Here is a 49561-nt window from a genome sequence, read left to right on the forward strand (position 1 = left end):
GCGAGCATAACTGCTCTGCGGGGGTCTGTGACGAAGTGGTGTTAGCCACTCTAAGTGTGGTCCGCGCTGATAGCAGGAACGCAAAGAGCACGATGGCTACCATGATGGCGCCGTCACGGAGCGCTTCACTGACGTTCCCCACGGACGCCTTGATGAAATCCGCCTGCTTGAACAACACACGCGGCTCTTGCAGGCCAGCTGGGCGGCCTTGCTTGAGCTCTTCCAAAGCCGACTCGATGGCTTGCGTCAGAACGACTGTGTCGCCCGCAGGTTGCTTTTGCACACTGACGACCACAGCAGGCGCGCCGTTGTAGCCGCCATCACCACGTTTCATACCAGCGGCAAAGGAGACCTGTGCAACCTGCTCCAAGAGAATGGAGCGACCGTTTCTCCATGCAACAGCAATGCCCTGCAAGTCTTCAACACGGTTCGTTCGTCCTACATGCCGAATGAGGAACTCACGACTGTTCAGGTCGATAAAGCCGCCCCCCGCATTGGACGAGAACCCGCGCAAGGCGTCCTCGACCTCCGTGAGCGACACTCCAAACTGCGCCATCCTTGCGGTGTCGGGCTCGACCCGGAGCTGACGTACATCGCCCCCGATGGGGATCACCTGTGAGATGCCAGGAATCGACAACAGCCGTGGTCGCAGCACAAAGTCGGCGTACTCCCGTGCCTCCATCGGCGTGGCCGTTCCTCCCTCAGTGCCCTGCAGCGGAAGCGCGAGCAGCATGATTTCGCCCATGATGGATGAGACTGGCCCCATCATCGGATTGACGTCGGCAGGGAGTCGCTCGCGAGCGAGTGAAAGTCTCTCCGATACCAACTGTCGGTTGCGGTATACGTCGGTGCCCCAGTCGAACTCTGCGTAGACGATGGACAGACCCACTCCGGACATGGAGCGAACCCGTGTCACGCCGGGCATCCCGTTGAGCGCCGTCTCCAACGGAAAGGTGACGAGTTGCTCCACTTCTTCAGGGGCCATGCCGCCGGCCTCGGTGAGGACGGTGACAAGCGGCTTATTGAGGTCCGGGAACACATCCACCGGCGTGCGCCAAGCGGTAATGGCTCCATAGACCAGCAAAATGGCCGCAAAGACCAGTACGAACAGCCGGTTGTGGAGGCTATTTCTAACGACCCAGTTGAACATGAGTGTGTCTCCTGGGCTCAGCGGATTTGTGCAATCAGCGGTGCACCCTGGACCACGACCCGGTTGTCGCTGCCCAGACCTTGCGTGACCACCACGCGCTGGGCATCCAAGGGGCGAAACTGCACTGGCTGCGGTATGTACCGCTCGGCTCCGGACTTAATCCAAACGACGGGCTCATTCGCAGCGTTCCGGGTAACAGCTTGCGCCGGCAGGACATAGCCCTTGGTCGTGTCTTTGCGGGTGGCCAGCACTGTGACCGGCTGACCCACAGCCACGGCAAGCGCCTGCTTGGAGCTCAATCGGAACGTGAGTGGCAACACGCCATCGCGCAAGGCGCGCGCGGCTCCAATGAGTTGGAGTTCGGCATCTGGAATGCCTGACAAGGAGGCGGAGGACAGCTTGCCCGCCAGCGCTGCATCGGCTGTCGATGCCTCCACCAGTACACGGCCCGGGTCAACAATCTCATACACCACATCGCGTGGCTCAATGAACTGTCCTGCCACGGCATCCGCGCGGGAGATCACTCCGGTTATCGGAGCCACCAACCTCTCCCGTGTGCTCAGGCTGGCCCCCACTGCGGATGACCGAGCTTCCAGACCTGAGCGTTCCGCTCGAGCTGCGTCAATGTCTTTGCGAGGTACAGACCCTTCGAGGCCTTCAAGCCGTTTGACTCGTTGGCGAGCCAATTCCAGGCCGCTGCGGAGCTCTGCCAAGGCTGCATGCTGGTTCGCCAGTGCGATGGGGTCTGGCTGGTGCGCGACAACGGCGAGGACATCTCCTTTGCGTACCGCTTGCCCCGCGACAGGCAACCCTCTGGGACCTGCCTCAATGCGGCCGCCCAGCGCCGTCTGCACTCGACCACCTGCATTGGGGTCCATGACAATGCGAGCAGGCAGTTGCACCGTCACGCCGGCATCCTGCTCGGTGATGAACGTGGTCCGAATCGCCAATCGTCGTTGGGCGAGCATCGGTACGTTGACGCTACCGTCAGGCAATCGGCTCAGGCTATTGGACGTTGTGGGGACGGAGGGGCCGTCAAGATGCTCGCCATTGGGGCCATGCGCACCAGGAGCGGCGTGAACGGAGGCGCACAGTGCGACCATGAGAGCTGAAAGGAAGTACTTCATTGGGAAACTCCAGCCTTCTTGGCGGTAGCTTTCCGACGCATGACTGCCCAGCCAATCAAGAACAAAAGTGCCAGGCCTGCAACGATGGCAGCCTTGATGGCGTTTGACATGTGGTGACCGTGGCCGTGTTCGGCACTTTCTGACAGAACAACCAGCGTTCCGTCGAGCAGGTCTGCCTCATTGCCTGCCGTGACCATGATGACCATCGCGTGCTCACCAGGGGCGGCAAGCGCTTTGAGGAAGGCCTCGTCAGCGACTGCATAGTCCCCTTGGTCTGCATGGAATGGCGCGGTGGCCTTGAGGTTGCCCAGCTCCAGTTCCACCTGCGCATTCAGCACGGGCTCGTTGGTCTCATACCGATTGATGAACATAGAGAATTCGCTAACGCTGAGACGCCCAACCATTTCGAACGACTCGGAGCGTGTCTCCAGGCGCGGAGCGCTGCTGCCCTGGACCTGAGTAGCGGGCCCGTCAAGATGCTCGCCATTGGGACCATGGGCACCAGGGGCCGCGAGACTGACATCGGCGAATGCAAACAGGGCTGCAGCAACGTACCCCATGCAGTGTTTTTTGAAATTCATGGGGTAACTCCTAGCGCTTGCAATACCTTGGCACGGGCAAGACCAACCGCCGCCTCCTGGCGCTTGGCTGCTGCGGCAGCGTCCTGCGCTGCGGACAGGGCCCTCAGCGTCTCAGGCAGCGCGCCTTCACCAGCCGCGAATGCCCGCTCCATCAGTTGGGCCCGCTCAGACAACAGGGCCGCCCGCTTGCGGTCGTCTTTCAGTTGTCGTTGTGCGTTGGCCTCGGTCAACCTTGCCGTTGTCAGTGCCGCCTGTTGCCGGTCCTTGAACTGGCGCTCGGCCGCCTCAGCGACATTGAGCGCTGTCATTGCCGCTTCGACCAATGGCGCGTTGCGTTTGGATGCTCCGAGGGGAATGCGCACGGCCAGTCCAAACGAATGGCTGCTGGCCTCGGCTCGGCCGGAGGTGTCTTGACGGACTCGGGCAATGAGCTCCGGTGATGCCGTCGACGACGCAGACACTGCCTTCAGGCGGCGTTGCGCCGCTTCGACATGCAACCGGGCGAAGCGCAAGGCTGGATGCTCTTCCGGACCGATGACATCAGGCTCAAGCGTCGGTTCCGGTATTGCGGTCAAGCCTGTTAGCACTGACCACTCCTGGGTTGCAGCCTGGAGTTGCTGCTCTGCGGCCAGAACAGCAGCTTGCGCTCCTAGCATCTCTGCTCGCGCCGCCAAGCCATCGGCCCGAGCCAACTCTCCTGCGTCGACTCTTCTCCCAACGTCCGCACTGAGGGACCGCAAGGCTGACTGCCGTGCCTTGGATACCTCTAGCTCGGCTCGCTGGATTGCGATGTTCCATGCTGCCTCGCGTACGGCGCCTGCCGTACGCAATCGGCCCGCTGCTATGGATGCTTCTGCGGCATCTCGGTCTGCCTGCGCTGCGTCCAGGCGGGCGCCGCGCTGTCCAGGCCTCCACAACGGAAGCGCTATGCCGAGTTCGGTCTCCTTCGCTCCGCGGTTCGATTGCAGCCGGTCGTCTCGGTGGCCAATCTCAAGTGTGGGAGCGGCTGACCAGAAGGACCTGGCGACCTCCAGCTCAGCACCTGCACGACGGACCTGGCCAGATGACTCCTGTGAGTCGGTGGTGCGCTGCCAAGCCGCATCAACAGCTTGCGACAACGTCACATATTGGGCGTTGGCAAAGGGCATGCCAGCGCCCAGGCCGATGGCGATGCCAAAGGCCAATAAAACGGATTTCAAGGTACACCTCGTGACTTAAAGCAGTGACGAGCACGCGTTCAAACGCGCACGCCACGGGCTCGGCAAGCCATCAGGCATGCCGACCAATAAGTTCAGAGGAGGAGACGGGGAGGTCTTCGCAATCGGTGCGGAGACGGGCTGGGGAACGCAGCGTCGTGCAGCGTCAGCACCTGCCCAGCATCTGCAGGAGGAAGACTGAGAGACATGGAGGGCAGCAGGGCCGAGAGGCTCAACACTGCGTCCAGAGCGACGTGCTGGCTGGCGTCGTCCGAATCAGCTTCGTGGAAGGACCCATCATCGTGATGATGGTGTCCTGCCTCAGACCAGTGCATGAGCGTGTGCTCGAAATCCTCTCCATAGACAGCCGAGCCTGCTATGGCAAGACTTTGCCAGAGCATCCCGAAGAGCACTGCTACGAGGATGAGTGATTTACGCACGGGGAGGGAGTCTACCTGTTCGTGTGCAAAAAGCTGTATGCCAATGACTCGCTAGGGCCATTTTGGCAAACGGGGTATGCCGAACATCGGGCAGGCCCTTCGGTGGGGGACCCTTAGGATTGAGAGCAATCAGCTCCAAAGTTCATCCCATGTCCGTCCGCTCAGCATCTCCTGCCCTGGCTGCGGCCCTCCTTTTCGGTGCCAGCACACCTTTCGCTAAGCTCCTCGTTGGAGATGTGCCGCCATTGTTGTTGGCGGGACTGCTGTACCTCGGAAGCGGCATCGGTCTTGGTGCATTGCTCGCCATCCGGCAACTTTGGGACAGGCCCGACCAAGCGCCGGCGGTTGGTATCTCGAAGAAGGACATCCCATGGCTCCTTGGCGCAGTACTGTTCGGCGGGATGCTGGGCCCGGCGCTTCTGATGTGGGGCCTTACCGAGACATCGGGTGCGACAGCATCTTTGCTTCTTAATGTCGAAGGGGTGCTTACCGCCGTGATTGCATGGGTCGTTTTCAAGGAAAACGCTGACCGGCACATCGTGCTCGGCATGGTCGCCATCGTCGTGGGTGGTGTGCTCCTTTCCTGGCAACCCGGTGGCGCTTCACTTTCGCCCCATGCATTGCTCGTCGTGGCTGCTTGCCTTTGCTGGGGCATCGACAACAACCTCACGCGCCAAGTGTCTTCGAATGATGCAATGGTCATTGCGTGCTGCAAAGGTCTGTTGGCCGGAGTCTGCAACACTGCGTTGGCTGTCTACATGGGAGCTCAGCAACCCGAGCCCGCAGCTGTCATATCAAGCATGGCTGTGGGGTTCCTGGGCTATGGACTCAGCTTGACTCTCTTCGTTGTCGGACTCCGAACCCTTGGCACCGCTCGTACCGGCGCGTACTTCTCCGTCGCACCGCTGTTCGGTGTGGCACTGTCGTTCGCCATTTTGCAAGAAGCGCCCTCCACGCTGTTCTGGGCGGCGGCAGTGTTCATGGGCATCGGCGTTTGGCTTCACCTGCGAGAGCGTCATGAGCATGAGCACTCGCATGAGCCGATCGTGCATACGCACAGCCACCGACATGATGAGCACCATCAACATGGCCATGGCGCTGAATGGGGCGGCAAAGAACCTCATGTCCATGCCCATACGCACGAGGTGCTGACTCACAGGCATCCGCACTACCCGGACATTCATCATCGGCATGTGCATTGAGCAATGCCTGCTCGACGTTGCGCAAGATTCTCGCATCGTGATTGCAGCCTCCTGTCCCGCAGGGGTAGAGGGTGTCACGCTCCAGCGCTGGAGATGCTCAATGGAGTTTCCAGCGCGCTCAAACGGTTGCTTTAGCCGCAAGCCGACGCTATGCCCGCGCCGGCTGTTCTTGGGTTAATTGGAAACTGGGATCCAGCATTCATGCGGCCTTCGTACGTCCGCGACGATCGATGGGCCTAGCTAATGTCGGAAACACAGGCAGACATCCGCCGCACGCAGCATCACCTGCTGTGCCGAGAGCAAATCGCACAGAGGATGGATGATTTAAAAAACGCAACCATCGGCGAAGCTCCCCGCCACTGCTACCTCTGACCGGCGCTAGATCTGAGACGCTTGAACGCGCCTCGGCTTGAGGCTGGGGTTTGTCTACTAGACCGGGACCACTCCATATGGCAGCGCTGCAGCTGTTCTTTGAGCTCCCGCTGAACGTCGGTATCGGACAGACCCGCCGTTCCGTCGCAGGCGATCGGGTGGTGCCGATACACCGCAGGCCAGTCTCCCCTATCAGGGACAGTCCAAACTGTTAGCCTATGGCTTGAGGCAAGTCTGCAGGAAGTCTGTGTGTGCAATCAGCGCTCGGTAGAGCGAGATGCGCCAGTTCAACGGTCCCAAAGTCTGCTCCCAATTCTTGACAAATTCTCCCAAAAACCGACGCAGCACCACTACAGTCTTCGCCTCTCTGGAAAGCGCAGCATTTCGAATGGCAAGGAACTCAGTGTGCGCCTGGTCCTTGTACCTTGCGAGCAAACCCAGCTTCTGGAAGTGATTCGAGACGAGCTGGAACTCAGCTGCTCCAAACCCAGCTGGACAGACTAACTGAAATATCGACACCGGGACGAGCTTGCCGTTCTTCACTGACCATTGAACCGTGACGTCGAGCATCGGCACTGCAGGCAAAGAGTCGAGATAAAAATTGATGAATGTCCGGGTGTTGTTGGGCTGCAGCCAGATATCGGCCTTCTTGCCATTGCAGACGCCACAGCACGGCACCAAGTTGTACGAGTGGACGCTGTACTCGGGGAACTTCTCTTTTGGCAAATAGTGGTCAAACTGCCTGGGGCCACCGATGCCGCAGTAAGGGCAAACCTCTCGAATGCCTTCCGGCTGGCTGTCTAAAATCAGCGTCTTCAGTTGCTGCAGAGCCTTGGCCGTGGTCTCATAGCAGTGCAGCAGGTCTTCACGTTCAGTCTTCGTCCAAGTGCCCTGAGCCACACCACTGATGTCCGCCACTGTATAGGCAGCCTCAAAGACTCCATAGTGAGCTTGGACTACCGGTAGCATGTCCGTCAATCGGGCGCCTCGGTCACCGCTTTTCCCATCGACGATACCGGAAAAATGCTCTCTCGGGAGACCGGCTGCAAGGGTAAGCTTATGCATCCCCGTCCTCGTACAGCGAGGCAAGGTACGCCGTTGCGTGCAGGCTTAGCTGTTCGTCGAACATCTTGGCGACCGTGTCGAAATCGTGTTTCTTGGCCAGCGCCTGTAATGTCTTCTTATAGAAATTTGGAATCTCGACAGTCTCAAACACCAGGCGGGTCAGCTCGGCGATATTCTCCCCAAATGACTCATGGCCGAGGGGACTGCCAGTGGTGATGTTGCCTTCACGCTCAAACCGAATGACCCGCTTGCGGGGAACCTCCTGGATCACCACCGGTGAATGGGTCGCGATGATTGCGTACGAGTCGAACTCCTTCAGCAGTGCCTGCAAGGTCTGCATCAGCAGCGCAACTGCATTGGGATGCAGGTGAATTTCGGGCTCGTCGAAGATGACCAGCGACCCTTCCTTGAGGTAAGCCAGTGCAGCCGAAATGAAGTAGGCCAGGATGGACTGCCCGGAGCTCATGGTGGGCGGCAGGCTCTTCTCAAGCTCCTCGATGTGCTCCGTAATGGAGATAATTTTCTTCGGAACGCCCATTACGTTCGCAACGTGCTGCTCCCAATGGTCCTCACGGTCTTGTTCAACGATGCGCTTTAGGTACTCAAGGTGCTTCGCTTCAAGTGCTCGCCTAGAAATTCCGCCGCTGTCATCACGCACCCCGCAGTAGATATAGCTGAAGTACTTCTCCGGCTCGGGGCGCTGGAACTTGTCGAATGCGCTGAAGGACAACGCGATGACTCGTGAGAAAAGAGGTCTGGCAGGCTCAAAAGCAGACTCTACTTGGCTGGCTGTCTCTATCGACACCCGCTTTGTCGTCGCAAGGTCTCGTGCAAGCTGGGCTAAAAATTGAGTCTTCCCCACTCCGTTGCGACCAATGATCGCGAGGATTCGGCCTGGCACAGGGTCATCTGGCTGAAGGTCCACGTCTATGGACACTCCCTCTTCAGCGCCTGGAATCTTGCCCGAGTACATGAACCTATAGCCCTTCTCCAAGGGCCGCTCCTCAAGCGTTGCCAGTCCGTCGCGCAAAGCTAGCTTAGCATCATTGAATCGAATCAGCGAATTGCGGAAGCCACTCGACGTTTCGATTTCATCGAGCAACTGCGGCTTCACGACGACGTCGTTCAAAGCATCCAATACCTTGCGATGGGTTTTCGGGAGATGCTTGCGCATGTTCTCGTAGTACTCCAAGTCCTGACCAAGGCTAAAGAACTCAGGACCAAGAGAAGGGAACGAATCGGGGATCTTGGTGTTCCGACTGTTGGTCTGGAGAATCTTCACATCCCCAAGAACTTCTTTGCCCCCGCTCTTTTTGAACAGACAGAGGTGGTACAACGTCTCGAAGTTGTAGTCGTCCCAGTTGTCTACGATGTAAACGACACACGGGAGTTCTGCTCCCTGCGGCAGGACGTAGTCGCGGTTTTTAGTACTCTTGTAGAAATTCATCTCTCCTCCCTAAATTTTATTATATCTGGGCTTAAGACTGGCGAACACCACCGATCCACGAAGCGCGCGCAGATGACCGCTGCCGCCAATTTCAGCAGCGCTTCGTGGATATCCAGCCGTCGTTCAAAGCGGATTCGCAGCTTGCCAAAGCCTGCAAACCAGCTGTGCGTCCTCTCCACCACCCACCGGTGTTTGCCCAGCCTCTCGCTGCTCTCAATGCCTCGTCTGGCAATCCGGCCAATGATGCCCCGCTGCCTCAGGTGGGCTCGGCATCGCTTGAAGTCGTAGCCTTTGTCGGCGTGCAGCTTTGCCGGTCTTCTACGGGGACGTCCTGGCAGGCCAGCAATCGCAGGAATCGCGTCCACGCACCTCTCGAACATCTTGGAGTCGTGCCGGTTCGCGCCGCTGACCAAGATCACCAGCGGGATGCCTCTGGCATCTACGACGATATGCCGCTTGGAGCCGAGCTTGCCTCTGTCAGTGGGGTTTGGGCCCGTTTCCTGCCCCTGGGGCTTGGTACCGAGGAGTCATCAATGCTGGCCCGGCTCCAATCGATTTGGTCATGTTCACGCAAGCAAGTCTGCATGGCTTAGTGCAGCGGCTCCCAGACACCAGCGGCGTTCCAGTCGCGCAAGCGCCCCCAGCAAGTCATGCCGCTGCCGTAGCCCAGCGATTGGGGAAGGTCTTCCCATGGAATGCCTGTTTGCGGCACGAACAAGATGCCGTTGAGGACGGCTTCATCGCTGACTGCGAGTTTGCGCGCATCGCCTTTGGCAGAAGGCACGAAGGCTGGGATCAGGGGTTGTAGCTGTAGCCACAGTTCTTTGCTTACGGGTCGTCATGCCATGAGGGCAGCGAGCGTAACTGCTCTGCGGGGGCCTGTGACGAAGTGGTGTTAGCCACTCTTTAGCATGTTTACGACTTTAATAAATCAAAACACCGGCCATCTCGCGGCGCGTACTGCACAGCATCCATGCTTTTTCCTATAATGCAGCGCAAAGAGATGGCGTGCCTCTAAAACCGCCGCACTAGTGCGGCTGATGACGCCTACAGAACCTGGCTTGTTCAGGGCTGTAGGCGCTCGCGCATGCAACTCGTCGTTGGTCAGGCCGATTAATTCGAGCTACCTGACCAATGCGCAAATTCCCCCATTTCGAACAGCTTGAACTGCTTCCCTATCTGGGCAAGTGGTTCATCTTCGCCACCCTCGTGGCGGCCCTGGCCGGCACCGCTTCCGCGTTCTTCTTGCTGTCCCTGGACCTGGCGACGGCCTGGCGTGAGGCCCATCCCTGGATCATCTGGCTGCTGCCCTTCGCAGGCATGGCAGTGGGCCTCGTTTACTTCCTGTTGGGCAAGCGGGTGGACGGCGGCAACAACCTGTTGATCGAAGAGATTCACGACCCCAAGCAGGTGGTGCCGTTACGCATGGTGCCGCTGGTACTGGGCGGCACCGTCATATCCCATCTGTTCGGCGCATCAGTCGGGCGCGAGGGCACCGCCGTGCAGATGGGGGGCGCTCTGGCCGACCAGCTGACGCATGTTTTCCGACTCCACCAAGACGATCGCCGCGTGCTGCTGATGAGCGGAATCAGCGCCGGCTTCGCTTCGGTCTTCGGCACGCCGCTGGCCGGGGCAGTCTTCGGTCTGGAGGTGCTGGCCATCGGCCGTATGCGCTACGACGCGCTGTTTCCCTGCATCGTGGCAGCCTTCGTAGCCGATCAGGTCTGCACCGCCTGGGGAGTCCACCACACCCACTACGCCATGAGCGCCGTGAACAATATCGATGCTTGGAGTGTGGTCGCCGTCATCATCGCCGGCATTCTCTTTGGCCTGGTCGGAATGCTCTTTGCCACCGCCGTGCACAAGATCGGCGCGCTGGTCAAACACCTGATCGCATACCCGCCACTGCGGCCTTTCTTCGGCGGCCTCGTCATCGCCACGGCGGTTTGGGCGCTCGACGCCTACCGCTACATCGGCCTGGGTATTCCGGACATCGCTCGCTCCTTCCAAGAGCCCATGCTGCCATGGGACTTCTTGGGCAAGCTGGTGTTCACGGTCGCCTCGCTGGGGACGGGCTTCAAGGGCGGCGAGGTGACACCGCTGTTTTACATCGGTGCGACCATGGGCAACGTCCTGGCGCCTTTGCTGCATATGCCGTTCGCGCTCATGGCCGCCATCGGCTTTGTTGCAGTATTCGCGGGGGCGGCGAACACGCCCATTGCTACTACCTTGATGGCGATGGAGCTGTTCGGCGCTGGCATCGGACCACTGGCGGCTATCGGCTGCGTCACCGCCTACCTGTTCTCCGGGCATGCAGGCATCTACCACGCCCAGCGCATTGGCCACAGCAAGCACCACAGGCGCAGCCTGACCGGGGCCGAAGTTCCACGCCGCGATGTGGAGGCAACCAAGACCAAGGATCCAGCATGATGAGCACCAAACCGGCCACGCTGGCAGCTCTGCGTCTGTACTTCCCGGGCGCTAGCACGGCCAAGGCCACGCGCTTCTGGCACCGCCTGAGCGCGCCTGCGCTGGCTCATCACCTGCTGGTTGCAGCAAAGAACGCGCACATCCGCCAGGCCATGCTGCATCGGGTCAGCTCGGGCTACCTGCCGGGCGAACGTCTCTCGCACAGCCATGCCGAAGTGCTCGACATGCGACATCCTCAATGCCTGGAACTGCTGGACTCTGAGCAGCGCTTGCGCGCCTTTATGCATGAGCACGCAGGCGAGCTGAACAAGGTGCACGCGGTCTTGCTTCTGGCCGAGCTTCCGCTTGGGCCGTTCCGGTTTCCGGGGGAGGCGCGCCGGGGTACCAAGCCGCCGCCGGATGAACAATGACGGCGAGGTGAGCGGCAATTGTTCGTTGTGAACCTGTTGTTGGTGCACAGATTCTGAGCGGCTGCAGCGGCTCGCATGCAGACCTTCACGAGCCCTTGACGGCCGCGGCGCATCAGCCCAGAGCCCCGTGCTTTCGCCGATCGCTCACTCCTCCCCCGTTCGGGAGGGGGCACAAACTAAAGTGCAGTGGCGCACCGAGTGCTCAGAGCCATTACGCACGTGCGCTTTCGGGTGAAGATTGGCTTCATCAGCGTTGGAGGTCCTGCTGGCCAGATTTCCACATGCAGGAGGAACTGGTGGGCTGCCGCCGCTGGATTTCCAAGAAGCGGTTCCTGCATGCGCTGAACTACAGCATGTTGCTGACCGGTCCGGACGCGCACCAGCTGGAGATCTACATCGGTTGGCTGTTGCACCGCACCTGGGGCGTAATCTTGGCGGGCGCGCATTGGAAACATCGAGTCTCTACAGTTGCGAAATAAGAGCTGGGCTAGTTCTGTTGGCGAGGTTTGATTTAAGCGAGTGTGTGGGATCTGCGTCGATTTAATTGACTCAACTCTCTGCGAGGCAGCACAGTTACACCCAATATACGAAACGGCGCACCACTTTTTCGTTCAAGGCGCTTGTGTCTCTGAATCTCGAGTGGATGATTCCGGCTCCAATTCTTTGGCTGCGGGGACTTCTAAAATATATCCCACACCCCTTCGAGTATGGAGTAGCTTCAACTCATGATTGTCGTCTAGCTTCTTTCGTAGTCTGCGTACTGCAACATCAACCATATTTTTCGTAAATTCGCCTTCTTTCTTCCAAACATGTACCGCCAGATACTCTCGGGATAAAACCCGTCCTGATCGACGCATGAATTCCAATAGCAACGAAAACTCACCTTTGGTTAGGTCAAGTCTCTTACCACCACGTTCTGCTCTTTGTTTCGACAAATCAAGCACGAGATCTTCTAAATTATAAAACTCTCTGTTTCTCAAGTCGCGCAGCAAGCCGGCTTTGATTTTTTCAACAATTTTTATGATCTCTTCGTTGTTTTTGATACGCGACATTGATAATGTCTTTTTATCTCTTAAAAATAGCTGGTGGCCAGTGTTATGTGTGATTTTTGTGATGGCCGAAACTGGGAGATATTTATCAGGGCCTTGCCTGCAGAATAACTCTACCTTCTCCAAATATGACTGTTTCTCATAAACCAGTATGATGGCAATATTATTGCTTATGGCGAACTTCATACCTGAGTCATAGTCGATAAATTCTTCTATTGTGAGCTCGAAATTATGCAAAGTCTCTCTGAGATATTGTGGAAAATCTTCATAAGATCTAATTACAACTATTCGCATTTATACATTTGCACCTAGAAGGATTCTTTTAGGATTTCTTTTTGCACCTTTGCCCATTTAGCCCCCACTCTGGTGCTTTCTCTTTCTTGGGAAGACGCTGAAGAAAAGAAAATTTTCTCCTGTACATGCAACTTCTGGAGCAACCTCCTCAGTTGCAGCGATCTCGCTCTAAGCGATCCTTCAAATATCGTGCTCTCCAACGAATTAGATGTAAAAAGAGCTGATGCGATATCAAGGCAGTTCATCGCATAAGTGCTAGTTGCAGGAATAACTCTTGGTTCGGAGAGCTTTCCCTTCGCAACGAGGGTGTTCTTTTCTAAAACCAAACCCCATGGCCGAATGGTGGTTGTAATATTCATGGACAGGGCTTCGAGCTTTGTCAGTCCAAAAGCTCTTGCCAGTCGCAGTCGCATCGCCAGCATGGGAGTAACGCTTTGGATTTCTAATATTGCTGCTTCGGCATCTTCTTCTAAGCCAGAAACAGGAAGTACGAAGGAGCAAAGCAAAGTCTTAGCCAGTGAATCCCCTTTGTGGGCAGAAGAATGAAGTAACTTCATTCCGGTTGCCATTGAATCTATATCCAAGGATTCTCTGAGAATAATTATTCCGAGGCAGCGTTCTGCTTCTACAATTCCATGTTTTGCCGCCTTTTCGAGGCAAAATTTTGCCATTGTTGGATTTGCTACAGAGCTGCGGTAATCGGAGCAAATTCTAAATAGATGCAGCCAAGCGATAGACATGCCAGCATCGGCGCATCGCAAGAGGAGTGCAACGGATTTCCTGAGATTTTGTGAGCGCACAAGTCGATCCGCCGGTAAATGACCGCATGGATATCCGGCTAGTGATCTTCCCAAAATATGGCACGCATTGAGATCGCCATTTGCAGAGCATCGCTCTAAGCTCTGCTCGATCATACTCTTGGATAGACAACCCAAATCGCGCCTAAATTTCTCTGCATACGCAACAATGTCGCATATCAGCTGATGAAAAACTGGGTCAAGCGCAACAGATCGGCAGCTCATTGAGAGCATTGATATCATCTGTATGCTCTTGTCGAGGCGATTTTCATCTAGTGCGGATCGAGCCTCGCTTTCGATGACATAAGAGACATCTTTCGGATTAATAACACGTAGTGCATATAAGGATTCCAATATCTTGGAAACAGATGGAATTTGACTATCGATAGCATTGCTCTCAATAAGTCTGGTCTGGCATCGGCGTAGCCAGGAAATTCCCATATCTGGCTCGCAACGAAGAAAGTGCCAGGCTGACAACTTTAATCTAGCGATCTCATCCACTTCAGCAGCTTGCCTAAGAGCGAAAGCCAGGTCCTCGCTGATGAGCTCTCGGAGCGATAGATTTTTTGCTAAGCAGGAAGCAACTCTTTGTTCGGCTTTTGGGATCGCCAATCTGAGATAAGAAATCCCGATGGAAGTATTTTTGGCTATCCCAGGTGAGCCTGTTAAATATGCTTCACCAAGCTTTAAGCATGCCTCTGTATCCCCAGTCTTCGCAAGCTGCCTGAGCTGTAAATCCTCTCTCCGCATCACATCTCCCGGAATCACTATAAGTTGAGCAAAAAATCCGAATCCTAGTTTTTCAAAGACACTAACAAATTTGTGATGGCATATTCCACTCAAAAAAATGACATATTTGCAATTTTCATGAAACGCTATGCCTCGGAACTATCAGAAATCAGATCTGCAGCTTGAGATGTTGGAAAGAGGGTTCATGAACGATGGAAATGCGCAGTTTTGGCTTGCGCAAACATGCTCATTCCTTTTCACTGAGCGATATTTTTTTGTGTGACGTTTAGGATTCCGTTTGATGGCCTAAGCAGGCATCAACCTACCGCTTTCTTAAGGAAACTGATCATGAACCTCAAACATATAGTTGCGTTGTCGCTGGCAGGCATTGCTGCAAGTGCAAGTGCTCAATCCTCCGTCACCCTGTTTGGTATCGTTGACGTGAACACGCGTTACGTGAACAACAGCAATCTTCCAAGCAACCTGACGATGAACAACAGCGGTCTGTCGTCCGGCCGCTTCGGTTTTCGTGGCGTAGAAGATCTTGGCGGAGGCCTGAAAGCTGGTTTCTGGCTTGAGTCTGACGTTAATGCCGATACCGGCACCTTCAGCTCGACGGGAAAATTCTTCCAGCGTCGCTCGACGATCAGCCTGATGGGCAATTTTGGTGAAGTTCGCCTGGGTCGCGATTTCTCGCCTGCTTCCATCAATGCAACCAAGTTCGATCCCTTCAATGTGATCGGCCTGGCCGGCTCCAACGTCACCAGCCGCTTGCCTGGCACAATCGCGTCGTACTATCGTTACGACAATGCCATTCAGTACTTCTCTCCGAAGTTCGCGGGTTTCCAAGCGGAAGCAATGTACGCTATGGACGAAGATCCGCTGACCAAAGTTGGTCGACACATGGCTGGGCGTTTGGCCTATGACAACGGTCCTCTGAGCCTCTCGCTTTCGTACGGTGCAACCGATGTCACGACTGCTGGTGCCAAGCTCAAGCAATATGGTGCAGCAGCGTCGTACAACTTCGGTGTAGCGACTCTGATGGGTTATTTCCAGCGTGACGATCTGCCCTTTGGAACTTATGGCTCTCGTGCTGCGGGCTCAGAAGATCGCTGGCAAGTTGGTGTGACGGTGCCTGTGGGCAAGGACTACATCCGAGCTTCTTATGTGCGCACCGATTCGCGTAAGGGCCCCGTTGGGTACAACCAGAGCGATGCTAACAAGTACGCAATCGGCTACGTCCACAACATGTCGACTCGTACGGCTGTCTACGGCACTATCGCCCGTATCACGAACAAGGGTGGTGCGAACTTCAGCTTGGTCGGCGGGGCGTCTGGTCTGGCTGGAGGCGGTAGTTCTACTGGCGCAGAAGTCGGTATTCGTCATTCCTTCTAAAGAGCCAGGTTTTCAGTCTGCAATGTGACAGGAAAGTAACTGTCCAGCTTGCAAATTTAAATGTTGGCTCGGTTACAGTGAATGCCATGGAGTTAGCGCTCCATGGCATTTTTTTATAGGAAAGGAGTCTCCAATGAAGTCCACTCTGTCGCTTGCCGCTGTTGCCATGATGCTCGTTACGAGCCAAGCATGGGCGGATACTTTCCCTACCGGAAAGTCTTACTACGGCTCTGAGGTTCAGTCTCCGAATTTTCGAACGATAGACCTTTCTCAGAAAAAACCAATAAACATAAATTGTGGAGAAATTATTCAGTTTTCGAGCAACGGAAAGACGTTCATCTGGAAGGCTGATTCAATTTACCATTCTGAAGTACCGATTGCAAAATTTGCTCCCAAGGGTTTTGATGCCCAAGGCAGGTCGATGTTTGTTGCCCCCAATGAATATGAGTATGGTGGGTAATCTGTCTGCCATCTAAAAAATAGCCCACCGTAGGTGGGCTATTTTTAATTGAAAAGTCGGATGTTGTTGTATATGGTAGCCGTCCATAGCGCCAAGCATAGCAGTATGCCCATCAGCACTGCCGCACTACCTAGGTCCTTTGCTCTTCTAGAGAGTTCGTGCTCTTCGGAGCCTACCCTGTCTATTGCAGATTCGATAGCAGAATTGAGAACTTCTATTAACATCAAGACCCAGATGCTTGCGATAAGTAGAAACTTCTCCAGCCAACCGTTTCCAATCAACAATGCCAAAGGTGTGGATATGACAAATATCTTGCACTCTAGCCTGAATGCTTTTTCATGCCAAGCATCTAGGATGCCTCGCCAGGAGTAACGCGTTGCGTGAATTAGTCGGTTTAGTCCTTTTCGGCTCTTCTGCTGATTGACGAAAATATTAGGCTTGGTAGAGTTGTTTTTCACAATAGTGGCTGCGGGGGTGAGATTCAAATTTTGAGAAGAAGGTGTACATCAGTGCTGATATGTACCAGCAGATTGCTAAAGACCAGAGGTCATGGGATGCAAAATGAGCGCCTCGAAACTGCTGCGTCAGGCCAAAGATCAATCCGGACAATATTCCAATGGCGAGGCCCAGCCATCGGTACGATGGTTTAACCATTAGGTAGAAAAAATAGAGACTAATCCATGCATATCCAGCACTAGCATGCCCGGCAGGAAAGCATTTTCCTCGCCCGAGGCCTGAGGGCCTGGTCTCAAATAGCCCTACAAATGGGCGATCCCCTCCGTAGTCCACCAGGCTCCAAGGGCAGTCCATGTTAGTTAGTGATTTTAATAAGCTTATTGCTACCACACTCGCTATTATGGTAAGCAGCAAATAGCACAATGGCGTTCTCCACAACCGAATGTATGGCGCACATTTAAGAAAAGATATAGTGTAGAGGCAGAAAACTGTTATTGCTGCAAGGATGCTTGCAATCTTTCCACCTCGATGAAGTATTGTTGACGCGAGCCAGTTATCGACAAACCTCCATTCATGGCCTTGCATTCCGTATATAGAATCAGCAAGCCATTGATCACCTCCTCCTGCCATGAGCACATATGACATAGCAATTATTGGGAGGAATGGTGTGAAGATATGGGTGATCAGAAACTGGTGTCGCTGGGAATCTATATAATTTCCCAATTGTTCTTGAAACATATTTTTTATTCTGAGGCCGCACTGCAGGGCCGATGCCCCAATTAGAACTGGCCCGTATCGAAGGGCCAGTTTTTCAGACTATGTGGTCAGCACCGATCAAACCTGCTGCTTCTTGTAGGCTAGCAAACGTAGTGCATTGAAAACCACTAATAGGGTTGATCCTTCATGGACCGCAACCGCAGCACCAATACTGAGTCCCATAATAGTAGCCGGAACTAGAACCGCGACTATGCCTAAGCTCACGAAGACATTCTGTCGTATGACTGATCTGGTGTGTCGACTCAGGCCTACCGCAAAAGGCAAGTGCTTTAGATCATCTGCCATTAATGCGACATCTGCTGTTTCTAGAGCCACGTCGGAACCGGCAGCTCCCATTGCAATTCCTACAGTGGAGTTCGCCATGGCGGGGGCATCGTTAACACCATCTCCAACCATGGCGACTTTAGTATTTTTCTTTAGATCCCGTATTGCCTTAACTTTGTCTTCTGGCATGAGGTCACCCCAAGCCTCGTCTAGGCCCACCTCTTTAGCAATCGCATCCGCAACCTTTTGATGGTCACCAGAGATCATTATCATTCTGGAAATACCTAGACGACGCAGTTCTTGCAGTGCTTCCTTCGCTCCAGGCCTCGGAGTATCTAGTAGACCGATAGCTCCTAGCTCTTTATCATCAAACCGAACAAACATTGTTGTTCGGCCATCTTCTCGGAGTTTGTCTATTATGAATTTTGACTGACTGCTTAGACTGGGAATTCCCTCAGTGCCGAACATCTCGGCCTTACCGATCCAAACCGGTTTGGAGTCGATGGTCGCCTTCACTCCACGGCCAATCAAATTGTTGAGATCGACGGCATTCAGGCGGACCGGCACGGTGATGCGGGCGCCTGCATCTTTCACAATTGCTACAGCAAGAGGGTGATCGCTGAGAGACTCAACTGCTATGGCCACTTCTAGCAGTTCTTCCTGCGTAACTCCTTCCAGCGGTACTACATCGGTAATCCTTGGCTGACCTTCGGTCAATGTTCCGGTTTTATCAAAGGCAATTGCGTTCAGCGATCCAAGTTCTTCTAGAGGAGCTCCACCTTTGATCAGTACGCCTCCTCGAGCTGCGCGGGCTATACCGGACAGCACAGCGCTTGGTGTGGCTATTGCGAGCGCACATGGGCTGGCGGCGACCAGTACAGCCATCGATCTGTAGAAGCTCTCTCGGAATGACTCGTCAACAACAACCCACGCAAAAAGCAGTAAAAATGCGAGCAGCAGAACCGCTGGGACAAATACCTTCTCGAATTTCTCGGTGAAGCGCTGAGTCGGTGACTTCAAGGTCTCGGCTTCGCTAACCATTTTCACGACTCTGGCCAGTGCTGAGTCTGAGGATTTTTTGGTTACCTCAATTTCGATACCACTAGCTCCATTAATCGTTCCGGCAAAAACCTTTGATTCCGATCCGACAATATCGGGCTTTGCTCTGGCTCTATCAATATCAGCAACAGCTCGTTTGTCAACTGGAATGCTTTCGCCGGTAACTGGAGCTTGGTTGATGGCAGAGTTGCCGCGTACGATGAAGCCATCGGCCGCAATGCGCTCATTTGGCTTAATGAGGACAGTGTCGCCTACGACCAGTTCTTCGACAGGAATTTCGCGGGCCTCGCCGTCTCTCCGAACTGTTGCTTTATCAGGTGCTAGCTCTGCGAGTGCTTCAATTGCACGCTTGGCGCGGCCCATCGCGTAGTGTTCGAGGGCATGACCAATGCTGAAAAGAAAAAGTAATAATGCACCTTCTGCCCAAGAGCCCAGAGCAGCAGCGCCCGCTGCAGCTACAAGCATGAGGGTATCTATTTCAAACCTCTTAAGTTTGAGGTTCTCTATTGCTTCTCTTAAGGTGAAGAATCCACCAAAAAAGTATGCTAATACGAAGCAGCTAATTGGTAGCCAAGATGGTGCATTGGCTACAAATTTTTCAATGACCACCCCCAATCCTAGTAGCGCGCCGCAGGTGATCGCGAAAATCATCTCGGCATTTTCTCCCAAAATGCCATTCCCATGATCATGCTTATGATCCGATTCGGATTTTGAATGCTCGTGACCCTTTGGGGCAGAAGGATTAGCAGCCTTCGACCGAACTGGCGTAACGTTCAACTCTTTTAGTGCCTCCAAAATATCAGCTTCTTTTATTTTTGACTTGTCGAAGTCGATATGAACTTGTCCAGTTGCGCTTACTTGCACTTCCAGAACACCACTCAATTCGCTGAGTTTGGCCTCAACGGTTTGGGCCTTGCGCGCGTGCTTGATTCCATCTAACTCGAGCAGAAAATGGCCCCATCGGTCGGTGATCCTGGAGCCAGCTGCTTGAACTAGTTCGCGTATCCGAACTAATGACAGCTTATCTGAATCATAGTGTATGCAAAGCTTAGGCCATTCACCATCCTGTCCAGGCTCAAGATGTACTTTCTCAACCCCATCCCTTCCTTCAATATCATTTAACAATCTTCTTACTAGAAGATCCTCGCTCGAGGAAATCGATGGCAGCACTACTGGTATGTCTAGACGCAGTTTTTTTGTCATGATGTTTAGGCGAAGACAGGAAGAAATCGATACTTGCTTCGCAGCGTACTAGTTGGCGCAGGCAACGTCAACTTAGGAAGCCGCGCGTCCGCATTGAGGGCAAAATTTTGCGCCAGGCGTGATAGTTGCATCGCAACCTTGGCAAACTAATGAAAGTCCGCATTGTCGGCAGAAGCGGCTCGTCGCTGAATTGATCGTTCTACAGGTTGGACATGCATATCCGACTTCTCCATAACTCCCCCTTTGTGCGGGCTGATTGTATTGATTGTGATGACCGCCATTTTTTTGGTGATGGCCACCATTATTGTTATGTTGAATTTTTCCAAATAGCCATTTACTGATACCCATGATTCAATTTCCTTGAAGCGAGATTTAATTATTTAATCATTTTGGCTAGCATATCGCCAATTTCAGAATACTCTTCTACCGCTTGTTTCATTGCAAGCTCTGTCCGAATTGCATTGTCAATAAAGCTGGCTCTTTCTTGGTCTAAGTCGACAGTATTTCTGTCGAGAGAATTTTGTGATGCCGGACGGAAGGCGACTTGTGTGTCATAAATAGATTTCATCTCAGAGCTGGGAATGTGACCCTTGCTGGTGCTACTAACGGACAGCATTGTTGCGTTGCTCCGTTCAAGTGCTTCTTTGAAATCAAGGTCCTTTGCCTGGTACCCAGGTGTATCTGCGTTGGCTATATTACTTGCAATAATCGCAAGTCTTTGAGTTCTTATCTTTAGAGCTATATCTTCAAAACGAACTTCACTCATTTCATGCCTCCAGTAAAATCCTCTTTCGAGGTGATTGCCATTTCATCGTTGACGGTCAAAGACTGGTTAAATATGATAGTGGACTGGCTAATTTGATTGGGTTACATATTTGTTATGTTGGCGACCGACTCTTTCTTCATGCATGGTGCAGTGATGTCTAGAGATTTCTCATAAACATCTGTTTGAACGTTCATTAATCCAAGTACAGTATGAAAGTAGTTATCATGACTAATGGCTCTGTCGTTGTTTTTCTCTGCAATGCAGGATAGGTTTTTTTGTCTGGATGCCATCATGGATTCGGAGAGCCAAACTATCCACGGTATATTTTTCTGTACGTTGGGCGCTATTGAGTATGGGAGGCCGTGAAGATATATGTTATTTTCACCCAGTGATTCTCCATGGTCAGAGACGTAAATCAATGCAGTGGGGGTTGATGGGAATTTGTTTTTCAGCCACTCGATAGAGCTATTTATGAAGTGATCCGTTTCGACAATACTGTTGTCGTAGGCGTTTATAACCTCTTGCTGTGTACATTGCTGCAGAGATGCTGATTTGCATTCGGGCTGGAAAGGCTTTCTCTGCATGCTTGATCTCTTGTAATAGGCGGGTCCATGGCTACCCATCTGGTGAAGCACGATCACCTTGCCTTTATCTCCTGTATTTGTTGGAGGCCATTTAATACGCTCTTCAAGAGAGTCCAGCATGGCTGCATCTTGGCAAACACCTTCTTTGTCACATAGAGGGTTGTTTGGTTGATGCTTGAATTGTTCGTTTGCGACCCTTGCGCAAATGCCCTTGCACCCGGACTGGTTGTCGAGCCAGAAGACGGATAGCCCGGCGCGACTCAAGACATCGAGCATGTTTTCGTAATTTTGCTTTCTGGAGAAATATTTTTCTCTACTCATGTGAGAGAACATGCAGGGAAGCGACTCAGCTGTACTCGTCCCGCAAGACCAAGCATTTTTCGATGAGAAGATATCTGTACGTTGGGACAACTGCGGAGTTGTATTCCTTTCGTACCCGTTTAATCCAAAGCTTTCTGATCGTGCAGTTTCACCGACTACTAGTAGTAGGATGGGCGCGGCTGTAGTTTCTGCAGGGGGTGTAATTATTTTGGCGTCTTGGCCTATTTTAGAAAGCTCAGCATTTGTCCGTTCTAATGGATTTGTGGCAACCTTAATTGTTGAGTAAAAGGTATTTAGTGGGTTTATCAGATATCTCATCTTTGTATGATTTCTCATCGTCGAGGAGAATGGCTGATAAATTAAAAATATGCACAAAATTGAAAATACTAAGCCCGTTGCTGACAAAGCAATGGAGGTGGCTAACGACCCAACTGCAGTAGTCTTCTTTACATTCGCAAGACATATGAACGCGATCGGTACTGCAGAAAGCATAACTACGGTAAGCAGCATTTGTACGCTTACGAGATCGCTCGCCTCAGCCACATCCGTTTGTATTGTGTTCCTCACCATGCCGGGATCAATGACTATCCCGTAGTTCAGCATGAAGTAGCTTGTGATAGACGCTGTAAGTATCGAAAAAATCAACACTGGCTTTAGCAGCCGTCCCCAGGCGAAGATTGCGATGAGTGATATATTTAATGCAGCGACTGCCGTTAGAAACCCTGTAAAGAACTTGGCATCGACACCTTCAGGCAGTTGGCTCAGAGCTTTCCACAATGGAATATTTCCAATGGTCGCGATCCACAGTCCTGTCGCAATGATTAAAAGAGCTGGGCCAACTGTCAGGTGCGCTGATATTTTCTGTAGAAAGCTTTGATTATTATTTTTCATGACTAGCTCTTTTGCTTGAGCCAAACGCAGAAAGCCTTCCTCAAGAGAACGTTGTTCTAAAGAGGAAGGCATAATCTGCTTTTCTATGCGCGACTATTTTGTCATTGCTGATGACAGATAGCCACGTCTTTTTTGATGGTATACGGCTGTCGTGTTAAGCGATTTCGTGCTTAACCGCCCATCGAACGCTGACGGGCGTCGCGCTCAGCAGGAGTTTCCCTCAGCAGCTCGTTAATTACTTCTTCGCGTGTCTTGCCTGTAGTAGGTTGCTTCGAGGCCGCCGGGTAAACTCCCGTATTAAAACGATTGGTACCACCCTCACGGACAGCCGCTGCAGCTTCAGCTTGAACTTGTTCACGGGTTTTTTCGCCCTTGAAATGCTCCGGGTAAGTCTTCACCCCCGCTTCGTTGTTGGCAGGGTGCTGGTAGCTTTCTGCCGAGGCGGTACCAGGGAGAACGAACGCCGCCGAAGCGACCAATGCTGCAATAAAAGATGCAGAGTAAAAACGACGGTGCTTCATTGGATTTCCTTTCAACAGAGTTTTGATTCTCTTCTCGAGATTTGGATCTATCTCAAGTCGATGGCTCTACTGTAGAAAAATGCCCCCCACAGGACGCACACATTGCAGTGACAAAGCTGTAATCTTGTTGACACAAAAAAAGGCCATGGCATTAAGCCATGACCTGTAAAAGGCGATCGCTGTCCCAGTTACACGATCGCCACCTCGCCAGAGGACGATGCTCCACTCTCGGGGTTCCCTTGACCTTCACTTTCTGAAGGGTCGTTCCTGTGTATGAGTCGGTACAGCAAAGGCAGCACTAAGAGCGTGAGGATCGTTGAGGACAGAATCCCTCCGATCACCACGGTGGCCAGGGGACGCTGCACTTCAGCTCCAGTACCCGTGGCGATGGCCATGGGGACGAACCCAAGTGAGGCGACCAGGGCGGTCATCAAGACCGGCCGCAGCCGGGTCAGGGCTCCCTCAGTCACGGCGTCAGCTACGTTTCGACCCTCTTCACGCAATGTACGGAAGTAGGAGATCATCACCAGGCCGTTGAGCACTGCCACACCGGATAGCGCGATAAAACCCACAGCTGCCGTAATCGACAACGGGATGTCGCGCAGCCATAGCGCCAAGATGCCTCCCGTTAGCGCAAACGGAATACCCGTGAAGACGATGAGGCCGTCACGAACGTTGCCGAACATTGCGAAGAGCAGCACGAACACCATCAAAAGTGCAACGGGTACGACGATCAGAAGTCTCTGTCGAGCGGACTCCAGGTTCTCAAACGTACCTCCCCAACGGGTCCAGTAGCCAGCCGGCAGTTGCAAGCTCTCCAGGCGCTGCTCTGCTTCGCCCACAAAGGACCCGATGTCACGTCCGCGCACGTTTGCGCTGACGACGATGCGTCGTTTCCCATCCTCTCGGCTGACTTGGTTGGGACCAGGCGCCGTCTCAAAGGTCGCAACGGAAGACAAAGGGACGAAGCCAACTCGGCCATCTGCTCCCTTTGGCAAGGCGATGGGAAGGCGGCTCAGCGCTTCCACGTCATTGCGGATGTTCTCCGGCAGGCGCACTTGAATGTCGAAGCGCTTATCGCCTTCGAACACGATCCCCGCTTCTCCTCCGCCCAACGCAACGCTGATGGTGTCCTGTACGTCACCCATGTTCAGCCCATAGCGTGAAGCCTTCTCACGGTCAATTTGAACGGTGAGCATGGGCAGGCCTGTCGTCTGTTCAACCTTAACCTCAGAGGCGCCTTGGATCTGCTGAAGCATCCCTGCCACTGTTTGGGCGTTCTTCTCCAGGACGGCCATGTCGTCACCAAAGATCTTGACGGCGACGTCGCTGCGCACGCCCGAGATCAGTTCGTTGAAGCGAAGCTGAATCGGCTGCGAAAACTCATAGTTGTTGCCTGGCACTCCGTCAGCAGTCTTCTGGATGGCAGCGAGCAGGTCATCGCGTGAACGAGATGGATCTGGCCACTGGTCCTTGGGCTTGAGCATGATGTAGCCGTCGGAGATGTTGGGAGGCATCGGATCCGAAGCGATCTCGGCAGTACCTGTACGAGCGAACACTCGATCGATCTCGGGGAACTCCTTTTTCAGAGTATTTTCGATCTGGATCTGCATCTCCAAGGACTGCGTGAGGCTGGTGCCTGGTATGCGCAGCGCCTGTATGGCGAAATCACCCTCGTTGAGATTAGGAGCGAACTCGCTACCAAGGCGCGTCGCAAGCAGAAGGCTGAGCGCGACCGCCACGCCTGCTGCTGTCAACACCACTGCTGGAGCCGCCATAACGCGGGCAAGCACAGGCGAGTACGCCTGCCGAGCCCAGCCCATGATGCGGTTTTCCTTTTCGGCCACTTTGTCGCCCATGAACAGGGCCACAGCCGCAGGAATGAACGTGATGGACAGCAGCATGGCGCCGGCCAAGGCAATGACCACAGTCAACGCCATGGGATGGAACATCTTGCCTTCCACCCCTGTGAGGGCAAAGATGGGCAGATAGACCACCATGATGATGAGCTGGCCGAAGAGCAACGGACGCCGAGCTTCCTTGGCGGCAGCAAACACTTCATGAAACCGCTCACTGCGAGTCAAGGGGCGGCCGCGCGCTTCTTGCGCATGGGCCAAACGGCGTACACAGTTTTCCACGATCACCACGGCGCCATCGATGATGATGCCGAAGTCGAGAGCTCCCAAGCTCATGAGGTTGGCACTGACTTTGTAGTACACCATTCCGGTGAAGGTGAACAACATGGACAGTGGGATGATCAACGCTGTGATCAGCGCCGCGCGCAGGTTACCCAGGAACAGGAAGAGGATGACCACCACCAGGGCGGCGCCTTCGAGCAAGTTCTTTTTGACGGTGGCAATGGCCTTGTCCACCAGGTTCGTACGGTCGTAGACCGTTACGGCTTTGACGCCTTCGGGCAAGTTGCGGTTAATTTCCCGCATACGAATATCGACGGCCTGGGAAACCTTTCGGCTGTTCTCTCCAATCAGCATGAACACCGTTCCCAGCACTACCTCGCGACCGTTGTCGGTGGCTGCGCCAGTGCGCAGCTCGCGGCCGAGGCCCACTTCTGCCAAGTCACGGATGCGAATAGGCTGACCCTGTGCAGAGCCAACGATGACCTCACGGATGTCTGCGATGCCCTTAACTTGACCAGGCGCACGGATCAAATATTGCTCGCCTTGGCGCTCGATGTAGCCAGCGCCGACGTTTGCATTGTTGCGCTGCAGCGCCGCCACGATGTCGGCCAGTGTGAAGCCGTAGGCAGAGAGCTTCTCAGGAGAGGGCGCGACGAGGTACTCCTTCGCGTAGCCACCAATTGAGTTGATCTCAGTAACGCCTGGCACGTTGCGCAGCTGAGGTTTGATCACCCAATCCTGGATCTCCCGCAAGTCCATAGGAGTGTAGGGAGACCCATCGGGCTTTTTGGCGTTTTCCTCCGCCTCAACGGTCCAGAGATAGATCTCTCCTAGGCCAGTCGATATCGGCCCTAAGGTGGGAGACACGCCGTCTGGCAGGCTCTCTCGGGCCTGTTGCATGCGTTCGCCCACGAGCTGGCGCGCGAAGTAGATGTCCGTGCCGTCCTTGAACACTACGGTAACCTGAGACAGGCCGTAGCGCGACAGCGAGCGCGTCTGCTCCAGGTTCGGCAGTCCAGCCATCACCGTTTCTATCGGGTAGGTGACGCGCTGCTCAGTCTCCAGCGGAGAGTAGCCGGGAGCCTGGGTGTTGATCTGCACCTGGACATTGGTGATGTCGGGCACAGCGTCGATGGCCAGGCGCTGGTAGCTAAAGATGCCCAGTGCTGCCATGCCGAAAACGGCGAGCAGCACAAGCCAGCGCTGCTCAATGGCAAAGCGGATGATGCGTTCAAACATGTAGTTCTCCGGTCCCCGCCTCAATGAGCATGTTCAGCCGTGGCTTTGCCGAGCTCCGCCTTCAGGAGGAAACTCCCTTCGGCCACGTACGCTTGGCCAGGCTTGAGGCCTTCCAAGATTTCCGTATTTTTGGAGTCCGTACGTCCGATTCGAACCGGCTGTGCCCGGAAGCCGCCTTGCACTGGAACGAACACCACTGTCTTTTGGTTTTCGATGCGCTGAATTGCGGTGGACACAACGGTGAGCGCGGCTTCCTGCGAGGATGCTGTGACCTCCACATTCACAAACAGACCTGGGCGCCAGGCACCGTCTGGGTTCGGCAAGGTGATACGGGCTGGGGCAGTTCGCGTGTCCTGTCCGATGAGCGCGCCGACATAGGAGACTTCGCCCGTCGCTGCAGATTCAAATGCTGTCGCGCGAACCGTTGCCTTTTCGCCAACACGCACTGAGGGCAGATCGGGGGCGGAGACTCTCATCTCGGCCCACACAGAACGAAGGTCGGAGATCGTGAAGACTTGCGTGGTGTCCTGAACGGCCTCACCGATAGACAGGTGCTTCTCCACGATCACACCGTCAAATGGTGCCCGTAGTTCGAAGCGATTGAGCCCTGCGCCCGCGCCAGCGCCTGCACCAGTAGCTGCCAACTTTTGCTGAGCGTTGGAGACCGCGATCTCAGCTTCGCGTAGTACCTGTTGGGCCTGCAGATAGTCCTGCTCCGCCGAAACCTTTTCCTCCCAAAGCTGCTTTTCACGCTGATAGGTGGTTCGGGCGAGTGCCAAACGCTTTTGCGCGCCCAACAGTTCGCTGCGCTGCTCCGACACTGCAACGCTGCTCAGAACAGCCAGCAGCTGGCCCTTTTTAACGTTTTGACCTAAGTTGGCTGGCACGCTTTCCGCGACGCCGGCAACTCGGGGTACCACGTGAGCGGTGCGGTCTTCGTTAAAGCGAATCTCTCCAGGCAGTTGCAACACGCTACGGATAACCGATGGTCCAGCTTGAGCGGCCTTGAGGCCGGCAACCTGGATGCGTTGGGCATCCATCGGGATCAATCCTTCATCTTCGTCATGACCAGCTTCGGCGCCGGGCTTGGCGGAAGCTTCTGGCTTGGCCTTGTTGCCATCGCCCTCTTCATGATGCTCACCATCAGCATGGCCTTTGTCATCGCTGTGGGACTTGGCAGCCTTCTCCCCATGATGTTCTTGATCAGCATGGCCTGCGGCCTCGCCATGACCGTGCTCCTGGGACTGAGTGGTCTGTCCGCTGGAGTCAGGGGAGCTCGAGTTGCCTGAACGTAAAATCAGCGTCGCTGCGAGAACCCCTACAGACAGGATGCTCACAATCGCTATGACGGTTGGCGTACGGCTAGAACTTGAAGAAGAGTTCGTTTTCATTTGGCGGCTCAATGGTTTACTGATCAGCTTGCGATCCGAGCAGACGTTCGAGGTCCGCGACGGAGCTATGGGTGGACAGCAGCTGGCTTAGATACTGGCTACGCGCGTCGAACCATGTGCGCTGTGCGTCCAGCACGTCGAGGTAGCTAAACTTTCCAAGTGAAAAGCCCTTCACGGCTGCTTCATAAGCAGTTTGTGCTGTCGGCAGTACTTGGGTTGATAGCTGTTGTGCAAGGCGACGGCTGGTTTCCAGTTGCTCACGGGCTTGAAACACATCTGTCTGCATCTGGACGCGCAGCGCTTGAAGCTTCTCTTCAGCTTGATCGGCAAGGCGCAGTGCTTGGATCTGGTTACCGCGGTTGGTGTCCAGCACCGGAAGTGGTATCGAAATTCCAAAAACAAGTTGGTTACGCCCCACCTCCTGCGCGCGCCTCACACCCAAGCTCAAGGTCGGATCAGGCAAGCGCTTTGCACGCTCTAGATCTGCTGATGCGCGGCTTTGCTCCAGCATAGAGCGTGCCTGCCTGATGGATGGGGAGTCCTCCAACTGGGCCAACAGTTCCGATGCAGCAGGTGCTTCAGGAGCGATCTCGAAGGTACCAAGCGCTGGTCCAAAGGAGAAGTCTTGCCCTCCTAGTAGAGCCTGCATCTGCTGCCGAGCAACACGCAGGTCCGACTCCGCTTTACCCTGCTCGAGTTCAGCACCAGACTCAGCAACCTTTGCCCTGCTTTCTTCAAGCGGAGCCACTTTGCCGGCTGCAACCCGCTTTGCTGCCGCTTCGCGGGCATTCCTAACTATTTCCACTGTTTGCTTTGCAACAGTCACCCGCTCCTGGGCCGCTAAAAGACTGTAGAAAGTTGCGCGCACGTCGGCACGGATTTTTGCACGGGTGGCGGCCACCCCGGCTTGCGCGACGTCACGCCCGCGTTCCGCGATGCGCATACGTGCGTCTCGCTTGCCTCCGACTTCAACCAACTGATTCCACTGAACGGTTGATGTTTTGGTACGGCTACGTGTATCTTCTTGAGTGTAGGAGAGCTCGGGGTTGGGGCGAGACTTGCTTTGAAGGACTGCGCCGTCGCTGGCCTCAAGTCCGAACTGAGCCGCACGCAAGCTCGGATGAGTTGCTAAGGCTTGCGCGACCGCGACAGACAATGTCAAGGGCGCCGCCGGTGCTTCGCTCGAGGCCGTTGTGAGGCTGCTTGAGCTCGTGGGTGCGGCGTGGACTAGGCCTGCCCCTACCAACATGCTGACAAGCAAGGTTTGGCAGAAGCTCGTGCGAAGCCTCTCCTTGCCACGTGTGGTTACCAAGATCATGTATGAAACTCCTGCGCAGACGGAATCCATGTTCCTGTCGGTCGCTGTAGTGCCCTGAAATATTTATGCGCAAGCGCAAGGTATGGGCGAAGGGCACTATAGAGGAGCGTTCCCGGCGGCTTCCTGATAATCAGATGACAAATTTATCATCCAAGTGCCAGGGCCCTGGGATCACAATCCGCCCCATGAGTATCCTAATAATTGAGGATGATGAAAAGTTGGTAGACCAGCTTGTCAGAGGGTTGGTCGACGAAGGGTTTGCTGTAGATTTCGCACTTGACGGGATCTCGGGACTAAATAAGGCGGCTACCCAGGATTTCGATGTAATTATTCTTGATGGCATTCTTCCTGGAATAGATGGCCTTGCTGTTCTAGCGGCCTTGAGACAATCAAAGCAAACCGCTGTTTTGATGCTTACTGCAAGAGATTCAGTTGAAGATAGAGTGACCGGCTTGAAAAGCGGTGCTGATGACTATATGGTCAAGCCGTTTGCATTTTCCGAATTGATCGCGAGAATAAGGGTATTGCTCCGCAGAAATCCTTCATTGAGCGGTGCGGCAAATGTTGCGACAATATTGAGAATGCACGACTTGGAAATAGATCTTGCCAGGCAGCGCGCATTTCGCGCGGGGAAAAGACTGGATCTAAGTGCGAAAGAGTATAGCTTGCTGATACTGTTGATGCGTAGACAAGGACAGGTTATTTCTCGAGCTGAACTAGCAGCTCAGGTCTGGTCAATAAATTTCGAGGCAGATTCAAATGTCGTCGAGGTGGCCATTAGAAGGCTAAGGATGAAAATTGATGAGCCGTTTGATAAGCCATTGCTGCATACCATTCGCGGAATGGGCTATATTTTGGAATCAAGATGATTAAACAAGGAAGAGCAAAAAAAGCAACGCGCCCTTTGTCGGCGCGTTTGTCTATTTCTCTAGCTATGCAAACTATTTTTGGGCTTGGAATAGTTTGCGTGGCTGTTTATCTTGTCATATCACAAACACTTCATATAAAGCAAACCGATGCCCTTAATGACAAGCAAATAGCACTGGAACGTTTGCTTAATGAGAGCAAACTACACATAAATTCGGAATCGCTGCAGAATTCATTGTTGGATTTTTTGAGCGGGCACGACGACTTGTCATTGGTGGTGCGAAAATATGGCGGAAATAGGGAAGTTCTTTTTGAACTGCTGCGTCACAGAGAAAACACCATCGAACGCGAGTTCTCTGTGAAATTATCAAGCCCAGGTTCTAGCCCCCAAGAAATAGCTGTAACACTGATATTGGATCGCGCCCCGGATAATATGATTTTGCGCCATTTGGCATGGACGCTTGGTATAGCAGCTATCGTTAGTACTTTGATTGTTTCTATTTCTAGCATCTGGTTGGTGAAGAAGGGGCTGTCGCCAATTAGCCTTTTGATCGCACAGACACGACAGGTATCTGCTCAAAATTTGATAAAGAGATTGGACGACAGCCAGCAGCCTCAAGAATTGATGCCCTTGATATGGCAAATTAATGACCTCTTGGATAGGTTGTCTGTTGCTTACAAGCAGATGGAATCTTTTAACGCGGACGTGGCACACGAGCTGAATACACCTTTGTCAACTCTGATAAGTAGCGCGGAGCTGGCACTACGAAAACAGAGAACTTCGGATGAACTGGTTGATGTTCTATCTTCCAATTTGGAGGATTTGCACAGAATGGCTAGCATCATTGCCGATATGCTTTTCCTCTCAAACGCAGATAGAGGGAATGGTGCTCGGCGAATGGGGGTAAGCAGTCTCGCTGAGCTCGCTCGCGAGGTTATTGAATTCCACGAAGCGTCTCTTCTGGACGCTGGTTTAGAGGTGGCCATACAGGGCGAAGCAAAAGGTATCTTGGATGCGAGCTTATTGCGTCGTGCACTTTCGAATCTTTTGGGGAATGCTACGCGATATGCCTCAAGAGGTAGCAAGATAATTGTTGATATCCGGATGATTGCGTCTGCTCGAAGCCCATCCACTATAAATGCACATCGTATCCAGTTGACAGTCACTAACGAAGGCCAGACTATAGATCCCTCTCACCTTCCAAGACTATTTGATCGATTTTACCGAGCAGATTCTTCTAGGACGCAGGCTAGAAGCAATCACGGACTAGGACTGGCAATTGTTGCTGCAATTGCTAGGTTACATCAGGGCGATGTGTTTGCAAGATCTGAGGCGGGAGTGACCAGTATCGGGTTGATATTCCCGCAGATTAGTGATGACGCGTAGGTCGTTTTTGTCAAAATATGATGCCCTGAGAGTAAGATGATCGAGATGGTGAAGAATTTTGGGGATAGAGTGTGGTGCACAATTAAGAAGCCGGAACTTGTATTTGCAATAATACTTCTTTCTGTTTTCTCTGCATTAAGTATTGGTCATGAAGGACTGAGATTGGTAAAGCTATTGGTTTTGTACCTGCCATATTGCTTTCTGATTTTTCTCTTTGCCAATAGTGGAGGTCCGTCTTGGATCGGCAAGACCTTCGTTTGGTTTGTGACCTTGGCATTTTATGTGGATGGAATCGCTCGATATTATCTGAGAGAGGCCTATGACGCCGCGCCTGATAGCGCACTTGTTTTAAATGCAGTGGCGAATACAAATCTCCGAGAGAGCATTGAGTATGCATTTGCAAATTCAGTGTTGTTGATATGCTTGGGGTTGCTGTTTTTTTTTCTGGCGACCCTTTCTTTGGTTCTCTTGATCTCGGTTGATTCAGCGCCAAGGAGCTACTCCAAGGCTATTTGGTTCATCGTCGTCTTGCTGATGACATTTAGTCTGGTTGCCCATGTCAATAAGCCGTGGAGGAAGTTGCATCCAATAATTTTCTGGAAAAACTGGCAGGAGTCTATTTCACTTGTTCAGGCAGAATGGGCAAACCAAGTTGCCATCCGTGAAGAGCAGTTCACGAGAGCGAAGACACTGGCGCCAAAAGTTGAGCGCAAAGGGAGCTCCACAATTGTTCTCGTAATTGCGGATAGTATTAATAGAGATAATTTGGGGATATATGGCTACCCAAGAAATACCACGCCGATGCTCTCGCTAAAGCGGAGGGATGCGGGTAGAAATATGGTGATATTCCGTAATTCTTGGTCATTGGATGCAAGCACAATACCTGCGTTTGAACGGATGTTTTCATTGCAGGCCGCTTCTACTGATAATTCATTGCACCTTTTGGCCATGGCTCGAGCCGCGGGTTATAAGACGTGGTGGGTAAGCAATCATGATGATGTTGCAATTGAATCGCGGCATGCAAGCTATGCAGACATAGTCGAGTTGATCAACCGCACGCCTGGTCGCTCATCATCCTCATTGGATGGCGAGACTCTGAATCTTTTGGAAGAAGCTCTAAAGGATGGGGCGGAGAATAAATTTATTGTTGTGCATTTGCTTGGTGCACATCCTCATTACAGTCTTCGCTACCCGAAAAATGAGAACCCTTTTGATGATACAACTGATGATGTAGATCGGGAGATGGAGGCTAAGCATAGATCATTTTGGGTGCGTGGTTTCAGAGAGCAGTATGACGCCGCACTCTTGTATCATGATTCGGTAATTGCCAAAACACTGGATCTGATGAAAACTTCAGAAAGTAGTTCAGATTATCAGGCCTGGATGTACCTATCTGATCATGGCCAAGAGGTTGGACATCTACTAAATAAGGTTGGTCACAGCCCTTCAACTGAGTCTGGCTATCGTATTCCGACCATAATTTGGCGCAATAAAATTGAGAGTAATAGTCCGGATAACCTTGGTGATAGAGGATTTAGGTCTGACTGGGCCTCTTGGACAATTGCGGATTTACTCTCGCTGCAATGGGAGGGAAAAAGTAGTAAGTTAAATATCCTGGCTGAAGACTATCAATGGATTGCTCCGAAGCTTCCATTTCCGTTGACGGAGGCCACGCCCAGCATGCGACCATGAGCGAACATGAGCGAACATGGTCGTTAGCATGACATTTTTGTCCTGCTCAGATTGGGTGTATGACTCTCGTGTGTGTGAGGTGTGCTTGAGTATGAGGCGGGCGCAGCAAAATTTCGCTCTCTAGCCCCGCTGAAATGAAAGCATCCTTGGCTAGAAACCCTTAAAATTAGCAATTTGCTAGCATGCAAATTTAAGGAACACCATGACATCCGATTACAAGACACTTCTTCAGCAGAAGGCTGAACTTGAAGCCAAGATTGCCCACGCTCTGGCCACAGAAAAGTCTGGCGTGGTCGCCCGCGTGCGCAGCCTGATCGAGGAATTCCACCTGACTCCAGACGATGTGTTCGGAGGCTCCAAACGCAAAGCTTCGGCTGGCGCGGCCAAGTACCGCGATCCTGGTACCGGCGCTACGTGGACGGGGCGTGGCAAGCCGCCCAACTGGATCAAGGATGCTGCGGATCGGACCTCTTTCGAGATCTGACGGGCGGCCAGGAGCACGCGAGCTTGAACGCGTAAACGCCGTGATCGATGGGGTTTGTGCCTTTGGTCGAAATGCCTTCCTGGCCAAGATGGATCGCGAGGTGTGTCGTTCGAGTTCCAGACATTTCGATGAATGGCTCTTTGCTCGATCTCGACATCGCGGTCAGCCTTGATGTCCAGCACTAATCCTGTAGCGAAGGCCAGTGTAATGTGCGCATCAAGACTTAGTCAGCGATGTTGGGTGCCAGTGGCCTAAGCCTGCACAAAGCCCTTGAGCTTGGGATAGAGCGAGTTCGTCGCGGATAGCACGTTCGTCGAAGTGAGTGATCAGATCAAGCATCACCATGCAACGATCCTCCTGGCAATTGAAAGGGTGCTCGAATGATTTCACACCGAACAGCCCATGAGCTCGCCGTCGCCATCCAACAACCCCTCACGCTTGCAGGCCTCGCGAAACGTTTGCCGATTGAAGTCCAGTCTGCCCTGCGCAAGCCACTGAAAGGCAACTTCGTCATACACGAAGCTGCTCTCGCTCACGGGGATTCGGCGTAGATCACGGCTCTCGAGCAGCAAGGCCAGATTTTCCCGATGGCCTTCCAATGACGTGGAGTCCGTATCCAGTGACAAAGTCCGTGGCAGCAGCAGGAGTTCCTGATCATCAATGCTCAGGTGTGCCCCCCAGAGCTCCCTGACCTTGCGGGCGTGTGAATTCAACTGGTCGATACAACACGATGACCGCCTGAAGCTGTCGCTCGGAAGTCTGCCAGTGCCGACCGCTCTTAGCCGAGAACTGCTGCGGCGCGAGACTCGCTCGCAAATGGCCGATCAATCGCCGGGCGGCGATACACCGAACTTCGCACGTAATGCCGCCTCCACCACGACTCGCTCGGCCTTGATGTCGATGTCTTTCGGCACCTGGATGTTCAGGTCCTGCAGCTTTTTTAGTGCGGCCCAGGCTTCGTAGTCGTGGAAAGGGTTCAATCCCATTACGTTCCCGAGCTGCTGGTCTGCAGTACCCACCGCCGGTGAGATCTTGGCGAAATCTGCGATCGCCTTGCTGATATCCCAGTCTCGTCCGAACAGCAGCAATGCTGACAAGGCGAGCACACTGCCCGTGCTCGAACTAGTGTCTTTGACCGCATTCAATGGGGGGTGCGTATGAGCGATGAATTCCGACAAGGCCAGGGTCTTCCTATATTCGGAGGCCAGCACCGTAGGGTTGAAAACTGGCCTGCCGGCGTAGCGCCTGGCCAAGCTCTCCGACCGCTTTCCGCTCGCGCCGAACAGGCCAATGTGCTGGTCTATCAAAGCGCGCATGTTCGCCTGGTGCTGGGGATAGCGGGCTTGAACTAGGCGAGCTGCCTGGGCCCTCCAGTTAAAGTTGGGCAGTTCGGCGATCTCTGGCGTGATCTCTACATCCGTCGGCAAGGCGCCGCGAGCGTGAAATGCGTTCTCCCGCAGTGCATCGATCCACGGATACGTTCGCGGGTCTAGGGAGACCACAAACATCGACTCGACCTTCTTGTTGAAAAACCAATCCCGCATGGAACGAATGGAACCTTGGCTGAAGCTGCCTACCTCGATCCCGGTGCACACAAGATCCCTCACCGCTCGCGTCAGATTCGACCGTGACTCACTGAAAGCTACTAGGGTTTCGGGTACGGCATTCGTCGCATCTGGGTTGGCGTAGTCGCAAAAGGGGTGGTGACCTGGTGTCGTGAATCTGAAGAATGACTGCCTTTTGGGCTTACCGGACTTGCCCGCGACGACGGAACGAACAACCTCGGCCCCTGTCACCGAGCAGTCTGGGCACTTGAGATCAGCGCGAAGATGGGCTCGCCACTCATCAGGAATTCTCTCAACGGACATGTAGGCATGGCCTGTTTCTGCACTAAGTTTTTCCAGAATTTGGTCGACGTCGAACTCGCCGGTGCGAGTAATTGAGAAGGCTGTTAGCGTCATTGCTCTCCCTTCGCGGAAATATTAGCTCAACGAAAAATAGACGATCGCCACTTGAGTCGATAGCGAGCCTGCGGGCGGCACTCGGTGAACCCCCTTTCTTGGCTGATTCCAACTGACTCCCTTCCAGCCACTACGGGGCACCGAAGGATAGAACGGTAACATGGTTGACGCTGGATCCAACGTGCAGCAACAGACCAGCTTACACAGTACCGATAAATGAGAGCCCGAGCACGATTTTTGCCAGATATACCTCAGCGACAAGAGAAAGGGAATTCTCTCATAATCTTCCAGCCTCTTTCCAGTGACGCGGTAACCACCACCATGTCGTAAGAATCAAAACAGCGATCAACGCCGCAGCTATGCTGCCCACGAAATGACCAAATATGGTTGAAAGAACAAGTTGTGTGCCTGATATCAGCGCGATAGCAAGCGTTACCGCGCCCGCCAGAATCTGACGAGATGCAAATGTTTTGAAGCGAGGTCTGTCAATCAGCGGTCGAATTAGTCGATGCTGGACGGCGGTTGCACTTAGTAGTATCAAGCTCATCACTGCCAAGAGGAATGTCGCCAAGAATACCCATTTTTCCGTGTAAGCGATTGCATCGAATCTTGGCATGAAAGGTACTGTTATCAAAAATGCGGACAGTAGCTGTGAGCTAGGAAGTAGAATGCGGAGTTCTCCAAGTAGATCTGTCAAATCTCCATCGTTGTTTATTTCAGACATTTCTTTGTCTGCATGTGTTTGATTGTGTTCAGATTTCATTAAAAATACATCCTATTTTGCAACTGATAATTTTTCTTGGGTACGTTTTTTGGTTTTATAAGGTGATCATCAAACCCACTATTTCTTGCATTTTCGTCACGCCAGTGTCATTTTCTCGTAATTTAGGGTAAAGCCTCTGTTGTATTTTTTGAAAATGGTGGTCAACTTGGGTCTCCCTTCAGTGCCACTTCAATGTGGCCGAAGATCCCCATCATTTCTGTAGGGTACTGAGTTCTGTTGATTTGAAATTTATTATTTCGCGAATCGCCTCGCGAACGTGAAATTTCACAATTTATTTCATGATTACATATTTGTAGTCATTGCACAAATTCGCTCTTCGTAAGGTCGCCGATACCCGGGTAACCGAGCCACTTGCATGCAAAGCAACGCGAGAAACCGATCTGCAGGAGGGTGAATTGGTCCATGACCATCAGCCGCTTACCCTTGGCGAGGGGATTTCTCCGCTGACTGATCACGTCCTCCGTGTTCAGGCGCAGAGTAGGATGCAAATCCAGCACATGAAAGCTGTTCGCAACTGCCTCCTACAGCTCTAGCTGTACTGTTCAGAACCGGTGCTGCTTGAGCTGGTACCGGTTTCGATGACACCTTGTTATTGCACATGAAACCGGCAGCAGCCCAGTATCATCCAGGCCGTTGATGGGTTGTCTGATCAAGTCGGACGCAAGCGCGCGATGCTGCCAATCAAGAATTCATCATCGCTTTCTGCCCGCGTGACTTTCGTCGGCTTGGCGCTGGCGGGGCGGCCATCCCGCAGACTTTGAAGACGCACAGTCTTAATGTCGGAAATGTTATAGGCGCGGATGAGACGGGGCATCTCCACACGATTCGCCGCCGCTTGCTCCGACAAGGCCAACTTCCCCGCATCTGGTCGGCACAACGTAGGCTTTATGTGGTCGCGATACCGGGCCTGGGCTCCCGTCGCATCGTGGGCTGGTCGATGCTGGTGAGTTGTCCTCATCACTGAAATTTCAACGGCCGACAGTACGACCGCGCATTTCAGGATCCACTGCTCAAGCGCTTGCAGACCGCAAGGCTGCTCAGCTTGAGCGCCCGCCTACCAGCAGGCCCATGGAACATGGGGAACGGGTGAAATAGCCAAATACTTAGCCGCAATGAGTTCCTTGGTTTTGCATAAAATCTCATAAAAATCATGGGCTTACACTGTTTTAGTGATCCGCAAATTTAGGCGCAATCTTTCACGCTCAGAGGCCTTTCATGCTGTCGCACTTTGCCTTAATTGCTGCCGTAGTTGATGTCGCACTTCCGGGTCGGAAAGCCCGGTGGTGCCGTCACAAGCTACCAAGTTGCTGATAGCGAGCGGAGGCCAGTCCTCAATGTCATCGTCCAGGGCGATCCAGTGGCGCGGTTTTCTCCGCTGCACGTCTGCCAAGATCTGCATGCCTCGCGGGGTGCTCTGGAACGACGCTAGGTTCCAAGGATCAGCCCCATGGACACGCTTGTGGTATGTGCCGCCGATGAATCGCGCGCGCAGTCGCTCAGGCAGCCGCTGAAGCGTCTTGGCGTAACCTGGGCGAATGCACCAGGTGCTGCTCAGCACCAAGGCCACAGAGGGATATGGCGCCAGTTCCTCTTCCAGAATGGGAAGCCACTCAAACAGCGCATGGCCAGGAGCTTGGTATGGGCTCATGTAGATGCCCTTGCGGGGATGCCAGAGTACCTTCTCATGGTGGACTACGCCATCAAGGTCCAAGTACAGGATCACATCCGCGCTGCGAGGCGTGGATGCCGGTACATAGGGCGCGTTGTGACCAGAAGTCATCGCATGTGCGTCACGCATAAGGGTAGCTGTTAGGCGGAGTCTGTAGCGGATGGTTGCGCGCTAGACCCATGCTACCAAGATCCTTCATAACATCCAGGGGCAGCCGGCAGCCGGCAGCCGAATACCGGGACGGCGTTCACGAGTCAGTCGCTCAGCCAAGCACTCTTATCAAAGCCCTGCAGATTTCCAGGCTCTTGGGCCGTGTGCTGGATGATCGCGGTGAGGGCCATGATGCCGTTCTCTGAACGTCAGATGGAAAGAAAGCAATCACTATCGCTATTCGCTTCCCGAATGCCTTTCTTGACGTGCTCGAGAAGCGCGTTCAGAGCATCGATCAGTTTGGCCAGGACGCAGTAAGCGGCGCTTTCTGGATCGCATGGCGATGCGCCAAGTCACCTCTCACTTAGTTTCAGGCCGTTTGACAACACTTTGATAGTCGGCATCAGCATAGACCTCCCGGTCGCTTCAACTAAAATCGCTGAGAAAATCTCCTCTCCAACAAAGAGCTAGGAATTTCAAAATATTCGTGAGGAAGAACTCCAAATTTTCTCATTGTCTCCAAGTAAGCAAGTGGTCGTCTTTTATCCGACTGATCCGAGTACACTGAGCGGTGAAGCAGAGCGGCCAACACCGCACGGCCATTCATTAAGAAAACCCGCTCTGCAGAGGTAAGGAGATCGTCGGCTACCGGATGGAAGATTTTTCCTAGCCCTGAAGATAGCGGATTAGCACACTGCAAACAGTATTGCAAAGTAGCGACGCCTTGCTTATCCGGCCCCGCGTTAATCATTGTATCTGGGAGAGTGACAGGTGCGCTGCAGTGAGCGCAGACGTCCTCTAGCAAGCAGTCGTGAACAGGACACCATCGCCACGCTTTAAAACGCCAATGCAGCGGGAAAAATTTACAACCAGGCTCTTCCAGACAAAGTGGACAGTATCTGTAGCGGGCTTTACGGCATTCAGTCCACAGTAGAAAATTATGCCCTAATGGATCAAGACTTCGCAGCCCAGCAAAGATGTGCTCCGCGAGCGCAAAGGATGACGCGGGCAACCCAGAGACTCTAGAAATCTTACAAATCGCGCCTCCAAAAACTGTTATGTCTGGGTCGCATCTAGTTGGAACTCCAAGATGTGACTTCAAGCTCGGTAAATTTACAGCCTGACTTAGCGCGGCGCGTGTAAGCCAGGATGCCGGGCTTTCGCCACAGCAAGTATCGGGCACACCAACCAATTTCATAGAGTTTCCTCGAACAGGCTCTTCTGCCCGAGTGCCGCGTGCCGGGATTTCAGCTGTTCAAGCTCACGTCGGCCGAAGATGGAGCCGTACATACCCAGTGCTATGCTTCTGTCCTGCGGTGTGACAGGATGGACAATGACTTTGATGAATGCGGCAGCCGCGACTACCGGAGCAAGTTTTTCACCGGCGTATGGATACTCGTTGGACCAAGCTTGAAGGCGCACCAAGCCTCGTGCAGCGATGGCTTTTGCATAGCCAGGTGATAGGCACTTGGCGAGCGCTCCTGCGCTTGTGGCAGCCCATGGACCATGGAGCAAGCCAAAAGCATACAGTGTGTGTATCAGACCATCCATGGATAACAAACCTATGCAAGGATGCAAGCTAAATTCCGCGAGTACTTGCGACAGTTGTTGCCTGTAGAAAACCCCATCAAGCAACCGCTGCACCTGCAGCTGTTTTCCATCTGCGACAGAGGTACCGGTTCGGCCAAGATGATGTCCACAGTGACCCCATTCCACTGATCTGCGGTCCCATCGAACTGCAGATCCGCAGCGAAGGCACTTGTCAGTGAAACCAAGCCCATGCTTAACACAGCAACTCGACAGGCCAATGTCCCAATGCGCTTTGAGATAGCCACTTTCCTGTATGCATAGAGCGCATAGCTGAGGACGGCTCATCCTCAGCAGCCCAGCAACTCTGAAAACATGCCCGTAGCATCGTCTAGGCACTCCAGGTGCAACGGTAGCAGCAATGGGAAGCCTGTAAGCAAGCCTTGAAGCATCCACACCAAGCAATGGGGCCAGTTTTTGTGCATGGACCGCATTGAACCTTACAGAGCGCCCTATACCCAACATCTTTCGTAGCAAGTGCAACTTGCCTCCATTGGTAGTCACGACACGCAGGCAGAAACCAAGACCAGATTCATCATCGAATAACTCTTGGCAAAATGGAAAGGGAAGATCAAACAAACGGATTACCTCGCACTGCCCCCGCACCAAAAACACCTTGAAAACCACGCTGGAGCGCTTTTCTATCCACTTGCCGATCATTGGAGTCGTAAGCAATGAGGACTGCCTCGGTAACTAAGCGCTTGAAAGCGCGTAGATTTCCCTCGCTGGCCATGTGCAAACGCATAGCCATCTGCACATCATTCATACAGGTCAGATCGAAAGATTGACATTGTTTAACGAATCCCCGAACAAATCCCACCCAATTCGCATCAGCGATGAAGTTATCCATACTCTCACGGCCACTAACGCGTGATGAAAGGTGGGGCGCCACCTCAGGCAAGTTGTCGAGTTCAGAAGTGCCAGCTAGAACCAGACTCAATTTACATTCGTCCACCAGCTCTCTAAGAAACTCGGTAGCATCGTTCTCCCATTCGTTGCTCATCTCGGAGCGCCGCTGATACAGCAGGTGCTGAGCCTCATCGAGCCAGATCAGCCTCGTTTTGTAGTTCTTGAGAGCGTCGAACAGGAGAGATCTACGCATGTACAGCTGCCGTGCTGAGCCCGAATTAAATGGGTAGCGGATCGCGTTGAGGATGGCTTGGACAAGGTGAGATGTCCTTGGCTTATTCTGCACCCGAACACTAATAGCAGCCATACCTTGCGCAAAAAGAGCTGAATTCGGCAATGATGCACGAAAATACTCAAAAGATGCCGTTTTTCCGACACCCGAAGGACCGACCAGTCGCATTCCCTGTGGCATATTAAACTCAGTGCCTAGCTGAAATAGCCTGTCGAGCGACGTGAGTGCTTGAACTGCAGCAGGAAATAGCACAAATGTCCGATCAACAGATTTTGCCACACGCAATGCATTAACCGAATATGTAGCCAACCTGCGTGCCTCAAGAAGTTCATCATCAGAAGCAATCGCATCGAATTGCATCGACTGATCAAAGTATTTATTTTTACCGCTATTTTCCATAGTCAAAATGAAAATGTTTCAAATTGCGGAATGTCTTTCTCAGACAACTTGTATTCCGACTCTGACAGCAACTGAGTTGCGCTCGTCTCCTTCGAGACGGATTGTGCGGAGCTTGGAGACATCACTTTGTGTGAAGTCAGGTCGGCATACCGTCCCGCCGTCAACGCGTCAACTCGGCCTCGCCGACTCGTTGCATCGAGCCAGTGGTCGTGCAAACGCTGCCGGGCGCGTGCAAGTGAGTCCATACGATCGACGGACTGAAGGTCTTCTTTAGCGAACTTTCTAATCAAGCGATGTTGATTGAAACTAAGGCCACTAGCATATTGCGGCCAACGACACTGCGCTTCATGCCATGTCACACCATCTGGATCTAAAAAATGCAATGTGGAAATATCATCAGGATCCCATTTGCACAAGAGCTTCAATTTACTTCCATGCCTCTTGAAAACGTCTTTAAACGCATAGCTACCGTAGGGCAATCCAGTGAATTCAATTCCGCCCTGATTCACAGTCAGCATCCTGGACATACCTGCTGCTAGCCGTAGCTGATCTAACGTCCCAGGATAGCGTGCTGGTGGCACACGTTCAATTCCTTCTTGAAACAAAGTAAAAGGAGTCGCCATCTTTCGCCAATTTGGCTGATGCGGATATACATCGACAACAAACATCAGCAGACCGTTAATCAAATCTGTGAAGGTGATCGCAGCATCTTTGTAGGGGTCTATCCTTAGTATGCTGCCTACAGACTTTGTCACGCGACCCTTGGTCAAAGTCAATGTATTTAGCGTGCTAAAAAACCGCTCTACGTGAGGTTTCAGCCAAGGCGTACGAACACGGCAAAACATCAAGTCTACGCCGAGACTCATTGCCATCGTTTTGAAGCCAAATGAATGAAATTCAAGACCGTTATCTATTACCCATTCGTCACCCAACCCGCAAGATAGCCATTCATTCTCCAACTTCAACGATTTAATCATGTCTGCTTTAGGTTGCAATGCATTGCGAACCACTCCGCAAACTGATGTTAGCCCCGGCCCATAAAAGGAGATGTAAAATCCAAGAATATAGCCAGAGAAAGCATCAATCATCACTGTTAGCGTGGGCCTCCCTAGGGGGAGGCCTGTTCTGTCACAGATCACAACCCAATTGAGTGGCGTATGGTCGATTTCCACTTTCTGATAGGGATAGGTAGCCACTCCCTCAGGGAACGCGCTGCGACACTGCATTCGCGCTTGCGTGGGGCCCTGTCGCGAGGCGATCCTGTGATAAAAATCTACGTCTTTGATACGGCGTGCCACTGTTTGGTAACTCACCGCCGCTTCGTCTGACTGCAGAATTCCCTGCTGATAAGCACGCTTGAGTGCGATTTCCAGCTGCCTGTGAGCATGCTTGATTGATTGCTGTTTCGTCGTGAAGTACTCGCGCTTGAGCACTTGCCAAACGATCTTTTCAGCCTCGTTCCTCAGTCGCTTGACCCTCTTTCCCACCCTGTGCTTATCAACAATAGCCAGCGGGTTGTTGCCGCTCCTTTCATAGTTTCGCACCCACATCATTACTGCAGATGCAGAGGGTGCTTTCTCCCCTCTAAATTCGGCAAATTTTTTTATGGCCAGCGCCACCTTTGCACGTTGTCCCTTCGAAATGCGTAAACGCCTCAATTGCTTGATGTACGCAAGACGCTGCTCTAACCCTTTGCGTTCGTGCTCTGTCAGTGAAGCCAAGTCAACGAGCGCTGGCCACAGATCGGGCCCGCGGGGTACCGGTTCTGAGCTATGTTTAATGAGCTGATATTTGCCATCGTGAAACCCGCTCACCAGTTGAGCCGCTGTGGCCGTAAAGGATCTACGAGTGATGACATCCTCAATCAGGTACTCGCTTTTGTCGAGTTCACGGACCAGCTCAAGCGTTCGTTGACCCTGCCTAAATGTCAAGCCAGCGACCAAACTGAAGTGCATGGCACGCTCCTTCCTCACCAACATTCGGCAAGTACACCAAGTCCTTAGATTCATAGCGCAGATCAGCGCCAAGCATCAGTTGCCTATGGGCTACCAGATACAAAATCACTTCAAGGGGCACGCCAGCCTCTCGGAGCGACATGATGCTCACGGTACCGCCAGCCTCTGCAACCATGGTTTTAGCCAACTGCTGGTCAGCAAGTCGGCAGACACCTTTCGCGTAGCGCCTGATGATCAATGCTCTCTCCATCAAGCCGCCATGCCGAAGCCTCGTGTCTCGAACAACGAAGAACAGCATTCCACGCTCCGCGAGCTGGCGTCGTGCGTGAGCGAACAACTCCTGGTAGGAGTCCACGAATTTTTCGGGCTTGACCTCGACGACAGCACAGGACCCATCTGCAAACTTCACCGCAAAGTCTGGGGTGTAGCTTGATGCTTTCAGGCTGAGCTTGAAAGGCTGCGCTTTGATAGCCCTGGTCAAGGTGAACAAAGCCGCACAATGCACAAAGTCGCGCTCGACAGACGAATCCGCCTCGATGGCTTCGTCTTGCAGGTGAGGAAGGTTTAGCAAGCGCACGGTGTGCGCGGGCGAGCGATGCACCACCTTGCGGGTAGCAGGTTGCATGTTTTCTCCAGACAACAGAATATCCTCCAACCTCATGCTTGAGGTCGGATTTTCTTGACAACCGGAGAGTGCTGGGTAGACTTAAGTTTGCGGCTGATATTTTTATCAGCACTCTGGCCGGTCAATTTCTTCGGGGATTGATCGGTTTTTTTTATGTCATGGGACGCTCCTGTAGCAGTTTTTGTTGGCGCCGATGAAGGTGAACATCGTTCACAAAGGCAGGGATGACCTCGACCTTGGGATGCTCAAGCATGCCCAAGGCGATGGCGATTTCGTAACTTTTCCCGCGCGACGCCTTACTTTTGCCTGCCAGAACGGCGTACACCAGTGCCACAGAGAATCCGCGTGCGAGCGCCCACTCTCTGACGGAGACACCGTGCAAAAGGAACTGTTCTCTGATCACTGACGATGCTTGTTTCACTTTTTCTCCAACTTCCTTCAATTCTATGCAAATTTTTCAAAACTTATAGAAGATCATGAAGTCGAAGATATCAAACATAAGAGATGGGGTAGCTACAAGACTGCGTGAAGCACGAGAACTTTTAGGCCTCAAACAAGCGGAGCTCGCAACCCTGACGGCCATCAGCCGCTCAACGCAGATTGCCTACGAAAAAGGCACTACAGAGCCCACAACTGGATACTTACAAGCAGCGCAGCGGGCTGGACTCGACATCGACGCAGTTCTGTTTGGACCGAGGGAAGAGATTGATCATGCGGCTCCTCCCCCAGCGCGCGGACAACCTGACTGGGTACTCATCCAAGAGTGCTGCGACACAGTGGACTTCTTCTGTCTACGCTTTGCGCCGACCTGTCCGGCCAGCTATCGCTGGAAGCTGATCAGGCAGCTGTATGAGGCGCTTTCTGCTGCACTCTTGCAGGAGCCAGAAGCACCACAACCACCGTCTTTAGAGGTACTTAGCAAGCTGTGGGCCGACTATGGAAAGTGATGTGCACCTGAGCGTAGAGGCGCAGAAGTTGTGGAACGCGACCCTGAAGTCTTTGAAACAGATGCGTGATCCGCGCAAGTCCATGCAGGACGTGATGAGCTTTCACGCGGCCTCCGTGGCGTTCTATGTGCCTAGCGCCAAGCTCTCTTCCAAGCAGTGGATCCGTCGTCCTCTTGCATGCTGGCGACTTAAAAAGCTGCAACATGACCTGAAGGTCGCTCCAACACCACTGCTACTTGCCAAGGCCGATGACCTGCTGAGCAGCATCGAATTTAATTCGCGACGCCTAGTCCCGTCGCAACGGCACCGGATTCGGCAGGCCTGCGTTCGCAAATCCATGGCGCCGCGCACCATGCACCTTGCGTTCACTGCAGCAGGAATTTTCCAGACAGCAAACAAAGTTCACATGTACAGCCTCCCAAATTGGCTGCATGTCTGCGCAGGCGCGCTTCGCAATGTCGTAGGTGCTCTGATACCGATACTGCTACTGGGGACAGCGTGGTCCATCGTTGCCAACGGACAGCTCGTACGAGAGACTTTTGTCCTGGGATTTTTGACCATCTACACAGGTTGGATGACATGGGCGCTGAACGTGATCGGCCCTCAATGGCAACACGCCCAGAACATCCGTATGCAACTGGGCCTGCAGCAGATCTGCAACACCTGAGAGATGCTGCGTACGGCGTGCGAGGACATAGATCATCCATGAAAGCCACTTTGCTCGCATAAATTGGGCTGATCCCAACCAACCTCATCGTATGAAGAAAGCAGCCCGAGGGCTGCTAAGCATCAGACACGGGTCCCCCATCAACTGGCCTGCATACATCTCCACCGACACTGCCTGCCAAGCCGCCAAGCTCCAGCGATAGAGAACATCTCAGATCACTGTGCGGCACCTGCTGGGGAAGGGCCATGCTTGCCTTTTCGGTGGCTTGCGTGTAGATTGTTAAGTAAATTCTACAAACAATTTACTTAACATTTTTATGACCACACCTTCATTGATCCAGCTCACTCTTGACACCTTGCGTTGCACCCAACGAGACCTGGCAGCCAAGCTGGGCGTTTCACCAGCACAGGTTAGCAAATGGAAGAAGGGTGAGTACATGTCAATCGAGATGAGCCAACGTTTGCGTGCTCTAACAGGGATCGGCGATATCGATCCTGACTTCATCTTGCTCGCTGGCACGATGGAAGACGCAAAAAAATGGCAACTACTGATTCGCCACTTGGCTGACACCGCTGTCCATTCAGCCGAAACTGGCTACGAAACGGTCCCCCTCACAGAGGATATTCAAGAAGACTCGTGCCCTATTTTTTTTGACACTCTTAAGGCTCTACAGGATATGGGCATAGAGATTCCTAGCCAGTACCCTGAAGAACTGGACATTAATTTCCAGAATGATGAGCAAGAAGAATTAATTTACAAGAACAATATTGTATTTATAATTAACGAGATATTCAACTCACTTAACAATGTCTATGGATTCTATTCCGCATTCGTTTCAGGAATCATCTACGACGAAGATCTAGATCTGATAGATACCCCAGTATGGGAACTGGAAAACGACATGCTAAGGCTAGCAGCCTCAAAAATAGAAATAGACAAAGACCTGACTCCAGAATTCATCAGATTCAAATGGACTATCGAGACGGAAGTTGCAAAAAAACTAAGTCTTCTTAAGGAGTATGCGTTTAAATCATGTATTCCACTGAAAGCAGAGTTACTTGATCTAGCATATGCTTCACACGATGAGCTTGGTCGAGAGGCAGATGCTCATAGTCTAGGCTTCACAAGAAATAAGATTCATCCAGATATTTACCTAAATGAGCTACTGACGGGCATGCGTGTAATACACCAAGTCCTACCAGTAATAATGAAAAAACTCGACATCTATGAAGACTTTAAAATAGACACATCAGAGTTGAGTGCAGAGCGATAAGTAATGCACAACATATCAGCCAAAGCATACTATGGATTCTCTCGGAATTTTTTGGCTGATTTTTTACACAGGTGATCGTGGGATTGCAGCGCTCGCCAAACTCCGGCCATTTCGGGAATCCGAGTCTTGTGACTACGAGCAATCAAAGCTGACTCGTTGAAGAGCGAATAACTCTCTAGAATGGGTCTACAGAATCCCTTTCTTTACCCACCAATCACTTACAACTTGTTGATTTAATTGATGTAATTTTTCATAAACAAGGATTCACCAAAGAGCACTAGGGATCACTATCAATGGCAAAACCATAATAATTCTCATGCGTCTGGAAGGTCTTGATGAATTCTTGAAGTTGCACGCAGCCATACGCGACTCTGAATAATCCCGCAGCATGTCTCATGAATTTTCGCTTAATCTGGCACCTTACCAAAATCCACGCTTCTCCAAATTTTCGAACAGATCTGATAAAACGTTGAAAGAATCTGATTCAGTTAAAAGCTGCTGAACCTCAACTGGAGTTTTTTCGCGCCTGCCAGAGAACCCATTTGCACGTCGCAGAACCTGCTCGACCAGCCTGGTACGTGGCACAAGCACGTAATGCACCTCACAATCCATTCCTTCAGCAAGTCGCGCCAAGGTATTGAGTGTAATTGTTCCGTTGGCTTCAGCTTGCTCTAACTTACGCACACCTTGAGCGGATATAGCAAGGCGGCGCCCCAAAGCACCCGAGCTCATACCCAAGGCAAGCCTTATGGTCTTTGCCCATCCACATCTTGGCGTCGCACTTCGCTGCATTTTTGCAAACTCGCCAAACTGGCGATCTAGTTCAGCAAGGCGAATAAGATCTATTCTATTTTTCAACAAATTCAAAACCCCTCTGCATTGGGCAACAGATTGGTTGCCTGCATCATTCGGTCAGGCAACTCACGGCTTCCTGTTACTTGATGCGCGAGCGCGCAAGACGCAACCGCTCGCCGTACTGCGCTATCTTCGCATGCATCACTTGTGCACGAGACCAAATAGTCTCATACGAACGGATGAACGATCATGCTTACAGTTGAGAAAAGTCTTCTTGGGAAATTTGATGAACACGAGCTTGCCAAGTGCATCAGCGCCCATGGCTGGCAAGCAGCCCTGCCTGATGCCTTGAAGGACCACCAGTTGCTCCTGCTTTCAGACCAGCTCCGAGACCTGCTGGCGGGCAAGGGATGGAACTCAAAGCATGGCGATGGTAGTGCCGCCCTGTCTTTGGGCCTTCTGCTCTTGTCCAAGGCAGGTGCTTCCCTGCCGGAGGATCTTTCCAGAGAAGCGGATATGGCCAGTTTGCACGAGGTCTTGACGCTGCTGAGCATCTCCGTAGACCATGAAATAGTCAGCAGACTACTTCGTCGAGAAGATGGGACATCGGGGGCAGGATTCATGCAAAGCCTGCGCGAGCTTGTTCAGCTGAACTCACTCACAGAGCCATTCTCCATGTGATCCTGCACCATGCGTTGAAGATCAAGCTGTACTGTATCTGTGATCAGCTTGATCGACGCCTCGTCCAAGTTAACGCAGTATGCAGCTGCGATGAGCGTCAATGGATGAATTTGCAAGCTTTCGGCCAATGCCTCAATAACGCGAACGCTCGGTATCTGATGGCCTTGCTCAACTCTGCTCATGTGACGCCTGCTGGTTGCCATCAGCATGTCCTCTTGCGTCAAACCGCGCAGGGCACGCAGCTGTCGAAGCGCGTGGCCAAAGTCGGCTCGAGTGGGAACATGTTTGCGAGGCTGCATCGCCTCGATTTCCGCCCAGTGAGACCAAAAAGACCACGACCAACTAGTCTCATCTAAGGTTTTGCTATGTCCCTGCCATCAATCGCAGCCCCCATAGTTTTCCTTGACTTCGATGGGGTGCTGCACCCTGAGTTCTGTCACGAGTCAAAGCACTTCTGCTGCCTGCCGTTGATGGAAGATCTCCTGCGTCAAGCGTCGACATGTTTGGTGGTGATTTCAAGTACCTGGCGCTTGCAAGCGCCAGTTGAGAAGCTTCGAAAGCACTTCTCACCAGACATCGCGGACAGAATTTTGGGCGTCACCCCCCACTATCCCGAGCTGCGTGATGTTCCAAACACTTTGCTGGGCTACCACCGTCAAGCTGAATGCCGGGCTTGGCTGTGGGCTAACAATTCAGCCCACCTGCCTTGGCTGGCAGTGGACGACCGTCCTTGGCTGTTCATGCCATTTTGCGGCTCCCTGTTCGTGACCAACGGCCTCGAAGGCGTTACTGAAGGCGTCGCACCACAGCTTGCTGCTCGCCTTCATCGGCTCACCAGCTGATGACATCCACACTGAAATGTGGCCGCATAGCGCCTGCACTCAGACACCGTGATCTGCTGAAAATTTAATCACAACCTGCGGATAGTTCAACACTCAGTGAGAAGCGGCGGGAAGAGTTCAAAATTCAGAGGGTTTCCAGCCGAGGAGTTCAAAACTGAGAGGCAAAAAGCGTTGTCGAGATAAGGACCTGCGTTCGCCCCGCTGAGCGTGTGAACCTTTCGATATCCCTCAGGGATCTGCCATAGAAGGTGCAAAAAATGCAGCCGCACCGAGGTGATCCAGTGTCGATGTTCACCGAGGGTTGTCTCTGCACATGAGGCAGATCAGGGACTTACATGTACCTGGACCGCCCAGTCTGGACCCGCTGTGACTCTCATAGCGAGTTGAACTTTTCGCAACTCCTGACCTGTCGGAGCCTGGGAGGGCGTCTTACCGACTGATTCGATGCTCCCACAGAGATCCGCTGCTGCGCAGGGCGCAGGGCGCAGGGCGCAGGGCGCAGGGCGCAGGGCGCAGGGCGCAGGGCGAAGGGCGAAGGGCGAAGGGCGAAGGGCGAAGGGCGAAGGGCGAAGGGCGAAGGGCG

44 protein-coding genes, 3 pseudogenes and 1 riboswitch are annotated in these 49561 nt (G+C 53.0%); of the genes and pseudogenes, 15 read left to right on the plus strand and 32 right to left on the minus strand.

The features are described 5' to 3' along the window. The 4 genes from AC5I49_RS16660 to AC5I49_RS16675 all read right to left on the minus strand — a co-directional run. Positions 1-1150 (minus strand): efflux RND transporter permease subunit (locus AC5I49_RS16660; RefSeq protein WP_495789632.1); only part of this gene is annotated, 1150 nt, incomplete at its 3' end. Between the two features lie 17 nt (positions 1151-1167). After that, on the minus strand, positions 1168-2277 hold the full coding sequence (locus tag AC5I49_RS16665) for an efflux RND transporter periplasmic adaptor subunit (RefSeq protein WP_012203669.1): 1110 nt from the start codon (positions 2275-2277) through the stop codon (positions 1168-1170). Further along, positions 2274-2858 carry a hypothetical protein gene (locus tag AC5I49_RS16670; protein WP_012203668.1) on the minus strand — a complete coding sequence of 195 codons (585 nt, stop codon included), beginning with the start codon at positions 2856-2858 and terminating at the stop codon, positions 2274-2276. Before AC5I49_RS16670 ends, AC5I49_RS16665 begins: the two co-directional genes overlap by 4 nt. After that, complete coding sequence (locus tag AC5I49_RS16675) at positions 2855-4057, minus strand: TolC family protein (RefSeq protein ID WP_012203667.1); 1203 nt, start codon at positions 4055-4057, stop codon at positions 2855-2857. Before AC5I49_RS16675 ends, AC5I49_RS16670 begins: the two co-directional genes overlap by 4 nt. 586 nt (positions 4058-4643) lie before the next feature. On the opposite strand from AC5I49_RS16675, the gene AC5I49_RS16680 reads away from it, so the two are divergent. Then, positions 4644-5696: a DMT family transporter gene (locus AC5I49_RS16680; RefSeq protein ID WP_012203665.1), complete on the plus strand. Its 1053-nt coding sequence runs from the start codon at positions 4644-4646 to the stop codon at positions 5694-5696. A 588-nt stretch (positions 5697-6284) separates the two neighbouring features. Here AC5I49_RS16680 and AC5I49_RS16685 read toward each other — a convergent pair. The 3 genes and pseudogenes from AC5I49_RS16685 to AC5I49_RS16695 all read right to left on the minus strand — a co-directional run bounded on the left by AC5I49_RS16685 (position 6285) and on the right by AC5I49_RS16695 (position 9400). After that, complete coding sequence (locus AC5I49_RS16685) at positions 6285-7133, minus strand: HNH endonuclease (protein ID WP_016453766.1); 849 nt, start codon at positions 7131-7133, stop codon at positions 6285-6287. Beyond that, entirely contained in the window at positions 7126-8580 is a 1455-nt protein-coding gene (locus AC5I49_RS16690) for an ATP-dependent nuclease (RefSeq protein ID WP_012203663.1), read from the minus strand. The genes AC5I49_RS16685 and AC5I49_RS16690 overlap by 8 nt, the downstream gene beginning before the upstream one ends. Further along, positions 8577-9400: pseudogene (locus tag AC5I49_RS16695) on the minus strand (IS5 family transposase). The gene AC5I49_RS16690 and the pseudogene AC5I49_RS16695 overlap by 4 nt, the downstream one beginning before the upstream one ends. A gap of 170 nt (positions 9401-9570) precedes the next feature. Then, positions 9571-9637: riboswitch (Fluoride riboswitch) on the plus strand. Positions 9638-9714: 77 nt separating this feature from the next. Between AC5I49_RS16695 and AC5I49_RS16700 the strand changes: the two are divergent. The 3 genes and pseudogenes from AC5I49_RS16700 to AC5I49_RS16710 all read left to right on the plus strand — a co-directional run. Then, positions 9715-11010 (plus strand): voltage-gated chloride channel family protein, encoded by a 1296-nt coding sequence (locus tag AC5I49_RS16700; RefSeq protein ID WP_012203660.1) that lies wholly within the window; start codon positions 9715-9717, stop codon positions 11008-11010. Beyond that, on the plus strand, positions 11007-11420 hold the full coding sequence (locus AC5I49_RS16705; RefSeq protein WP_012203659.1) for a DUF190 domain-containing protein: 414 nt from the start codon (positions 11007-11009) through the stop codon (positions 11418-11420). The genes AC5I49_RS16700 and AC5I49_RS16705 overlap by 4 nt, the downstream gene beginning before the upstream one ends. A gap of 186 nt (positions 11421-11606) precedes the next feature. Further along, positions 11607-11860: pseudogene (locus AC5I49_RS16710) on the plus strand (chromate transporter); the annotation flags it as partial. Between the two features lie 171 nt (positions 11861-12031). Here AC5I49_RS16710 and AC5I49_RS16715 read toward each other — a convergent pair. Together AC5I49_RS16715 and AC5I49_RS16720 are read right to left on the minus strand one after the other, a co-directional pair. Further along, complete coding sequence (locus tag AC5I49_RS16715; RefSeq protein ID WP_012203657.1) at positions 12032-12763, minus strand: winged helix-turn-helix domain-containing protein; 732 nt, start codon at positions 12761-12763, stop codon at positions 12032-12034. A gap of 14 nt (positions 12764-12777) precedes the next feature. Beyond that, positions 12778-14310, minus strand: coding sequence for an SEL1-like repeat protein (locus AC5I49_RS16720; RefSeq protein WP_016453764.1), 1533 nt, complete (start codon positions 14308-14310; stop codon positions 12778-12780). A 327-nt stretch (positions 14311-14637) separates the two neighbouring features. Here AC5I49_RS16720 and AC5I49_RS16725 point away from each other — a divergent pair, with 327 nt between their 5' ends. Then, on the plus strand, positions 14638-15684 hold the full coding sequence (locus AC5I49_RS16725) for a porin (protein ID WP_012203653.1): 1047 nt from the start codon (positions 14638-14640) through the stop codon (positions 15682-15684). A 133-nt stretch (positions 15685-15817) separates the two neighbouring features. Then, the gene (locus tag AC5I49_RS16730) at positions 15818-16144 is read left to right on the plus strand and encodes a CzcE family metal-binding protein (RefSeq protein WP_012203652.1); all 327 of its coding nucleotides are present in this window, start codon (positions 15818-15820) and stop codon (positions 16142-16144) included. 44 nt (positions 16145-16188) lie between these two features. Here the strand turns inward: AC5I49_RS16730 and AC5I49_RS16735 are convergent, their stop codons facing one another. The 10 genes from AC5I49_RS16735 to AC5I49_RS16780 form a co-directional block, all read right to left on the minus strand. After that, the gene (locus AC5I49_RS16735; protein ID WP_012203651.1) at positions 16189-16602 is read right to left on the minus strand and encodes a diacylglycerol kinase; all 414 of its coding nucleotides are present in this window, start codon (positions 16600-16602) and stop codon (positions 16189-16191) included. Continuing rightward, positions 16577-17338, minus strand: coding sequence for a phosphatase PAP2 family protein (locus tag AC5I49_RS16740; protein ID WP_012203650.1), 762 nt, complete (start codon positions 17336-17338; stop codon positions 16577-16579). The genes AC5I49_RS16735 and AC5I49_RS16740 overlap by 26 nt, the downstream gene beginning before the upstream one ends. A gap of 96 nt (positions 17339-17434) precedes the next feature. Further along, positions 17435-19903: a heavy metal translocating P-type ATPase gene (locus tag AC5I49_RS16745; protein ID WP_012203649.1), complete on the minus strand. Its 2469-nt coding sequence runs from the start codon at positions 19901-19903 to the stop codon at positions 17435-17437. Positions 19904-19975: 72 nt separating this feature from the next. After that, positions 19976-20251, minus strand: coding sequence for a double zinc ribbon domain-containing protein (locus AC5I49_RS16750; RefSeq protein ID WP_012203648.1), 276 nt, complete (start codon positions 20249-20251; stop codon positions 19976-19978). A 28-nt stretch (positions 20252-20279) separates the two neighbouring features. Beyond that, complete coding sequence (gene flgB, locus AC5I49_RS16755) at positions 20280-20669, minus strand: flagellar basal body rod protein FlgB (RefSeq protein WP_012203647.1); 390 nt, start codon at positions 20667-20669, stop codon at positions 20280-20282. 101 nt (positions 20670-20770) lie between these two features. Then, the gene (locus AC5I49_RS16760) at positions 20771-22465 is read right to left on the minus strand and encodes a phosphoethanolamine transferase (RefSeq protein ID WP_016453762.1); all 1695 of its coding nucleotides are present in this window, start codon (positions 22463-22465) and stop codon (positions 20771-20773) included. A 170-nt stretch (positions 22466-22635) separates the two neighbouring features. Further along, a complete protein-coding gene (locus tag AC5I49_RS16765) occupies positions 22636-22986 on the minus strand; it encodes a DUF4148 domain-containing protein (protein ID WP_012203645.1) in 351 nt (116 codons plus the stop codon). 188 nt (positions 22987-23174) lie between these two features. After that, positions 23175-26363, minus strand: coding sequence for an efflux RND transporter permease subunit (locus AC5I49_RS16770; protein ID WP_012203644.1), 3189 nt, complete (start codon positions 26361-26363; stop codon positions 23175-23177). Positions 26364-26383: 20 nt separating this feature from the next. Then, a complete protein-coding gene (locus AC5I49_RS16775; RefSeq protein WP_061289943.1) occupies positions 26384-27754 on the minus strand; it encodes an efflux RND transporter periplasmic adaptor subunit in 1371 nt (456 codons plus the stop codon). 16 nt (positions 27755-27770) lie between these two features. After that, positions 27771-29072, minus strand: a complete 1302-nt coding sequence (locus AC5I49_RS16780) for a TolC family protein (RefSeq protein WP_203399916.1) — start codon at positions 29070-29072, stop codon at positions 27771-27773. Between the two features lie 185 nt (positions 29073-29257). Between AC5I49_RS16780 and AC5I49_RS16785 the strand changes: the two genes are divergently transcribed. The 4 genes from AC5I49_RS16785 (at position 29258) to AC5I49_RS16800 (ending at position 33502) form a co-directional block, all read left to right on the plus strand. Continuing rightward, the gene (locus AC5I49_RS16785; protein WP_050042281.1) at positions 29258-29941 is read left to right on the plus strand and encodes a response regulator; all 684 of its coding nucleotides are present in this window, start codon (positions 29258-29260) and stop codon (positions 29939-29941) included. Then, positions 29938-31326: a heavy metal sensor histidine kinase gene (locus AC5I49_RS16790; RefSeq protein ID WP_050042266.1), complete on the plus strand. Its 1389-nt coding sequence runs from the start codon at positions 29938-29940 to the stop codon at positions 31324-31326. The genes AC5I49_RS16785 and AC5I49_RS16790 overlap by 4 nt, the downstream gene beginning before the upstream one ends. Before the next feature lie 36 nt (positions 31327-31362). Then, positions 31363-33018: a phosphoethanolamine transferase gene (locus tag AC5I49_RS16795; RefSeq protein ID WP_050042267.1), complete on the plus strand. Its 1656-nt coding sequence runs from the start codon at positions 31363-31365 to the stop codon at positions 33016-33018. Positions 33019-33220: 202 nt separating this feature from the next. Further along, positions 33221-33502 carry an H-NS histone family protein gene (locus AC5I49_RS16800; RefSeq protein WP_012203638.1) on the plus strand — a complete coding sequence of 94 codons (282 nt, stop codon included), beginning with the start codon at positions 33221-33223 and terminating at the stop codon, positions 33500-33502. A 386-nt stretch (positions 33503-33888) separates the two neighbouring features. On the opposite strand, the gene AC5I49_RS16805 is transcribed toward AC5I49_RS16800, so the two are convergent. The 11 genes and pseudogenes from AC5I49_RS16805 to AC5I49_RS16855 form a co-directional block, all read right to left on the minus strand. Beyond that, complete coding sequence (locus AC5I49_RS16805) at positions 33889-34215, minus strand: hypothetical protein (RefSeq protein ID WP_012203637.1); 327 nt, start codon at positions 34213-34215, stop codon at positions 33889-33891. Positions 34216-34326: 111 nt separating this feature from the next. Next, a complete protein-coding gene (locus AC5I49_RS16810) occupies positions 34327-35463 on the minus strand; it encodes a hypothetical protein (RefSeq protein WP_012203636.1) in 1137 nt (378 codons plus the stop codon). A 277-nt stretch (positions 35464-35740) separates the two neighbouring features. After that, positions 35741-36226, minus strand: coding sequence for a DUF6328 family protein (locus tag AC5I49_RS16815; protein ID WP_012203635.1), 486 nt, complete (start codon positions 36224-36226; stop codon positions 35741-35743). 1234 nt (positions 36227-37460) lie between these two features. Further along, positions 37461-38045: an HAD domain-containing protein gene (locus AC5I49_RS16820; RefSeq protein WP_012203634.1), complete on the minus strand. Its 585-nt coding sequence runs from the start codon at positions 38043-38045 to the stop codon at positions 37461-37463. Between the two features lie 451 nt (positions 38046-38496). Beyond that, a complete protein-coding gene (locus AC5I49_RS16825) occupies positions 38497-39264 on the minus strand; it encodes a TniQ family protein (RefSeq protein ID WP_016453758.1) in 768 nt (255 codons plus the stop codon). Then, a complete protein-coding gene (locus tag AC5I49_RS16830; protein WP_012203632.1) occupies positions 39261-39617 on the minus strand; it encodes a hypothetical protein in 357 nt (118 codons plus the stop codon). Before AC5I49_RS16830 ends, AC5I49_RS16825 begins: the two co-directional genes overlap by 4 nt. A 234-nt stretch (positions 39618-39851) precedes the next feature. Next, positions 39852-40313, minus strand: a pseudogene (locus tag AC5I49_RS16835) (TniQ family protein); the annotation flags it as partial. Continuing rightward, positions 40225-41193 carry a TniB family NTP-binding protein gene (locus tag AC5I49_RS16840; protein ID WP_012203631.1) on the minus strand — a complete coding sequence of 323 codons (969 nt, stop codon included), beginning with the start codon at positions 41191-41193 and terminating at the stop codon, positions 40225-40227. The pseudogene AC5I49_RS16835 and the gene AC5I49_RS16840, both read right to left, overlap by 89 nt. 2 nt (positions 41194-41195) lie before the next feature. After that, on the minus strand, positions 41196-43148 hold the full coding sequence (locus AC5I49_RS16845) for a TnsB C-terminal domain-containing protein (RefSeq protein WP_012203630.1): 1953 nt from the start codon (positions 43146-43148) through the stop codon (positions 41196-41198). Next, a complete protein-coding gene (locus tag AC5I49_RS16850) occupies positions 43114-43773 on the minus strand; it encodes a TnsA endonuclease N-terminal domain-containing protein (RefSeq protein WP_016453756.1) in 660 nt (219 codons plus the stop codon). Before AC5I49_RS16850 ends, AC5I49_RS16845 begins: the two co-directional genes overlap by 35 nt. Before the next feature lie 151 nt (positions 43774-43924). Then, positions 43925-44194, minus strand: coding sequence for a DNA-binding protein (locus tag AC5I49_RS16855; RefSeq protein ID WP_126313170.1), 270 nt, complete (start codon positions 44192-44194; stop codon positions 43925-43927). A gap of 55 nt (positions 44195-44249) precedes the next feature. On the opposite strand from AC5I49_RS16855, the gene AC5I49_RS16860 reads away from it, so the two are divergent. The 3 genes from AC5I49_RS16860 (at position 44250) to AC5I49_RS16870 (ending at position 46660) form a co-directional block, all read left to right on the plus strand. Beyond that, positions 44250-44720, plus strand: coding sequence for a helix-turn-helix domain-containing protein (locus tag AC5I49_RS16860; protein WP_012203628.1), 471 nt, complete (start codon positions 44250-44252; stop codon positions 44718-44720). 1 nt (position 44721) lies between these two features. Continuing rightward, on the plus strand, positions 44722-45387 hold the full coding sequence (locus AC5I49_RS16865) for a hypothetical protein (RefSeq protein ID WP_225971061.1): 666 nt from the start codon (positions 44722-44724) through the stop codon (positions 45385-45387). 316 nt (positions 45388-45703) lie between these two features. Then, positions 45704-46660: a helix-turn-helix domain-containing protein gene (locus AC5I49_RS16870; RefSeq protein WP_012203626.1), complete on the plus strand. Its 957-nt coding sequence runs from the start codon at positions 45704-45706 to the stop codon at positions 46658-46660. A gap of 420 nt (positions 46661-47080) precedes the next feature. Here AC5I49_RS16870 and AC5I49_RS16875 read toward each other — a convergent pair whose 3' ends face one another. Beyond that, positions 47081-47527 carry a helix-turn-helix domain-containing protein gene (locus AC5I49_RS16875; RefSeq protein ID WP_225971060.1) on the minus strand — a complete coding sequence of 149 codons (447 nt, stop codon included), beginning with the start codon at positions 47525-47527 and terminating at the stop codon, positions 47081-47083. Positions 47528-47704: 177 nt separating this feature from the next. On the opposite strand from AC5I49_RS16875, the gene AC5I49_RS16880 reads away from it, so the two are divergent. After that, entirely contained in the window at positions 47705-48136 is a 432-nt protein-coding gene (locus AC5I49_RS16880) for a hypothetical protein (RefSeq protein ID WP_012203624.1), read from the plus strand. Here the strand turns inward: AC5I49_RS16880 and AC5I49_RS16885 are convergent. Next, positions 48100-48435, minus strand: a complete 336-nt coding sequence (locus AC5I49_RS16885) for a helix-turn-helix domain-containing protein (RefSeq protein ID WP_080649860.1) — start codon at positions 48433-48435, stop codon at positions 48100-48102. The genes AC5I49_RS16880 and AC5I49_RS16885 overlap by 37 nt on opposite strands. A gap of 66 nt (positions 48436-48501) precedes the next feature. Here AC5I49_RS16885 and AC5I49_RS16890 point away from each other — a divergent pair, with 66 nt between their 5' ends. Further along, positions 48502-48978 (plus strand): HAD domain-containing protein, encoded by a 477-nt coding sequence (locus tag AC5I49_RS16890; protein WP_012203623.1) that lies wholly within the window; start codon positions 48502-48504, stop codon positions 48976-48978. The last annotated feature ends 583 nt before the right edge of the window (positions 48979-49561 follow it).

Source organism: Delftia sp. (genome assembly GCF_059499305.1).

Excerpts from the sequence above, each read along its gene's own strand:
- AC5I49_RS16745 (WP_012203649.1), bottom strand. The coding sequence starts at position 19,903 with ATGACAAAAAAACTGCGTCTAGACATACCAGTAGTGCTGCCATCGATT.
- AC5I49_RS16775 (WP_061289943.1), bottom strand. The coding sequence starts at position 27,754 with ATGAAAACGAACTCTTCTTCAAGTTCTAGCCGTACGCCAACCGTCATA.
- AC5I49_RS16750 (WP_012203648.1), bottom strand. The coding sequence starts at position 20,251 with ATGGGTATCAGTAAATGGCTATTTGGAAAAATTCAACATAACAATAAT.
- AC5I49_RS16685 (WP_016453766.1), bottom strand. The coding sequence starts at position 7,133 with ATGCATAAGCTTACCCTTGCAGCCGGTCTCCCGAGAGAGCATTTTTCC.
- AC5I49_RS16820 (WP_012203634.1), bottom strand. The coding sequence starts at position 38,045 with ATGCGTGACGCACATGCGATGACTTCTGGTCACAACGCGCCCTATGTA.
- AC5I49_RS16770 (WP_012203644.1), bottom strand. The coding sequence starts at position 26,363 with ATGTTTGAACGCATCATCCGCTTTGCCATTGAGCAGCGCTGGCTTGTG.
- AC5I49_RS16715 (WP_012203657.1), bottom strand. The coding sequence starts at position 12,763 with ATGCGAATAGTTGTAATTAGATCTTATGAAGATTTTCCACAATATCTC.
- AC5I49_RS16885 (WP_080649860.1), bottom strand. The coding sequence starts at position 48,435 with ATGCAGCCTCGCAAACATGTTCCCACTCGAGCCGACTTTGGCCACGCG.
- AC5I49_RS16810 (WP_012203636.1), bottom strand. The coding sequence starts at position 35,463 with ATGACGCTAACAGCCTTCTCAATTACTCGCACCGGCGAGTTCGACGTC.
- AC5I49_RS16860 (WP_012203628.1), top strand. The coding sequence starts at position 44,250 with ATGAAGTCGAAGATATCAAACATAAGAGATGGGGTAGCTACAAGACTG.
- AC5I49_RS16765 (WP_012203645.1), bottom strand. The coding sequence starts at position 22,986 with ATGAAGCACCGTCGTTTTTACTCTGCATCTTTTATTGCAGCATTGGTC.
- AC5I49_RS16790 (WP_050042266.1), top strand. The coding sequence starts at position 29,938 with ATGATTAAACAAGGAAGAGCAAAAAAAGCAACGCGCCCTTTGTCGGCG.
- AC5I49_RS16760 (WP_016453762.1), bottom strand. The coding sequence starts at position 22,465 with ATGAAAAATAATAATCAAAGCTTTCTACAGAAAATATCAGCGCACCTG.
- AC5I49_RS16785 (WP_050042281.1), top strand. The coding sequence starts at position 29,258 with ATGAGTATCCTAATAATTGAGGATGATGAAAAGTTGGTAGACCAGCTT.
- AC5I49_RS16730 (WP_012203652.1), top strand. The coding sequence starts at position 15,818 with ATGAAGTCCACTCTGTCGCTTGCCGCTGTTGCCATGATGCTCGTTACG.
- AC5I49_RS16800 (WP_012203638.1), top strand. The coding sequence starts at position 33,221 with ATGACATCCGATTACAAGACACTTCTTCAGCAGAAGGCTGAACTTGAA.
- AC5I49_RS16705 (WP_012203659.1), top strand. The coding sequence starts at position 11,007 with ATGATGAGCACCAAACCGGCCACGCTGGCAGCTCTGCGTCTGTACTTC.
- AC5I49_RS16825 (WP_016453758.1), bottom strand. The coding sequence starts at position 39,264 with ATGAAATTGGTTGGTGTGCCCGATACTTGCTGTGGCGAAAGCCCGGCA.
- AC5I49_RS16740 (WP_012203650.1), bottom strand. The coding sequence starts at position 17,338 with ATGTTTCAAGAACAATTGGGAAATTATATAGATTCCCAGCGACACCAG.
- AC5I49_RS16850 (WP_016453756.1), bottom strand. The coding sequence starts at position 43,773 with ATGCAACCTGCTACCCGCAAGGTGGTGCATCGCTCGCCCGCGCACACC.
- AC5I49_RS16670 (WP_012203668.1), bottom strand. The coding sequence starts at position 2,858 with ATGAATTTCAAAAAACACTGCATGGGGTACGTTGCTGCAGCCCTGTTT.
- AC5I49_RS16680 (WP_012203665.1), top strand. The coding sequence starts at position 4,644 with ATGTCCGTCCGCTCAGCATCTCCTGCCCTGGCTGCGGCCCTCCTTTTC.
- AC5I49_RS16725 (WP_012203653.1), top strand. The coding sequence starts at position 14,638 with ATGAACCTCAAACATATAGTTGCGTTGTCGCTGGCAGGCATTGCTGCA.
- AC5I49_RS16845 (WP_012203630.1), bottom strand. The coding sequence starts at position 43,148 with ATGCACTTCAGTTTGGTCGCTGGCTTGACATTTAGGCAGGGTCAACGA.
- AC5I49_RS16720 (WP_016453764.1), bottom strand. The coding sequence starts at position 14,310 with ATGCGGAGAGAGGATTTACAGCTCAGGCAGCTTGCGAAGACTGGGGAT.
- flgB (WP_012203647.1), bottom strand. The coding sequence starts at position 20,669 with ATGAGTGAAGTTCGTTTTGAAGATATAGCTCTAAAGATAAGAACTCAA.
- AC5I49_RS16795 (WP_050042267.1), top strand. The coding sequence starts at position 31,363 with ATGATCGAGATGGTGAAGAATTTTGGGGATAGAGTGTGGTGCACAATT.
- AC5I49_RS16815 (WP_012203635.1), bottom strand. The coding sequence starts at position 36,226 with ATGAAATCTGAACACAATCAAACACATGCAGACAAAGAAATGTCTGAA.
- AC5I49_RS16665 (WP_012203669.1), bottom strand. The coding sequence starts at position 2,277 with ATGAAGTACTTCCTTTCAGCTCTCATGGTCGCACTGTGCGCCTCCGTT.
- AC5I49_RS16700 (WP_012203660.1), top strand. The coding sequence starts at position 9,715 with ATGCGCAAATTCCCCCATTTCGAACAGCTTGAACTGCTTCCCTATCTG.
- AC5I49_RS16830 (WP_012203632.1), bottom strand. The coding sequence starts at position 39,617 with ATGGATGGTCTGATACACACACTGTATGCTTTTGGCTTGCTCCATGGT.
- AC5I49_RS16880 (WP_012203624.1), top strand. The coding sequence starts at position 47,705 with ATGCTTACAGTTGAGAAAAGTCTTCTTGGGAAATTTGATGAACACGAG.
- AC5I49_RS16870 (WP_012203626.1), top strand. The coding sequence starts at position 45,704 with ATGACCACACCTTCATTGATCCAGCTCACTCTTGACACCTTGCGTTGC.
- AC5I49_RS16690 (WP_012203663.1), bottom strand. The coding sequence starts at position 8,580 with ATGAATTTCTACAAGAGTACTAAAAACCGCGACTACGTCCTGCCGCAG.
- AC5I49_RS16780 (WP_203399916.1), bottom strand. The coding sequence starts at position 29,072 with ATGATCTTGGTAACCACACGTGGCAAGGAGAGGCTTCGCACGAGCTTC.
- AC5I49_RS16840 (WP_012203631.1), bottom strand. The coding sequence starts at position 41,193 with ATGGAAAATAGCGGTAAAAATAAATACTTTGATCAGTCGATGCAATTC.
- AC5I49_RS16890 (WP_012203623.1), top strand. The coding sequence starts at position 48,502 with ATGTCCCTGCCATCAATCGCAGCCCCCATAGTTTTCCTTGACTTCGAT.